The sequence below is a fragment of the Paracoccus sp. (in: a-proteobacteria) genome (assembly GCF_047605025.1).
GTDB lineage: Bacteria > Pseudomonadota > Alphaproteobacteria > Rhodobacterales > Rhodobacteraceae > Paracoccus.
Map to the genome: position 1 here is coordinate 1 of NZ_JASGGO010000001.1, position 57,183 is coordinate 57,183.

The following is a 57,183-nucleotide window of genomic DNA, read 5'->3' on the forward strand; positions in this document are numbered from 1 at the left end:
CGCGCTTTGAAGCCAGCGTCATGGTTCCTGCGCTTCCGCATTCCTGATCTCCTTGCCCTTGGAGACCAGAAAACCTCAGATCGTAGCTTCCGTCACTGTCCGATTTCCGGGGAGTAGCTCAGCCCTTCGGGAGGCCCGCACCGTTGACGCGGAGATGGATCTTGGTCGCGAACCCACCTCTCGAACGACCAAGAGCCTCTTTCGGAGTCCCCGTTTTCGGGTCGAAACGTTCACTAGACGTTTCTTTGCCTCAAACTGCGCCCGCCGTATGATGATGGGCGCGGATCACGGTGCTGTCGACCATCTGAAGCTTATCGGGCGCAAACCCGGTGTGGTTCAGAGCATCCAGGATGTCTTTCCACAGTCCCGCAAGGGTTCAGCGGCGAAACTATCGGTAGACCGACGACCACTTTCCGAACTCTTCGGGCAGATCACGCCATCCGGCGTCTGCGTCCCATTGAGATTTTCGGTTTCGGCCCGGTGCCTGAGCGGCGACTTTTCTTCTGAAGTTTCAGAAGGCTGTCGGAGTGGCGGGGATGGATTTGTGGGGCGCTGCGAGGTTGTGGCACCTCGTCGGAGGAACCGACGCTGGCCTGACGATGCGAAGGCGCGGATCGTGGCCGAGAGTTTGCAACCTGGCGTTCGGGTCGCGGATGTCGCGCGGCGTCATGACATGCAGCCCCGCCATCTTTCGGAATGGCGCGGCCGTGCGCGGCGCGGATTTCTGGCCGTGCCGGCAGACTTCATGGCGCAGCCCGCGTTGCCCCGCTCCATTTCCCCGGAGCCGTTTTTTGTGCCGCTGGCAGTTGACGATCCTTCTGATCGACAGGCCGGGAAGGCCGTGCCTGTAGCGTTTGATCGGCGCAGACCCGGGATCCCGACCGTGGAAATCGGCGCCGGCATCGTGCTGCGTGTTCCCGACGATGTCGCAGTGGAGCGTGCCGCCTTGGTGCGCGCATTGCGGGGTGACGGTGATCTTCCGCTCGAAACGCGCAGACAGATTGAAGATCCTGGTGTGGGACGGCACCGGAATGGTGCTGACCTACAAGGTTCTGGAACACGGCAGCTTCGCCTTGCCCAAGGTCCAGAACGGGGTGATGCGGCTGTCGCGGGCGCAGGCGGAAACTCTGTTCGAGGGTCTGGACTGGCGCCGGACGGTTGCGCGGCGCGTGGCGGCGCCGACTGCGGCGGGGTGATCTGGCGGGCATATTTTTCTTTGTTTTTCTGTGTTTGCCGGTCTGTATCTGGTAGGAAAGCGCATGTCGCAGCCCTTCGATCTCAGCCTGTTTCCGAACCTGCCGCCCGAGGTGGTGAAGGCCTTTGCCGCCCAACAGGCGGCCCTGGAAGCGGCGCGCTTCGAGGCGACGGTCGAACGGGAGGCCCGCCAGCACGAGCAGGCGGCGGTGACCGAGAAAGAAACCTTCATCATCGAGCTGAAGGCGCTGATCGAGAAGCTGGAAGGCCAGGTCCGGGATTGCCGGCGCACGAAGTTCGGACCGAAATCGGAAAAGATGGACCCGGCGCAGCTGGCACTGGCGCTGGAAGATCTGGAAACGGCCATTGCCGAGACCCGGGCGCAGATCGCGGACGTCGAGGACAGGATCGCGGCCAGCGAACCCGATCCTGAAAAGCGCAAGCCGCGTGCGCCCCGCAAGGCGCGGGCATTGCCCGAGAGCCTGCCACCGCGCCCTACGCGTGATCGCGCCCACGCTATGCCTGCCCCAAGGGGCGTGCCGGTGTGGTACAAGCCAAGACACCCGCTTACCTGCTGGAGGGCAGTTGGCCGACCGAGGCGCTGCTGGCCCAGATCGCGGTGTCCAAGCATTCCGCGCATATGCCGCTGAACCAGCAGGCGGTGGTGATGGCCCGGCACGGGGTGCCGATCGCTCGGTTCTGGCCGACTGGATGGGCCGGACCGGCGCGCTGATCGCGCCCGTGGTCGATCACATGGCCAGGCGGCTGATGGAGGACAGCGCCCGGCTTTACGTCGATGGGACGACCGCCCCAGTGCTGGACCTGGTGCTGGACCCGGGACGCGGCACGACGAAAACCGGCTATCTCTGGGCCGTTTTGCGCGACGACCGGGGGTGGGGCGGCACCGCTCCGCCCGGCGTGGTCTTCCACTACCGGCCCGGGCGCAAAGGAGAATATGCCGCCGAAATCCTTGCTGGCTTCAACGGCGCGATCTAGGTCGATGCCTATGGAGCCTATACCCATCTCGCTACACTGAGGCGCCCGGGCGGCAATCCCTTGCGGCTGGCCTTCTGTTGGGCGCATGGCCGGCGCAAGCTGATCAAGGCCAGGCCGAAGAAGGGGTCGCCCATCGTCGATGAGGCGCTCCTGCGCATCATCGGCACATGCAAGATGAACGGTGTCGAGCCCTATGCCTACCTGCGCGATCTCTTCACCAGCCTGGCCAACGGGCACCTGGCCAAAAACATCGATGCCCTGATGCCCTGGGCAGATGCCCAAGCGGCGAGACCAACCGGGATGAGTTCATAAAAGAGTCCTTCCTGAGCTACGAACCCGCCTCAGCCCGTCGCACCCGCGCCACAGCGCAAGTGAAAATCCAATGGGACGCAGGCGCCGCATACAAAAAAGGCCCACTCGTCGTCGGATATCAGGTTGCGTGCCAAGCTCGCCTCCCACGTAGAGATGAGCTTGAAACACAGGGCGAAGGTTAAGGGAACCCCTTTTGTCAACACGTCCTAGCGCGAGAATAATCCGATGATGAGGGCGTTCACGAGGTCGATGAAGAATCCGCAAACCAGCGGCACAATCAGGAATGCCCGATGAGCCGCACCGTTTTGTTGGGTCACAGCGGTCATATTGGCTATTGCGGTTGCGGTCGAGCCCAGTGCGATACCTCCAAAACCTGCCGATATGACCGCTGCCTCATAGTCTCGTCCCATTGAGGGAAAGACCGCAATCAATATGAACAGGATTGTCAGGGCGACCTGTATGGCAAGCGTCAGCGTGATGAAGCCAAGAGAGCCGTGCAACTGCCAAATCTGAAGCGCCATCAAGGTCATTGTCAGGAACAGGCCAAGCGACAGATCTGAAATCAGCGCAAGGCCATCGCGAACACCGGGCCATGTCCTGCGCAATGCGCGCCCGAAGGTCAGGATCGTTACATGACGCATGGCGATACCTGCAAAGAGGCAGCTTACGAAGGCGGGCAGTGTTATTCCGGTAGCGGCAATGGAGTAATGCAGGAACATTCCGATCATCACCGTGACGTTGAGAATCAGGATGGCCCAGAGGATGCAGAAATAGTCCAGCCGCGCGGCGGGCTCGTCATGTGTGATGCCGATATCAAGATCACTGTCCGACGTGGGGGAAACTCCCCTCCGCCGGATCAGAAAGGCTGCCATCGGCCCGCCGATCAGGCAGGCAGCGATCAGCCCCACCGTATTCGCCGCGATCCCGAGTTCAAGCGCATTGCCGATGCCCGCCCTTTCCCCGATGATCGGGGCCCAGGCCAGCGCCGTGCCGATCCCGCCGGTCAGCGAGACGGATCCGAGCATCAGCCCCGCCTGCACGGGCTGGCCAAACAGCCCCGCCATGCCCATGCCGACAAGGTTCTGGATCACGATGAACCCCGAGGCCAGCCCCAGCAGGATCACCAGTGGCCTGCCGCCCTGCGCCAGGCTGCGGATATCCGCATTGAGACCGATCCCGGCGAAGAACACCAGCAACAGGAAATCGCGCATCTGCACTTCGAAGCGGATATCGACGCCCGCGAATGCATAGATCAGCGCCGTGACGGCGGCGCAAAGAAAGCCGCCGACCACCGGCTCGGGGATGGCCCAGCGTTGCAGGATCCCCAGCCGCATCGTCAGCAGCTTGCCGCAGATCAGCAGCGTCGCGGCAAGGGTGAAGGACAGGAATGCATCGATCGTCATGGCGGTCATGGATCAGGCCCCCACGGGCGTTTCGAGGATATGTTGAAGAGCAAGGGCGATTGCCCGCTCGGTATCCTCGGGCACTTTCTGTCCATTGGTGGCAGCAGGGCTGACGGTCGAGTTGAGCAGGCTTAGACCGATCAGCAGCCCCATCACCATCGTGGCGCGTAGCGGCGAGGCATCGCCCAGTTTCTGCTGGATCGGCGCGATGAACATGCGGATCAGCCTGTCGCCCACGACCTCGGCCGTGGCGGGCGTCGTCAGCGAGCGGATCAGGATCATAAGCGGATCGGGTTCGCCAGGGGACTGCATCTTGCCGAACAACTGCCGCGAAAGCTGTGGCGCGATCTGGTCCAAAGGAACATCGGCAAGGCCACGGTGTTCCGAGGCGAACTTCAGAACCTCAAGAAACAACTGCGCCTTTGAGCCGAAGGACCTGTGAACATAGGCGACATCCACGCCGACATCTGCGGCAATATCACGCAGCATCGTTTCGTCATAAGATCGTTCCGTGAAGCGTTTGATTGCGGCAGTCAATATGCGCTGCCTTGTCGATCCAGGCTGCGTGTTTTTTTGGTCTGAGGCCATATGATTGACTGTCCCTCGGGTATTGTCGGCAAATTGACAGATGCACCATAGCCTGCCGGGACTCCAGGTCAACCAGGGTTGACTTGTCCCTGGCAATCTGTGCAGCCTCAAGCCAACGGATGGAACGGACGCAATCACCTGTGATTGCCCGAGATGACGAGCCTGCGGAGATACCATGAAGAAGAACACCAAGTGGCTCGTCGTTGCCGCGGCTGTCGCGGCGATTGGTGCGGCGGGATGGAATATCCTTGGCGGGATAAGCGGCTCGGAACTGCCTGCCGGGGTCGCCAGCGGTAACGGCAGGCTTGAAGCCGTCGATATAGATGTTGCCGCGCGCAGCGGCGGCCGTCTGATGGATGTCTTCGTAAAGGAAGGCGAGTTTGTAGAGGACGGGCAGACCCTCGCGCAGATGGACACGCTTCAGCTTGATGCGCAGAAGCTGGAGGCCCAGGCGCAGATTCGGCGCGCCGGCATCGCGATCGAGACCGCGAAAAGCCTTGTCACGCAGCGCGAGGCGGAAAGCGAAGCCGCGCGTGCCGAGGTCGAGTTGCAGGAGGCGACGCTGGATGCCGCAAAGCGCCGGTTGGCTCGCTCCGAGGCGCTGGCCCGCACGAACGCGATTTCGCAGCAATCGCTGGACGATGATCGCGCGACGGAACGCAGAGCGCGCGCCGCCCTTGCTTCCGCGAAGGCGTCACTCGCGGCGTCCGAGGCGGCTATCGGTTCGGCCAGGGCCCAGATCGTCGATGCCGAGGCGGCACTTGAGGCCGCGAAGGCGGTGAAGGCCAGGATCGAGGCCGAAATACAGGATGCAACGCTTGTCGCCCCGCGCGACGGGCGGGTCCAGTATCGGCTGGCGCAGCCCGGCGAGGTGCTGGCCTCTGGCGGGCGGGTGATCAACATGATCGACGTGTCCGACGTTTACATGAACTTCTTCCTGCCGACGGAACAGGCGGGGCGCGTCGAGCTTGGCTCTGAGGTGCGGCTGGTGATGGACGCGGCGCCGGGCGTGGTGATCCCCGCCACCGTGTCCTTCGTCGCCGATGTGGCGCAGTTCACCCCCAAGACGGTGGAGACCGAGGAAGAGCGGCTGAAGCTGACCTTCCGCGTGCGCGCCCGCATCGCGCCGGAACTGCTGGCGCAATATATCCGCCAGGTAAAGACCGGCCTGCCCGGCATGGCTTATGTCCGCATTGATCCGAATGTGGCCTGGCCCGCATTCCTCGATCAGAACCTCGTCAAATGACGGCGCCGGTGGCGGCGGCGCAGGGTCTTTCGCTGACATATGGCAAGGTCCGGGCGCTTCATGAAGTCAGCGTCGAGATTCCGCCGGGACGGATGGTCGGGCTGATCGGGCCGGACGGGGTGGGCAAGTCCAGCCTGATGGCGCTGATCTCTGGCGCGCGGGCGTTGCAGGACGGGGCGCTGACGGTGCTGGGCGGCGACATGCGCGACGCCCGCCACCGGCAGGCGGCCTGCCCGCGCATCGCCTATATGCCGCAGGGGCTGGGCAAGAACCTTTATCACACGCTGTCGGTCTTCGAGAATGTGGATTTCTTCGGCCGGCTCTTCGGCCAGGACCGGGCCGAGCGCGAGGCGCGCATCACCGATCTGCTGACCGCGACGGGGTTGAGGAAGTTCCGTGATCGCCCGGCGGGCAAGCTCTCGGGGGGCATGAAGCAGAAACTGGGCCTGTGCTGCGCGCTGATCCATGACCCCGACCTGCTGATCCTGGACGAGCCCACCACCGGCGTCGATCCGCTGTCGCGCCGGCAGTTCTGGGAGCTGATCGACCGCATCCACGCCAGCCGCCCCGGCATGAGCGTGATCGTCGCCACCGCCTATATGGAAGAGGCCGCGCGTTTCGACTGGCTGGTGGCGATGAATGCCGGCCGCGTGCTGGCGACCGGCACCCCGGCCGAACTGATGGCACGCACCGGCACCGAAGACCTCGACGCGGCCTTCATCGCATTGCTGCCCGAGGAAAGCCGCGCCGGTCATACCAGCGTCACCATCCCGCCGATGGATCATGAAACCGCCGACTACGCCATCGAGGCCGAGGGGCTGACGATGCGGTTCGGCGATTTCACCGCCGTCGATCATGTCAGCTTTCGCATCCCAAGGGGCGAGATCTTCGGCTTCCTCGGCTCGAACGGCTGCGGCAAGTCGACCACGATGAAGATGCTGACCGGCCTCTTGGAGGCCAGCGAGGGCACGGCGAAGCTTTTCGGCCGCGAGGTCGATCCGCGCGACCTGACGGTGCGCCGCCGCGTGGGCTATATGAGCCAGGCCTTTTCGCTTTATGGCGAATTGACCGTGGCGCAGAACCTTGACCTGCATGCGCGCATCTTCAAACTGAACGAGGCCATGATCCCGGAGCGCATCGCCGAGATGGCGCGGCGCTTCGATTTGACGGGCGTGATGGAGGCACGGCCGGATTCGTTGCCGCTTGGCATCCGGCAGCGGCTGTCGCTGGCGGTCGCGATGATCCATGCGCCCGACATCCTGATCCTGGACGAGCCGACATCGGGCGTGGACCCGGTGGCGCGGGATGCGTTCTGGCAGATCCTCGCGGAACTGTCGCGCAAGGACGGGGTGACGATCTTCGTCTCGACCCATTTCATGAACGAGGCGCTGCTTTGCGACCGCATCAGCCTGATGCATGCGGGCAGGGTGCTGGTCTCGGACACGCCGCGGGCGATCATCGCCGACAGGGGTGCTTTGACGCTGGAAGAGGCGTTCATTTCCTGGCTCGAGGAAGCCATCGGCGATGGCGACCCCGTGCCGGACACCGCGCCCGTTGCCGAGGCACGGCCCCATGTCCCGGCGAAAAGCCCGCTTTTCGATCCGCGCCGGGTGCTGAGCTATGCCATGCGCGAGGCGATGGAACTGCGCCGCGACCCGATCCGCGCCACGCTGGCGGTTCTGGGCACGCTGATCCTGATGTTCGTGATCGGGCTGGGGATCAACATGGATGTCGAGGATCTGAGCTTCGCCGTCCTCGACCAGGATGACAGCACGATCAGCCGCGACTACATCAACCAGTTGTCGGGCTCGCGCTATTTCGTGGAGCAGGCGCCGATCGCCAACCATGCCGAGATGGACCGGCGCATGCGCGAGGGCAATCTGAACCTCGCGCTGGAGATTCCGCCCGGCTTTGGCCGCGACCTGCTGCGCGGGCGCGACGTGCAGATCGGCGGCTGGATCGACGGATCGAACCCGCAGCGGGCCGAAACGGTGATGGGCTATGTGCAGGGCGTTCACGGGCACTGGCTGACCGCGCGGCTTGCCGCCGAATACGGCCCCGCCGCCGTAGCGGGGAATTTCGACCTGCAACTGCGCTACCGCTACAATCCCGACATCAAGAGCATGGTGGCGATGGTTCCGGCCGTCATCCCGCTGCTGCTGCTGCTGATCCCGGCGATGCTGTCGGCGCTGTCCGTGGTGCGCGAAAAGGAACTCGGCTCGATCACCAACCTTTATGTCACGCCGGTCACGCGGCTGGAATTCCTGCTGGGCAAGCAATTGCCCTATACGGCCATCGCGGTGCTGAACTTCGTGCTGATGACCGCCGTGGCGATCTTCGCCTTCAAGGTGCCGTTCACCGGCAGCTTCATCGCCTATTTCGTGGCGGGGGTGCTTTACGTCTCATCCGCGACGGCGATGGGGCTGGTGATCTCGGCCTTCATGAAAAGCCAGCTTGCGGCGGTCTTTGCCACCGCGCTCGGCACCATCCTGCCGGCGGTGCAGTTTTCCGGGATGACCAACCCGGTTTCGTCGCTCGACGGGGTGGCGGCGTTCATTTCCTCAATTTATCCGACGACGCATTTCATGACCATCTCGCGCGGGGCGTTTTCCAAGGGGCTGGGCCTGGCCGAACTGTCGGGCGCGATCTGGCCGCTGGTGATCGCGGTGCCGGTGCTGATCGGGATCGGCGCCTTCCTGATGCCCCGGCAGGAGAAATAGGCCATGGACCTGACCAATGTATTCCAATTGGGCGTCAAGGAGATCCGGGGGCTGATCCGCGATCCGGTGATGATGTTCCTGATCCTGTTCTCGTTCACCTTCCAGATCTACAGCTCCGCGACCTCGGCCACCGAGACGCTGAGCCGCGCGCCCATCGCCATCGTGGACGAGGACCGGTCGCCGCTGTCGAACCGGATCGTCGAGGCGTTCCAGCCGCCGTTCTTCACCGAGCCCTCCATGATCACCGCGGCCGAGATGGACCGGCGCATGGACGAGGGGCTGGATACCTTCGCGCTGGACATCCCGCCCGATTTCCAGCGTGACCTGCTGGCGGGCAAACACCCCGAGATGCAGTTGAACGTCGACGCGACCCGGATGACGCAGGCGTTTTCCGGCTCGGGCTATGTCCAGCAGATCGTCACCGGCGAGGTGTCGGAATTTCTGGACCGCTACCGCGACGATGCGTCCCCCGTGGCCGATCTTGCGCTGCGCGCGCGCTTCAACCCGGAACTGAACGGCGGCTGGTTCCAGGCGGTGATGGGGATTTCGAACAGCGTCACGCTGCTGGCGCTGATCCTCGCCGGCGCCGCGCTGATCCGCGAACGCGAACACGGCACCATCGAGCATCTGCTGGTCATGCCGGTCACGCCGCTGGAAATCATGGTGTCGAAGATCTGGTCGATGAGCCTGATCGTGCTGCTGGGGACGTGGTTTTCGCTGGTGGTGATGTGCGGCCTTGTGCTGGGCATACCCTTGCAAGGCTCGCTGACGCTGTTTTTGATCGGGACGGCGCTGCATCTGTTCGCCACCGCCTCGCTGGGGATCTTTCTGGCCACGGTGGCGGGCTCGATGCCCCAGTTCGGTATCCTGATGATCCTGGTTCTTTTGCCGCTTCAGGTGCTTTCAGGCGCGCAGACGCCGCGCGAATCCATGCCCGAGCTTGTGCAGAACATCATGCTGCTGGCGCCGAACACGCATTATGTGATCCTGTCCCAGTCGATCCTGTTTCGCGGCGCGGGTCTTGATGTGGTCTGGCAGCCGATGCTTTGGCTGGCGGCCATCGGCATGGGGCTTTTCGCGATATCGCTGCGCCATTTCCGGGGCTTTCTGAAATGATGCCTGAAACCGGGGCCTGGTCCCCGGTCAGAGCGATACCAGTCTTTAGGAATTGCTTATGAATCACATGCCCATGGGGAAAGGTATCATCCCTGCTTTTTCCGGGGCGGGGTCAGGGCGGCGGTGAGGCGCGCGGCTTCCTCCTCCGATTTGCCAAAAACATCCTGAATATACCCACTGGTCAAGGCAATGGCGTCAAGCGGATTGTCGACGCCTGCAAGGTTTCTGAACCACTCCGCGTTGATCTGCGACAGGGCGGCAAGCGTTGCCATGGACTCGCGCCAGATAGCGGTCTGGATGTGCAGGGGCTGGGTAGCGAATTCGGGGAACCGGCCCATCGACCACTTCTCGGGGGAAGTGAGAGCGGCCGGGGATGCTTTCTCGGTAACCATAGGGAATCTCCTGATTGGTTGAGGGTTCAGGATGGGTTTCAATTTCCGCAAATACTTTGATCTAAGTCAACCAAGGTTGACCTTCATGTCTGCTATCTGTCTTAATTGGAAAAACAGAAGTGAGCGAACCTCAATGGTGAACGGACGTGAACCAGAGCTTCCGTCGAATCCGATGCAACCACCCAAGCCGACGCGGCCGTCGGATGTTCGGGGTGGTCTTGCCGAGGACGACAAGCTTGGCCTGGAGGCGTTTCAGGTGCTCGACAAAATGCGTGAGGCGCTTGCCGGGCAGGTGACCGGCGGTGTCTCGCCCGGATCCGCGGCGCTTGCCTTCTTCGACTGGGGGTTTCATCTGGCCTCGGCGCCCGGCAAGCGTGCGGAACTGTTGTGGAAGGGGATGCGCAAGCAAGGGCGGTTTCTTTCACACCTGCTCGCGTCCACGACCTTACCCGATCTTCCCCCGGTCATTCAGCCTTTGGCGGGGGATGACAGGTTCGAACATGAAGGCTGGCGCAAGCCTCCGTTCTCATGGATGGCGCAGAGCTTTCTGCTGGCTCAGCAATGGACCCACAACCTGACCCATGATGTGCCGGGGGTGATGAAGCACCATGAGCAGGTGGTGTCCTTCGCCATGCGGCAATGGCTCGACATGCTTTCGCCCGCGAACAATCCGCTTACCAATCCCGAGATCATCGCCCGAACATGGAAAACCGGCGGTGCCAACCTCTGGCAGGGGTGGCGGAACTGGGTCGAGGACGCGACGCGCCAAGTCACGGGCTGCGCTCCGGCAGGGGTCGAAAATTTCGTTCCCGGAGAAAGCGTGGCCACGACTCCGGGTAAAGTCGTCTGTCGAAACCACCTGATCGAACTGATCCAGTATGCGCCCGCAGGCGATGCCGTCTATCCCGAGCCGGTGCTGATCGTGCCGGCCTGGATCATGAAATACTATATCCTTGATCTTGGCGCCGAAAATTCGCTGATCCGCTGGCTGGTGTCCCAGGGACATACGGTTTTTGTGATTTCCTGGCGCAATCCCGAAGCGGGCGACCGCGATCTGGACATGGAGGACTATCGCCGTCTGGGGGTGATGGCGGCGCTTGATGCGATCAACGCGATCCTGCCCGAGGCCAGGATCCATGCCGCTGGCTACTGCCTTGGCGGCACGCTGCTGTCGATCGCGGCGGCGGCGATGGCACGCAAGGCGGATGACCGGCTGGCCTCGGTCACGCTGCTGGCCGCGCAGGTCGATTTCACCGAACCGGGCGAACTGGCCCTGTTCATAGACCCCAGCCAGATGCATTTCCTCGACAGCATGATGTGGAATCGGGGCTATCTGTCGGCGGACCAGATGGCGGGGGCGTTCCAGTTGCTGCGCTCGAACGATCTGGTCTGGTCGCGGGCGGTGCGCGACTACATGATGGGCGAACGCGCGCCGATGAACGATCTGATGGCCTGGAACGCCGATAGCACGCGGATGCCCTGGCGGATGCATTCGGAGTATCTTCAACGGCTTTACCTCGACAACGAATTCGCGACCGGACGTTTTCGCGTGGAGGATCGGCCTGCGGTGCTGCAAAATATCAGAGCTCCGTTCTTCGTCGTGGGAACGGAACGAGATCACGTCGCGCCCTGGACCTCGGTTTACAAGATCCACCAGTTCACTGAGACCGAGGTGACCTTTGCCCTGACCTCGGGCGGCCATAATGCCGGGATCGTCAGCCCGCCGGGCCACCCGCATCGCCGCTATCGCATCGCTTCCCATATTCCGGGACAGCCGCTGCTGACCCCGGCAGAGTGGTGCTCGACGCATCAGCCGAGGGCGGGATCGTGGTGGGCGGCTTGGGGGCAGTGGCTGGCCAGGCATTCGGGTGCCAGGGCCGCGCCGCCGCAGATCGGTGCCCCGATGGGGGGCTATCCCGTCCTGGGCGATGCGCCCGGCAGTTATGTTCATCAAAAGTGAGGGTGAGATGAAAGACGGAACTCTGGTGAACCGCACTTTCGATCAGATCCAGATCGGCGACGGCGCAAAGCTGACCCGTAATGTCGGCGACCAGGATATCGCCCTGTTCGCCGCGGTGTCCGGCGATGTGAATCCCTCTCATATCGACCCGTCCTTCGCCGCCACGGGACCGTTTGGTCATGTGGTCGCGCATGGCATCTGGACTGCGGCACTGATTTCCGCCGTTCTGGGGACAAGGCTGCCCGGACCTGGCACGGTCTATTTGGGACAGGATCTGCGCTTTCTGCGGCCTGTCGTGCCGGGCGATACGATTACCGCGACCGTTCGCGTGATCGAAAAGACCGAGGCGCATCGGATCGTCCGGCTGGAGACGGTCTGCACCAATCAGGCCGGCGTGCGGGTATTGGACGGAACCGCCACGGTGAGGGCGCCGGCCACCAGCATCACCTGGACGGCCGGGCGCGGCCCCGAGGCGGTGCTGCGCGCGGCAAATCGCTATGACCGTTTCATCGCCGAGGCGCGCGGTTTGCCGGCGGTGGCGGCGGGGATCGTGCATCCCTGTTCGACGGCCGCGATTCTCGGCGCGGCCGAAGTGCGCGACGAGGGGCTGCTGTCCCCGCTTCTGATCGGACCCGAGGCGAAGATCCGCGCCGTGGCCGATGAGGCCGGCGTCACGCTTGAGGGGATGGAGATCGAGGATACCGCCCACAGCCATGCCGCCGCCGCACGCGCCGTCGAACTGGCTGCTTCGGGGCGCATCTCCATGCTGGTCAAGGGAAGCCTGCATACGGACGAATTGCTGGGCGCGGTGGTCGCGAAAACCGGGGGGCTGCGCACCGAACGCCGTATCAGCCATGTCTACGCGATGGATGTGCCCGCCTATGGCAAGCCGGTGATCGTGACGGATGCGGCGATCAACATCCTTCCAACCCTCGAACAAAAGCGCGACATCTGCCAGAACGCGGTCGATCTGCTGCGTCTTCTGGGGATGGAGCAGCCGAAGGTCGCCGTTCTGGCGGCCGTCGAAACCGTGAACCCGGCGATGCCCGCCACACTTGATGCCGCCGCACTGACCGTCATGGCCGCGCGGGGGCAGATCGCCGGGGCGTTGGTCGATGGGCCGCTGGCCTTCGACAATGCGATCAGCCCCCAGGCTGCGCTGACCAAGGGTATCACCTCGCCCGTGGCGGGTCAGGCGGATGTGCTGCTGGTGCCGGATCTTGAAGCCGGCAACATGCTGGCCAAGCAGTTGATCTATTTCGCCGGCGCAACCGCTGCGGGGTTGGTGCTGGGCGCGCGGGTTCCGATCGTGTTGACCAGCCGCTCGGACCCGCTTTCGGCGCGGATCGCCTCGGCGGCGCTGGCCAAGCTGGCCGTGGTCCGCAAGGCCCGGAAAGGGGGTCTTTGATGGGGAGGCTGATCCTGACGTTCAACGCCGGATCCTCGACGATCAAGCTTGGATGTTTCGATGCGGACGGGCTGCGGCTTCTGGCGCGCGGGGTGATCGATTTCCGCGACGATCCTTTCGAATTCCGCCTGACCCGGCAGGGCGAGACGCTGGCCTGTCAGTTGCGGGCGGCCCCGGAGGATCTGACGGCGGTGCTTTATCAATCCTTCGACTGGCTGGCCGGGCATTTCGATCTGGAGGCGCTGTCGATCATTGGCCACAGGGTCGTGCATGGCGGCGATGAGTTCACCGGCCCGGTGGCGATCACCGGCGGGGTTCTGGCGCGGATCGAGGCGCTTTCGCGGCTGGCGCCCCTGCATCAGCCGCAAAGCGTGAACCTGATCCGCGCGATGCGAGAGCTTTATCCCGATGTATTGCAGACCGCATCGTTCGACACCGCTTTCCATGCGACCAACGCGCCGGTGGTCCGCCGCTTCGCCATTCCGCGCGCCCTGCACGACCTGGGGATCAAACGCTATGGTTTCCACGGCTTGTCCTATCGCCATATCGCAGGCGAACTGGCGGGGAAGCTGCCCCCCGGTGCGCGGGCGGTGGTCGCGCATCTGGGCAGCGGGGCCAGCCTTTGCGCCATGGAGGGCGGCGTCAGTCGCGACAGTTCGATGGGATTCTCGACCATAGACGGCATCCCGATGGCGACGCGCTCGGGCGCGCTGGATCCGGGGGTGATCCTGCATCTTCTAAGCGGGCCGATGGGCTGGAGCGCCGAGCGGGTCGAGCGCATGCTGTATCGCGAAAGCGGGTTGCTGGGCGTCTCGGGCTTCGAGGCGGACACGCGCGAATTGCTGGAAAGCGACCGTCCCGAGGCCGCCGAGGCCATCGACCTTTTCTGCCATCGCATCGCGGGCGAGGTGGCGCGGCTGGCGACGACGCTGGGTGGTCTGGACGCGCTGGTCTTCACCGCCGGGATCGGCGAGCATCAGCCAAGGATCCGCGCCATGGTCGCCGAGCGGCTGGGCTGGCTTGGGCTGGCGCTGGATCCGGTCGCGAATGCCGCGAACGCGCGCCGGATCGGCGCGGCCGACAGCCGCGTCGCGGCCCTTGTCATCCCGACCGACGAGGAACGGGTGATCGCCGCCGAGGCCCTAAGCTTAGGGAACCCCGAATGACACGGACCCCGGATCTTGCCGGTAAGCGCGGGCTTGTCGTCGGCGTGGCCAACGGCACCAGCATCGCCGCCGGTTGCGCGCGTGCCTTTCATATCGCGGGCGCGGAACTGGCGCTGACATATCTTGACGAAAAGGCGGCACCCTGGGTGCGCCCGGTCGCCGATGAGGTGGGGACGGATATCTTCCTGCCGTGCGATGTGCGCGTTCCGGGCCAGCTTGAGCAGGTGTTCGAACGGATCGCCCAGGACTGGGGCAGGCTTGATTTCCTGCTGCACTCCATTGCTTTCGCGCCGCGCGAAGACCTGCATACCAGCGTGGTCAATTCCTCGGCCGAGGGGTTTGCGCAGGCGATGGACGTATCGTGCCATTCCTTTCTGCGTATGGCGCGGCTGGCCGCACCTCTCATGACGGATGGCGGTGCCCTGATCACGGTCAGCTTCTATGGATCGGACCGGGTGGTGGACCATTACAATCTGATGGGGCCGGTCAAGGCCGCGCTGGAGGCCAGCGTTCGCTATGCCGCCGCCGACCTGGCGCCCCGCAACATACGCGCCTTCGCGCTGTCGACCGGCCCCGTGCAGACCCGCGCGGCCTCGGGTATCGACCGATTTGACGAATTGCTGGACGAGGTGCGCGAACGCACGCCCGCGCACCGGCTGGTCTCGGTCGAAGAAATCGGGCGCATCGCCGCGTTCCTGGCGGATGAAGCGGCCGCACCGATGAGCGGCTCGGTCATCTGGGCCGATAACGGATTTCACACGACTGCCTGAAAGGGCGACGAGAACCAGAAAGAACCGGCCATGTCCAGACTTGCGCCGGTGACAGGTAGAGCACGCGGGATCGGGCCGGGATCATGGTCCTTTCGGGGCCATGTCGCAAAGCGGCCACATAAGCTTGTTGGCCATGCCCCGTTAAAACAAGGGGGATGGCCGCTTCGCCACTGTTGCCCGCCTCACAGGCCAATCTGCTGCGAAAGCACCGAAAGACCCGCGCCCATCAGCAGCAAGGGCAGGATCCCGGTCCTTGGGCGCAGTTCCAGTATCGCCAGCACAAGAAAGGCGATGGCCGGCGCGATCCACCCGCCGCCCGCGACCCGGAACAGAGAGGTCACGCCGGCCGCAACCAGCCCGATGCCGACCGGCGCAAGCCCGCGTTGCAGGATGCGATACCAGCGGCTGTCGCGATGGCCATTCGACCAGCGGAACACCGCATGGCACAACAGCGTCGAAGGCGCGTAGATCGCCATCGAGGCCACGACCGCGCCTCGGATTCCCGCCACCTTCCAGCCGATCAGCGTCGCCAGCGTGGTGCCCGGTCCCGGCGCCACTCGGGTGATGGCGAAGAAGTGCAGGAACTCCTGCGCGGTGATCCAGCCATGCTGGCGCACCGCGATGGTTTCCAACTGGGCGATGATCGCGGTGCCACCGCCAAAGGATACCAGCGAAAGCGGCACCATTTCGCGCAGCAGATCGGCGATCACGCTCATGGCCGCGCCCTTGCGGAGCAAAGGATCGCGGCGGGGGCCAGCATCACCACCACCGCCAGCACCGACAGCCCGGTCCCGGCAACCAGCGCCACGACGGCACCCATGACGACCAGTTGCCATGCCGAGCGGCGCAACCGCATCAGCCCGCGCCAGCAGATCTGCAACAGCAGGCCCAGGGCCGCGAAGGCCAGACCGGACAGCGCGGCATCCACCCATGGCGCGGTGGTGACATGATCCAGCAGGACCGCCATGCCGACCACCGCCAGAACCGGCGGCAGGATGAAGCCCAGGGTGCAAAGCAGCGCGGCACGCGGCCCCCCCAGAACCTCGCCCAGACAGACGACAAGGTTAAGCACATTGGCCCCCGGCATGATCTGCGCAAGGGTCAGCGTGGCCGCGAAATCCTCATCCCCCACCCATGCCGTGCGGGTGACGAATTCGCGATACAGCCAGCCCGACAGGCCGCCGCCGAAGCTGAGGCAGCCGATCCTGAGGCAGGTCAGAAACAGCCGCGCCAGCGACGGCGCGGGTCGGGGCGCCTTATGCGGCCTGTCCAAGGCCCGCTCCGCTGGCCGCCAGAAGGGCGCGCGTATATTCGTGACGGGGATGGTCGAAGACGGTCTGAACCGGCCCCTGCTCGACGATCTGCCCGCGATACATCACCAGAACCGAGGTGGCGAAATCGCGGACCAGCGCCAGATCATGCGCCACGAAGACATAGGACAGGCCATAATCGCGGCGCAGATCCTTCAGCAGTTCGATCACCTGCGCCTGAATCGAGACATCCAGCGCCGAGACCGCCTCGTCGCAGACGATCAACTCGGGCTTCAGCGCCAGCGCCCGAGCAATGGCGACGCGCTGGCGTTGCCCGCCCGAGAACTGGTGCGGATGGCGATCGGCGTGGTCGGCCCGCAGCCCGACCTGCTCCAGCAACTCGCCCACCCTCGCCCGCCACTGGCTGCGCGGCAGCACGCCGTGATGGATCGCCCAGGGTTCGGCGATGATCTGCGCCACGGTCATGCGCGGGTTCAGCGAGGCGGTCGGATCCTGGAACACGAACTGCACCCGGCGGCGCAGCGCCAGCTCATCCGCATCGGACAGGCCCTGCGTCGGTTTGCCGTCATAGCGGATGCTGCCGCTGGTCGGGCTGTCGAGGCCAAGGATCATCCGCGCCAGAGTCGACTTGCCCGAGCCGGATTCGCCGACCACGCCCAGGGTCTCGCCCCGAGCCATGGTGAAACTGGCATTGTCCACGGCACGCACCGGATTGCCGCCCCGCAGCGACAGCAGGCCGCCTTTCGGCACGCCATAGACCCGGCTGACCTCGCGCACCTCCAGCAGCGGGGCGCCGCTTACCTTCGGGCCGGTGGCAAAGCCGTGGCGGCCGGGAATGCAATCGACCAGCCTTCGGGTATAGTCGTGCCGCGGATGGGCCAGCACCTCGCGCGCCGGGCCGCGCTCGACGATGCGGCCTTGCTGCATGACCACCACGCGATCCGCCACCCGCTCGACCACGGCCAGATCATGGGTGATCATCACGATGGCCATGCCGTTCTCGGCCTGGATTTCCTTCAGCAGATCCAGCACCCGCGCCTGCACCGTCACGTCCAGGGCCGAGGTCGGTTCGTCCGCGATCAGCAGCTTCGGCCGCAAGGCCACCGCCGAGGCGATCATGATCCGCTGGCGCTGCCCGCCCGAGAACTGGTGCGGATAGTCATGCTTGCGCCGGGCCGGATCGCCGATGCCGACGCGGGCCAGCAACTCTTCGACCCGAGCATCCGCCGTGGCCGCGTCGACGCCATGCACACGCATGGTTTCGGAAATCTGCCGGCCGATGGAATAGACCGGGTTCAAGGCGGCCAGCGGATCCTGAAAGATCATCGAGATGCTTTTGCCGTTGATCCGCCGCCGCGTCTCGGCATCGGCCCGCAAAAGATCCCGGTCCTCGAACAGGATCCTGCCCTGCGAGATGACGGCGGGCGGGGTCTCGATCAGGTTCATCACCGCCGAGGCGCTGACGCTTTTGCCCGAGCCGCTTTCGCCAAGGATGGCAAGGATCTCGCCGGGGTTCACGTCCCAACTGACATCCTCGACGGCACGGACCACGCCGGCACGCGAGGGGAACTGGACCGAGAGGTTCTGCACGGAAAGTAGGGGAGCCATCGGGTTACCTCGCTTCGGTTTCAAGGCGCCAGCGTTCGACCGGATCGGTCACGACGCGCAGCCAGTTGGTCAGCAGGTTCAGGGACATGGCCACCGACATGATCGCCAGCCCCGGCCAGAAGGCCAGCCACCAGGCCGAGCCGAGGTAGTTGCGGCCATCGGCCACCATCAACCCCCAGGTCACCTCGGGCGGCTGGATGCCGATGCCCAGAAAGGACAGGCCGGATTCGACCAGCATGACGAAGGCGATTTCCAGCGCGGCAAGGTTGATCACCGTGGGCAGCACCATCGGCGCGACATGGCGCAAAAGCACGCGATTGGTTCGTGCCCCCATGGCGCGGGCGGCGACGACGAACATGCGCTGCTTGATCTCCAGCACCTCGGCCCGCACCGTGCGCATGAAGATCGGGATGCGCGATATGGCCAGCACAAGGATCACGTTGCCGACGCCCGGCTCGAACACGAACAGCACGATCACCGCCAGCAGCATCGACGGAAAGCTCATGATCGCATCGGCAAGGCGCAGCAGCGCGGCGCCGATCCAGCCGCCGCGATAGCCCGCGACAAGGCCCAGGAAGCCGCCGACCAGAACCGAGATCGCCACGGCCGAGGCCGCGATCAGCAGCGTGTTCTGGCTGGCGACGATGATCCGGGCCAGCAGGCTGCGCCCCAGCGCGTCACCGCCCAGCACCAGAAGCCAGCCGTTTTCCAGCGAAAAGGGCGCCATGTTGCGGCCCTTGAGGTTCAGCGCCCTAGCCTGTTCCGCCAGCAGCGTCGGCCCGATCAGGGCGCAGATCAGCACCAGCGTCAGGAAGATGGCCGAGACCAGCGCGAAACGGTCACGCAGCAGCGAGGTCAGGATGATGCGCATCGACGAACGGGGGCGGGCCTCAGCCATGGCGGATACGCGGGTCGATGAGGGCATAGGACAGATCCACGATGATGTTGAGGATGAACACGGCAAGGGCCGAGACAAGGATGGCGGCCTGAATTACGGCGAAGTCGCGCATCAGGACCGAATCGATCATCAGCTTGCCGATGCCGGGAAAGCCGAAGACGGTCTCGACGATCACCGCGCCGTTCAGGATGCCCGCCGCCTGATCGCTGGCGACCGTGACCACCGGCAGCAGCGAATTGCGCAGGGCATGGACGAAGATGATCGAGCGCGACTTGACCCCCTTGGCCCTTGCGGCCTTGACATAGACCGAGGACAGCGCCGTCATCATCGAGGTTCGCATGACCTGAACCAGCACGCCGGCGGGTCGCATGATCAGCACCGCCACCGGCAGGATCCAATGCTGCCAACTGCCGGTTCCCGATGTCGGCAGCAGTCTTAGCGTCACGGAAAACACCAGCACCCCGACGATGGCGACCCAGAAGTTCGGCGTGCTGGCGCCGATCAGCGAAATCAGGCTGGCCAGCCGGTCGAAGATCCCGCCGGGCCGCCAGGCCGCCAGTGCTCCGGTGACGATCGAGATCAGCAGGACCAGCGGCATGGTCACGGCGGCCAGCGCCAGCGTGGTCGGAAAAGCCTCCAATACCACATCCAGCGCCGGGCGCGAGAAGCGCAGGGATTCACCCATATCGCCGTGCAGGATGCCGGTCAGAAAGCCGGTGAACTGCACCAGCAGCGGATCGTTGAAGCCGTGCAGTTGGTTATAGGCGTCGATCTGCGCCTCGGTCGCCTCGGGCGGCAGATACAGGGCGGCGGGCGAGCCGGTCATGCGGGCGATGAAGAACACCAGCATGACCAGGAAGATCAGCGAAATCACGCTCTGAAGCGAGCGGCCGAAGATGAAACGTCCCATTCTGTCCTCTTGCGGGGGCGGGCGGGGAATGGCGGCATTCCCGGCCCTTCTGGCGTCATTTGCCGGTCAGCTTCACCTGCGCCAGTTGCAGTTCGACGGCATTGGCGATGGTGGGGGTGAAATCGATCCGCGGACCGACCCGCATGTAGTTCACCATGTAGAACAACGGAATGTCCGAAACGATGTCCTGATAAATGTGGCGAAAGATCTCGTGATAGGCGGCCTCGCGCTTCTTGCCCGACAGGGTAGAGGCGTTTTCGATCTGGGCGTCCAGCGCGGGATCGTGCAACTCGCTCTGGCGCCCGTCCGAGTGATATTTGAAATAGACGGTAAAGGCCGCGTCGCCGGAATTGTTGTCATGCATGGTCAGGAAGATATTGGGCTTGCGCGCCGGATCGAAGGGCTTGTTCGCCACCTCCAGCCATTGCGTCATCTCCAGCGTCTCGATCTTGACGTTGAAGCCCGCCGCCCGCAGCATCTCGCCCACGGCCTCGACGAATTCGTTGCTGTTGGCGAACATCGCCGGGCGGCCGATCAGCCGTATCTCGGTATCTACGGGCACGCCATCGGCCTTGGCCTCGGCCAGCAGGCGCATGGCCTCCTGGGGATCGTATTCCCACGGCGTCAGGTCGGGGTTCCAACCAAGGACGTTCGGCCCGACCTGCTGCGTGGCCAGCTTGGCCTGATCAGAAATGATGGTGCCCAGGAAGGCGTTGCGGTCGATGGCAAGGTTCAGCGCCTTGCGCACCCGGATGTCGTTCAGCGGCGGGACATCGACGCTAAGCCGGAACATGGCGCTGTCAGAGTTGGGATAAACCTTGTCCATCGCCGGATCGGTCGCGTCCTGCGGCGCAATCGAGAAGGCCAGATCCGCCTCGCCCGTTGCCACCATGGCCGCCACCACCGAGGATTCGCTGCGCCAGACATAGGTTGCCTTGGTGATCGCCGGTTTTTCGCCCCAATAGTCGTCGATGCGGTCGATCACCACCTCCTGGCCTTGGGTCCAGTGGTCGAAGCGATAGGGGCCGGTGCCGACAGGCGTTTCGGTATAGGCACCCTTCGGCGTATTGGGTGAGGAAATCGCCATCTGCGCCAGCAGCGTCGGCAGGATCGGGCTGGGCTTGCCGGTCGTGAAGCGCACGGTCAGCGGATCGACGGCCTCGGCCTTGATATCGACCCCATCGAAATATTTGGTGCGGGTGATGCAGGTCAGCGCCGGGTCGGTGGTGCGTTCCAGCGTGTGGATCACCGCCGCCGCGTCGAAAGGCGCTCCGTCATGGAAGGTCACGCCGGGGCGCAGCTTGAAGGTCCAGACCGTCGGGCTGTCCTGCACCCAGCTTTCCGCCAGGCGCGGGATGATGGATCCATCCTGATAATTCAGCTCGACCAGCGTTTCGACCACGTTCTGCTTGATGATCCGTCCAATGACCGAGCGCGGCGTCTCGCAGGGGTCCAGCCGGTCCGGGCCGGCCGGCAGCACGATGCGGATCTCGGTCGCGGCATCGGCCAGGGTCGGCCCGGCAAAGGACAGCATCGCCGCCGTGGTCGTGGCAAGCAAAGACATATGTCGCATGAGTTCCTCCCTCTGAACGACAGATATGATATCGTGCGATCAGCCCGCCCTGCGGGCATTGGCCGCGATGGCGCGGCGGATTTCGGCGATCTTGACGCGCTCGTGCTCCTCCTTGGCGCGTATGGCGGGCAGGATCGCGGCGGCCCGCTCGGTGGACAGCGCGACGATCCCGTCGGCATCCCCGACGATCAGGTCGCCCGGCATCACCACCATGCCGCCCAGACAGACCGGCTGGTTCAATATGCCCGGACCGTTCTTGTAGGGGCCGCGATGGGTGACGGCGCGGGCATAGACCGGCAGGCCCAGCGTGCGGATCGCATCGACATCGCGGATGGCGCCGTCGATGGCGAAACCCGCCAGCCCGCGCGCCATGGCCTTCTGCACGATGATCTCGCCGATCAGCGCCTGACCGCAATCGCCGCCGCCATCCACCACCATGACATCGCCCGGACGCACCAGATCCAGCGCCCGATGAATCGCGGCATTGTCCCCGGCGCGGGTGCGGACGGTGAAGGCCGTGCCGATCACGGTTTGCCCGGCATGATAGGGCAGCAGCCCCACCGCCCCCGGCAGGCGATCAAGGCAATCGCTGATGATCGAACTGGCGGTGCCGTCATAGGCTTGCAGCAGGTCGGCCGCCACCAAAGGTGGGGCCGGGTGTTCCCTGATTGTCATGATTCCTCCGAAGTGCTGGTCCTCCGACCACGCCGGCACATTGCATCACTTGCGCTTGGAAAATAAGCGATAATACTTCACAATATAGCATTCCTTTTTTTCATGGGTTGGCGATGTTTACCATCAAGCAGCTTGAAGCCCTGTATTGGGCGGATTCCCTGGGCGGATTTCAGGCTGCGGCGGATTATCTGCATGTCACGCAATCCACCATCTCGAAGCGCATCGCCGAGTTGGAGCAGCAGTTCCCCGAACCCTTGTTCATGCGGGACGGGCGGCAGGCGGTGCTGACGGTCCGTGGCGAATCCGTGCGCGACATCGCCCAGCAGATGCTGCGGCTGAACGATCAGTTGATCCACGCCGCGCGCGGACGCGCACCGCTGCCGCCGCGCACAAGGCTGGGCACCACCGATCTGGTGGCAACCTCATGGCTGCCGCGCCTGCTGGACGCGATGGCCGAGCGTTTTCCCCATGTCGAGGTCGAGCCCGAGATCAGCCTGACCAGCACGCTGATGGATGGCCTGACGGAAAGGAAGATCGATTTCGTGATCTGTCCGCGCAGCACCATGCAGCCGCAATTCATCAATGCTCCGCTGGGCGATATCCAGATGGCATGGATGTGCAGCCCGGCATTGATGGCCGGGCGCATGAAGCTGTCGCTTGAGGAACTGCTTTCGATGACCCTGCTGGCGCAATCTCCGGGATCGGTGCTGCGGCCGGTGCTTTACAAGATCCTGGAGAACGAAAAGCTACGGTTCCGCAAGCGGATCAACTGCAACAACATGGGCGCCCTGGCGGAAATGGCCGCGAATGGTCTGGGCATCACCATACTGCCGCCGACCTTCTTCAGCCATATGGTGCAGGCCGGGCGCCTTGTGGTGGTGGATTGCCCGCTGCACCTGCCGGCGTTGACCTATTACATCACCTATCGCAACGACTATCACCGCGAATTCTACGCCCAGCTCGCCGCGCTTTGCGACGAAATCCGCGTGCTTTAGCCCTATCAGTAACCGATGGGGTGGGCGCCCCCTGCGGCATCGACGTGCCAGGGTGGCGGGTGTCGAAGCACCGCGACGACGTATGCCGCTGGGGCTGTCAGAGCCTTCGTGCCGCGCCAAGGTTTACGGAGCCGGCGTCGCGCTCCAGGCTGTGCCGATCCTGCCGACTTCTTCCAGATAGCGTGCAACGATGGCCAGTTCGCTGTCGGAAAACCCCGACATCACCGCGCGGTAGTCCATGCTGACCCCGGCATAAAGACGAAGCGGTTCCGCCGCAGCGATTTCGTCCAGCACGATCAGCACGCTGCGGCGATCCTCGGGGTTGCGCTCACGCCGGATATAGCCGGCCTTTTCCAGCCGGTCGAACAGCGCCGTTCCCGCCCCGGAGGAAAGGCCCAGATAGGATAGGATCCGGCCCGGACTGGCCGGTTTTCCGATCACCTTGAGATAGCCGATACAGCGAAAGTCGGTCGAATGGATCCGGCCCGAGTTCGCCGCACGCTCGAAAGCGAGATCCCCCTGATGGATTACGGACATCAGGGCACCCCCCAGGCGATGGAGAAGTGCTTCACGTTCGCTGTCGGCTTCCACGGCTTCGCGGCACATTATCTTGACCATAAAGACTATTTGCGACATTTATAATGACGCAATCACGGGCAATGGGCAACCATGGCCGGACTGGATCTGATCGGGAGGATCGACATGAGAGAACGCTTCAAGGGCAAACTTGTTCTGGTGACGGGCGCGGCCGCAGGTCTGGGCCGCGGGCTCGCGCTTGGCTTCGCGGCCGAGGGGGCCGAACTTGTGCTGCTCGACATCGAGGCTGCGGGTCTTGAGGAAACCGCGCGACAAGTCGCCGCCGTCGGCTCATCCGCCGAGGTGCATCCCATCAATCTGGGCGACGAAGCCGCGATCCATACTTTCGCCGAAGGCTTCCTGTCGCGCCATGAACGCCTTGATGTGCTGATCAATAACGCGGGTCTGGCCTATGGTGAGATCAGCAGCTCTTTCGAGGCGCTGAGCCAGGCGAAATGGCTGCGCTATCTGAGCATCAACACCGTCGCGCCGCTGCTGCTGGCGCAGGCGCTGCGTCCGGCGCTGGCGGCGGCCAGTGGTGTGGTGCTGAACCAGTCCTCGATGGCGGCGAATGTGCCGGCGACGGCCTACGGCGTCACCAAGGCCGCGCTGAATGCGATGACCTATGGCATGGCGACGCGTTTTGGTGCCGATGGCATCCGGGTGAATGCCGTGGCGCCGGGGCTGATGGAAACCCCCGCCAGCGTGGGACAGCTATCGCCCGAGCAGTTCGCGGGCATCCGCAAGATGCAGCTTTTGGAACGTCAAGGCACGACCGATGACATCGTGCGGCTGCACCTGTTCCTGGCCTCTGAAGATGCCAGCTTCATCACCAATGAGGTGGTGTGCTGCGATGGCGGAAATACCCGGCGCGGTTGGCGCTACTGATCTTTCCGCGGTTCCGCCCCGGTCGAAACGGAGGCCAGTTCACTTGGCAGCCGCCGCCCGGTGGAACTGTCTAGCGGCTTCCTTGTCCAGGGCCTAATGGTCTTGGGCAGAGGGTTGGGTGGCGCGTAATTCAGCAAGCGACTACGAAAATTATTGGCATCAAGAGAGGTCAGAATGCTTGAAGGGTTTCACTTCCAGAACGCCTATGTGACACGCGATCTTGCCGGAGGCATTCGCAAGATCGAGGCCATGGCGTCGGTGCGCAAAAAGATCCTTTTCGAGACCGTATTGTCGGTGAAAACCCCCGAGGGCAACGCGTCGCTTGGGGTGAATGCCGCGCTTCTGTGGGTAGGCAACCTGCAATATGAACTGATCGAGCCGCGAGGTGGTGATCTGGATGTTTACACGCAGGCATTGCCCGAAGATGACGGCATCAGGTTCCATCACATCTGCATGCGTGTTCCCGACTGGGATGCATTTCGCGCACGGGTCGATCTGCAATCCATGCCGCTGGTGATGGAGGGCGAGACGCAGCAAGTGAAGTATCTGTATCTGGATGCGCGGGCCTCTTTAGGTCACTATCTGGAGTATTACTGGACCAGCGATGCGCACTGGTCGAACATGGGCGGCCTGTAAGGCTCGGGTTCTTCGCACCTTGTCATTCCCGAAGGCAAGCCGGGCCGCGGATATCCGCAGCCCGGTTTTTCGTCAGGAAAGCAGGCGGCCTCTTTGGCTGGCAGGGCCGTTGCGGGTGACATGACCGGATATTTTCCCAGGTGGCGGGACGTTGGAATGCCCGCGCTGAGCTTGCCCATGACGGAAGTGGGTGGTTGACACAACTTCTCTGTCGAGAATAAGTAATCCTCTTAGAGAATGGTCCTGTGGTCTGCTTCATCCGAAGCGGGCAGCGGGTGGTTCAGGTGGCGAGGAGGCCACCGGACAGCAAACGTATGGGATCCCTGCGCCTCTGTCACAATCGTTTCCTACGGGGGTTGTGGCGGTATCGCGGCTTGGTTGGTGGTCTGTAAGCCATGCCCGCAGCCACGACCCGGAGTTGGGATTGAAAAGGGGAGGAGATGCGAATGGCGAGCCAGGTATTCGATACCGCAAAGACCTATGATCTGATCATCGCCGGCGCCGGCGCGGCCGGCTGCGCCTTGGCAGGCCGGTTGTCCGAGCAGGCGGGCAGATCGGTGCTGCTGATCGAGGCGGGGCAGGATGCGGCGCGGCCTGGGGCCGAGGACGCGGAAATCCGCGACCCTTTCCCGATGTCCATGACCAACCCGGCCTTTCGCTGGTCGAACGTGAAGGCGCGGCTGTTTGCGGATACCGATCACCAGTCCGCCCGCCCGCATGCGACCGGCCGCAGCGTCGGCGGCGGCTCGAACGTGAACGGCATGGCGGCGGATCGTGGCCTGCCCGAAGATTATGACATCTGGGAAAAGATGGGCGCGCAGGGCTGGGGCTGGAACGATGTGCTGCCCTGGTTCAAGAAGATGGAAACCGCGCTGGATTTTACCGGACCGAACGCGGCCCCGATGCGCGGCAACAGTGGCCCGATGCCGGTGCGGCGCCTGCCGCGTGGCAAATGGGGCGCCTATGCCGAAACCTTTGCCGACGCCGCCGAACGGCGCGGCTATGGAGAGATCGACGATTATATGAGCGACTTCCGCGAGGGCTTCGCGGGCATTCCGACCAACAGCCTGCGCGAAGGCAGGGTTTCGGCCGCAATGGCCTATCTGACCGCCGAGGTGCGCGCCCGGCCGAATCTGACCATCCAGTCCGATGCGCTGGTCGAGCGGGTGATCATCGAGGACGGGCAGGCCAGGGGCGTCTCTCTGCGCATTGGCGGCAAGCCCTGCATCGCCCGCGCGCGTGAGGTCGTTGTGTCCTGCGGTGCGATCCACAGCCCGTCGCTGCTGATGCGCTCGGGCGTGGGGCCTGCGGTCGGGCTGCGGGACCATGGCATTCAGGTGGTGCGCGACTTGCCGGGGGTCGGCGCCAACCTTCAGAACCATCCCTATCTGCTATTTGCGGTCTGGCTGGCCCGCAATGCGCGTCAACAGCCGGACAACCCCTGGATGATGCAGAACTGGCTGCGCTATTCGTCGAATCATCCTGGTTGCGGTGATCGGGACATGCATCTTATGCCGTTCAACCGGACCGCCTGGCATGCTCTGGGCGAACGTGTCGGCTCGATGGCGGTGACGCTGAACCAGCCTTTTTCCACGGGATCGGTGACGCTTGCGGGGGCGGATGCGGCGCTGCCTCCGAAGATTTCGTTCAACATGCTGTCGGACGAGCGGGATTTCGAGCGTCTCGTCTCGGGCATGCGCCTGTCGCTGGAACTGCTCAACGATCCCGGCATGCGGGGCGCGCGGAGACAGCTTTTCCTGCCGAATCTGGCGCTTGTCGCGCGGCTGTCGCGACCGACGCGGCAGAACGCGCTGCGGGCGCGGGCGATTTCGGCTGCTTTGGACATTGCTCCGCTGCGCGCGCTGCTGCTGCGAAAGGCGGCGTTCAGCGCCGACCGGCTGTTGTCGGATGACGCCGCGCTTCGCGAATTCGTGCGCCAAAACGCCATTATCCAGCTGCATGATTGTGGCACATGCCGCATGGGACAGGCCGACGATCCCGAAGCTGTCGTGGATCCCCAGGGCCGGGTGCATGGGATCGCCGGTCTTCGTGTCGTCGACGCTTCGATATTCCCGATCCTGCCGCGTGGGCTGGTGCATTTCATAACCATCATGGCGGCCGAGAAGATCGCGGCCGGCATGCAGACCGAGCCTGCGCGCTCGGCAGCCTGAAAGCCCGGCGCGACGGCGATCCATGGTCCAGCCATGGGTCAGCGTGCTGATCGCGCCGCCTTGCCGCCATCCGGGATCCGACCCCGCCATGGCGCGCCACGTCCAAATGAAACGGCTTGGAGGAAAGATTCGTGACGACCAAGGAAACGGCAGCCAATCCCAGTCGGGACCCGAGCGGGCAGGCGTCACCGGCGGGCCTCTGGACCAAAGGAACCCCGGCCCCCATCGAGCGGTCCGAGGTCGCGGTCGCGGCCATAGACGGCAAGGGCTATGTCGTCGGTGATATCCGCGGCGCGGAGGACATGCTTGTCTATGACATCGCTGGCGACAGTTGGACCCGTGTGCCCGCGCCGCAGGCGATCCACCACCCCACCGCCGCCAGTTGGGGCGGAAAGCTGTATGTTTTCGGTGGTTTCGTCGGGATGAGCCCGGCCAGGGCCCAGACCGTCGCCTGGGTTTACGACCCGGCCACCGGCCGTTGGGACGACCTGCCGCCGCTACCCACGGCGCGGGCCGCGGGCGTGGCGGTCGCCCTGGACGGGCGCATTCATGTCATCTCGGGTGCGACCGATATCCTGATCGACGTGCCCTCCGGGACCCGCAACCCGGCCGAGGATGCCGTGCTGACCGGCACCAATACCGGCGCGCACGAGGTCTTTGACATCGCCTTGGGCCGGTGGGAAAGCCGCGCGCCCTTGCCGACGCCGCGCGACCATACCTCTGCCGGCGCCATCGACGGCAAGATCGTCGTCGCTGGCGGGCGCTTCGCGCTGGACCCCCGTGTCAATGTCGATCTGGTCGACATCTATGATCCGGCGACGGACAGTTGGACCTATGGGGCGCGCATGCCGACCCCGCGCAGCGCCTCGGCTTTCGCGGTGTTGAATGGCGCTTTGTATACGTTCGGAGGCGAGACCCGCTTCAGCCTGCATGATGAGGCGGAATCCTATGATCTGGCCACGAACAGATGGCGCAGGCACTCATCCTTGCCCGAAGGTCGGCACGGCTTTGGCGCAGTCGAGCATGGCGGGCGCCTTTATACCCTGGTTGGCAGCACCGTGCCGTTCCGGTCGGGCGGCGAGGCGGCAGCCTTGATATTCTCGCCAGACCCGGCCTAGGGCCTGCCATGCCCTGATGGGGGCCAAAGCACGGGGCGGAACCCGATAGGACCGCGCAAGTGAAGGCGCCCTGAATTCGCCATTCGGGGCGCCCATGCATGTGAGTTCGACTGAACCCGAACGTCACGACCCGTTGCTGGCACCGATCGCCCCTTACCGCGAAAGAACGCTTGACCTGTTGCCCCCCTGTGCTTAATTAAGAATGGAGATACTCTATAGAGAATGACTGCTTGATTCAGGTGAGGAGGGATCAAGCGGGATGCCGATACGGAACGTGTGGTGAACACCGACCCCGTGGCGCGCATTGGAAAGAGAGCGGTCCTGGACGCAAGGACATAGGGAGGGAACAATGAAACTTCGCCTGAACGCGCTGTCCTGCGTAATTGTCGCTGCCGCGCTGATATCCGGCATGTCCTGCCGATCAGAGGCACAAACGATTGATGAGGGCGCGATATTAAAGCTTGGTGTGCTGACCCGCACATCAACGCTTGATCCGCATGCAAGCACGCTTTCGACGCAGCCGGTGCATAATTCGGCTTGGGAAAGGCTTCTGCGCATCAACACCAAAGGCGAGGTGGCCCCGTTTCTTGCCCGAGAATGGGCATGGTCCGAGGACGGCAGTTCGCTGACGCTCAAACTGGTCGAGGGCGCCAGCTTCAATGATGGGTCCCCGGTGACCGCCGCGGCGGTGGTGGCCAGTATCGAGCGTGCCAGAACGCATAAAGATTCAAGGGTTGGTTCCAAGTTCGCCGAGGTCGAAAGCGTGGTCGCCGAAGGCGATCATATCGTCCGCTTCAACCTGTCGGCGGGTGGGGCGGATCTGCTGTGGACGCTTGCGGATGTTGCGGGCTCGGTGATCAACCCGGCCTGTATCGAAAAGGACACCGACCTGACGATGGCGCCGGCCGAATGCACGTCAAGCGTGATGGTGCTGACCGAAGGGACGCCCAACGGCATCTGGAAACTGCGCAAATCGGACCGGCCTTATTGGGACGAAAACGCGTTTCGGTTCGCGGGGATCGACTTCATTCCGGTGGGCGAAAACGAGGTCGTGCTGAACGCCATGCTTACGGGCGACATCGATACTGCGCAATTGATGGGTGAGGGGCTGGCGCGGGCGGAAACGCTGATCAATGACGGCAAACTGAACGGCAAGCCCTTCACGTCCGAGGCGACCCGCAGCCTCAGTCTTTTCCTGAACCCGCGAGTGCCGCCCTTTGACGATTCCAAGCTGCGGCATGCCGTTCGGGCGGCAATAGATCCCGCCCTGTTGAGCCAGGCCCTGTTCGAGGGGTTCTGCGCGCCCGCGAACCAGCCGCTGCCGGCTGCAAGCTGGGCGGCCAACCCGCAGCTTGAGGAAGTCAAAAGCTATGATCCCGAGGCGGTCAAGCGCCTGCTGGCGGAGGCCGGAAAGCCGAACGGGTTCGAATTCACGGTATTCTTCCAGAACACCGCCGCCTTCAACATGGCGGGCCAGGTCATCCAGGCGATGCTAAGCGATTACGGCATCTCGATGGTGCTGAAGCCGGTGCAGGCGGGAACCGTGCCCGAGATGATCGAAGGGACGGCTTCGGCGGTCATCTCCACCTCGTCCGGCACGCTCTCGCCCTTTACGCTGATGGACATCTACACCAATCTGGGATCGCGCCGCGCGGCGGTCGTGAAGGGAAGCCCGATCGAGGGAAAAGTCGCGGCGCTGGTGGACCAGGCAAACAACCCCGCGCTGTCTCGAAAAGAGCAGGGCGCAATCTGGGCGGAAGTCTGGCAGGCGATCTATGATGAGGCGCTGACCCTGACGATCTGCCAGTTCCGCGAGTTCTGGCCGACCACGCTTCGTCTTTCCAGCACCGAGGCCGGCAATCAGGAAGGGCCGATCTGGGCGCCCGGTTTCGAGGTTCGTTATCTGACCATCGCGGGTGATTGATCCGCGCTGCTCCCCTGCAAGGCAAGAAAGCTGGCCTGTTTGGCCGCCCAAATCCCAAAGCCAGGACGCTATGCAATGCTGAAATTGGCACTCAGACGTTTGATGGTAGCGCCCTTGCTTGTCGCGGTCGTCACCTTTGTCATATTCTGCCTCGTTGCGATCATGCCGGGTGATCCCGCTGTCCTTCTGGCCGGCGACGATCTGTCGCTTGTTCCGAAGATACGAGAGGCCATGGGCCTGGATAAGCCCTTGCTTATGCGCTATGCGGAATGGGCCGCGGGCGCGATATCGGGCGATCTGGGGCGATCATTTCAGACAGGCCAGGTTGCGGTATCCGCGCTTCTTGTTTCGGCTTTGCCGGTCACGCTTTCCCTTGTGGCCATTGCGATGGTTATCTCGATCATATTTGCGCTTGTCTTCGGTATTCTGGCTGGCGTCAACGAAGGCAAATGGATTGATCGCGTCATAAGCGCGTTCTGTGCGATCGCCATTGCCACGCCGACCTTCTGGCTTGGCTATCTTCTGGTGCTGGCTTTCGCGGTCAAACTCGGCTGGCTGCCATCACTGGGATATACCGCCATTTCCGAGGGTGTGCTTCCCTGGTTGCGCAACCTTATCCTTCCGGCCCTGACGCTTGCTCCTGCGTCCATCGCCATCCTGACGCTGCAATTGCGTGGCGGGTTGCTGACGGTATTTGACCGCCCCTATATGTTGAGTGCCCAGGCGAAAGGCATTTCCGGGGGGCGTCTTCTTTTCAATCACGCCCTGCGCAATGCGGCAATTCCGGCTGTCACTCTTCTAGGCTTTCAGCTGTCCAGTCTGATCGGCGGCTCTGTATTGGTAGAGCACGTTTTTTCCATTCCGGGCATCGGAACGCTGGCAATCAATGCCACGCTGAACGGCGATCTGCCCGTGGTTCTGGGCATCATCACCACGACGACCGTGCTGGTCGTGCTGATCAACGCGATATCGGACCTGATTTACGGTTACCTCAACCCAAGGATCCGCGCATGACCAAGGTAGTCATAGACGATAAGCGCCGCCTTTTTGGCCGCGTGAAGCTGGCCATTCCAGTCATTGTCGGTGCCCGGATCAGGAAACCAACGGTGATCATTGCAACGATCTGGGTGGCCGCGATGGTGTTCGCCGCCGTATTCGCCGATTTTCTGGCCCCTCTGGATCCCAACAAGCAAAATCTGCTTGCACTTTACAAGCCACCGCTGACCAGCGGGCATCTGCTTGGAACCGACAATCTTGGCCGCGATGTCTTAAGCAGGATGCTGCATGGCGCTACCGTGTCGCTGAGTGCTGCCCTGATCGGCACCGGAACGGCGGCATTGATCGGAATTCCGCTTGGTCTTCTTGCGGCTTTCTTCCGCAGCTATGCCGACCTCACGCTTAACTTTCTGACGGATGCGATTATGACCGTGCCCAGCCTGATCCTGGCGCTTGGCATCGTCGCCGTGCTGGGGCCGGGGCTGGCGAATGCGATGATCGCCATCGGCATCGTCGTCTCGCCGTCGTTCTATCGACTGGCGCGGGCCTCGACGCTGGATGTCCGCAACCAGACCTATATCGAGGCGACGATTTCGCTGGGGGCATCGACGCCGCGGACCATCCTGCGCCATGTCCTGCCGAACATCCTGACGCCGCTGGTGGTGCAGACGGCCATTGTCGCGGGGATCTGCATCATGGCAGAGGCATCGCTTAGCTATCTGGGCCTTGGGGTGCAGTCGCCCCAGGCAAGCTGGGGCTCGATGCTGTCGAATGCGGCGCGCGACCTGCAACGCGGATCCTATCTGATCTATATCCCCGGCTTTGCCATCATCGCGACGGTGCTTGCGCTTGGCGCCATCGGCAACTGGCTGCGTGATGTCGTCGCCAACAGGGGGGACGGCAAATGACCCTGCTGAGCGTCCAGAACCTGGCCGTCGAATTCGCCACCCCCGCAGGGCCGAAGACGGTCATCCACGATGTGTCGATCCGGCTGGACCGGCACGAGACGCTGGGCTTCGTGGGCGAATCCGGCTCGGGCAAATCGGTGACCTCGCTGGCGGTGCTGGGGCTGATCGGCCAGCGGCACGGGCGGATCACCGGCGGCCGGATCATGCTGGACGGGCAGGATATCACGCATGCGCCGGAATCCGTCTGGCGCGGCATCCGGGGCAAGCGGATCGGCATGATCTTTCAGCAGCCGATCCTGTCGCTGAACCCCAGCCTGACCGTCGGCAGCCAGATCGCCGAGACGGTGCGCCGCCATCTGGGGCTGGACCGGCGCGCCGCCTGGACCCGCGCGGTCGAGATGATGGACCGCGTGGGCATCCATGAGCCCCAGCGGCGCGCGCTGGAATATCCGCATATGTTCAGCGGCGGCATGGCGCAGCGTGTCATGATCGCCCAGGCACTGTCCTGCGGCCCGGACCTCTTGATCGCGGACGAGCCGACGACGGCGCTGGACGTGACCGTTCAGGCCAAGGTCCTGGACCTGCTGGTTGAATTGCAGCAGGCGACCGGGATGGGATTGATCCTGATCTCGCATGATCTGGCTGTCGTTTCACAGATGTCTGACCGGATCGTCGTCATGCAGAAGGGGCGCATCGTCGATCAGGGGCCATGCCCGGATCTGCTGCACGAAAGCAGCCATCCCTATACCCGCGCGCTGATCGAGGCGATTCCCGAAATGCCTCCCGTTCATGAGGACGCCATCTGATGCTGCTGGATGTTCGGAATATCGCAAAGGACTTCGGTTCGACTTCAATCTTCGGAAAGCGCGCGGTCGGTTTTCAGGCGGTGGCGGATGTCAGCTTTGGCCTGGAGCAAGGCCGCACTCTTGGGGTGATCGGCGAATCCGGGGCAGGCAAGTCGACAGTCGGGCGGATGATAGCACGCCTGATCGAACCGAGCGCCGGTCAGATTATCTTCCGGGACCGCAATCTGCTGGCTTTGTCGCGCGCCGATATGCGGGCGATGCGCGCCCATCTGCAAATGATCTTCCAGGATCCCTATAGCTCTTTCGATCCGCTGATGACCGTCGGGGCCTCGATCGCCGAGCCCCTGCTGATCCACAAGGGCCAGCGTCGATCCGAAGCATGGCCGCGCGTCATCGAACTGCTGGAGCGTGTCGGCATGGGCGAAGAGCACGCAAACCGCTATCCGCGCGAACTGTCCGGCGGCCAGTTGCAGCGCGCGGCCATCGCGCGGGCGCTTACCACGACGCCGGCCCTGATCATCTGCGATGAGCCGGTGGCCGCGCTGGATGTTCTGGTTCGTGCCCAGGTGCTGGAATTGATGCGCGATATCCAGAAAGACTTCGGCGTCTCATATCTGTTCATCACGCATGACCTCTCCTTGCTGAAGGTGGTTGCACATGATGTCTGCGTCATGCAGCGCGGGCGCGTGGTCGAACTGGCGGATGTCGACAGCATATTGAACAGGCCGCGCGAAGACTACACCCGCAGCTTGCTGCGGGCGATTCCACGATTGCCCGCGCGGGGATCCCGCGACGCAGGCAGGGCAGGCACGATCCTGCATCTGCCGGTTGGCGGCCCCGCCGCCGAAGGCAAATCAGCACAGAGAGGGAAAGGGCAGGAAAGTGGCAAAGGATATTCCGGTAATGGCACTGCATGACGACCAGGATGACAGCCAGGTCATCAGGATCGGCGACGGCGCGTTGAACGTGATCGCCAATCCGATCAAGCTTGACGGCCGTTCGTCCAGCCATCCGCTGGATGTGCGGGGGTGGACAACGATGAACACCTTCCTGCTGATCGAGGGCGATCATGCGCTGGTCTATTCGACCGGCTTCACCGCGCATCGCGCATCGCTGATGCGGCGGCTGCGCGAACTGGTGGGGGATCGCAAGGTTTCCATGGCCATTCCGCGCGTGGAATGGGCCTCGATGTGCAATGCCCGCGCCATCGCCGACACGTTCGAGATCGACGCGATCTATCAGCGGGTCGAGGCGCCGCCCGAGCTGTTTCTGGACTTCCACGCCGATTCCGTGGGGCCAAGCCGGGGCCTTACCACCGGACGGCTGGTGCCGATGGTGAACACGCTGAAGATGGCGGTGCATCCCGACCGGCCGCGCGCGCTGGAATTCCTGGTGCCCGAACTGCGGCTGCTGCCGTCGAACTGGGGCTACGATCCGGCGACGAAGACGCTGTTTACCGGCGATACCTTCTCATGGGTGTGGCAGGACAGCGTGGCGGGGCCGTGGTTCCTGGACAGCGCGAAGGATGATCCGACCACGCTGGAACGCGTCATCCACCAGTTGACCCACGGGCGCTACTGGTGGCTGCCCGGTGCCGAGACCGGCCCGATCCGCGAGGCGCTGGACGAGACCTTCGCGAAGTTCGACATCGCCTTCATCGCCCCCGACCATGGCCCGGTCCTGGCGGGCGAGGCCGTGGCGCGCCACATCGCGCTGCTCGACCAATGCCTGGCCGAGGTCGAGAAACGCCCCTCTATCGGCGTCGCGGCCGGCCAGTGGACCATCTCCAGCATGAGGAACGCGTGATGCAATTTCCCGAAATGCCCCACAACCCGCTGCCCCGTGAAATCGCTCCGGGCGTGTTCTGGCTTAGCGAATGTTTCCCGGTGCTTTACAACGGCACCTGGCTGCACACCTATAACGCCGCCTTCCTGGTCGTGGGCGAGAAATCCGCCGCCCTGATCGAGACGGGCATCACCGCCGCGCATCTGATCGTGCTGGAACAGGTGGACCAGATTCTGGCCGGGCGCGACATCGAGGTGGAATATGTCTTCGTGACCCATTCCGAAATGTCGCATTGCGGCGGCGTGGGCAAGGTGCTGGGCAAATTCCCCAAGGCGCGGATGATCGGCGAGGTCTGCGACCTGCATCTGGTCTTCCCGCAGTTCGAGGACCGGATCGAATTCGCCGAACCGGGCGACAGTTTCGATCTGGGCGGGCGCGCGCTGACCGTGCATGAAAGCGTGTTCCGCGACCTGATCCACAGCCGCTGGTTCTTCGACACCGGGGCAAACGTGCTCTTTACCGGCGACGGCTTCGCCTATTCGCATGTGCATGACGCCTGCGACTGCGGCCATCTGGCCGAAGAGGCCACGACGCTGAAGATCGACGAGCAGATGCAGCGCTTCGCCTTCTCGGCCTTCCACTGGACGCAGTTCGTGGACATCGAGCCCTATGTCGAGCGGATGGACGACCTGCTGCACGAGCTGGATGTCCGCATCGTCGCGCCGACCCACGGCCTGCCGATCACCGACCTTTCGCAGACCATGCCCATCGTGCGCGAGGGTTTCCGCGGCATGAAAGAGGCCGCGATCGCCGAGGCCGCCCGTCGGCGCGCGCTTCTGGCCGAACAGGCCGCAAGGGTCTGAACGAGGTATCGGCATGGCGGGCGCCGGGGCCGGAGCCCGCCTTTTCACGGGATGTTCCATGCATGGACCAGTCGTCATCGCCACCGGGGCCAGGACCCTGATCGGGGGGCGCCGTCATGGAAGGCGCGACGCGCTGTCGGCGGGCGGGCCATCCCGAACAGGGATTTTGAGAGCATCTTCCCCTTGGTTTGAGGAGAACCGGGGGAGGGCCTGACGCGGGAAGGAGCCCGCAAAGTTTCATAGGGAGGAGAAAAATGAAAAGAATGACCAGATTGTGGGCCGGGCCGATCATGGCCGCGGCCATGGCCTTGGGGCTGGCGCCGGGCCAGGGCACCGCAGAGGAAAGCCCCGTGCGCGTCGTCTTTATCGGCGGCTTTACCGGCCCGCTGGCCCAGAACCTCGCGGCGATCAAGATCGGCGTCGATGCTGCTGCGGCGGATCTGAACAGCCGGGGCGGCATCCTGGGGCGGCCGGTCGAGGTGGTGAACCTGGATTCCGGGGGCGATCCGACCAAGACTGTTTCGCTTTTCCAGCAATATGTCAGCCGCAACGACAAGCCGCAGCTTGTCCTGGCGGGTAATACCAGCAACGAGGCGCTGGCGCTGACGCCGCTTTTCACGCGGCAGAAGGTCATCTCCTTCGCGCCCGGTGCGCATCAGTCGCTGAACGATCCGAAATCCTACCCCTATCATTTCGGCATCGCGGTGACGACGGACCGGCTGCAAGAGGCGCTGCCGCACGAGCTTGAACGCATGGGGGTCAAGCGCCTGGCCATCGTCACGCCGCTTGATGCCTATGGCAGCAGTATCGTGAAATCCATCTCCGATGTCGTCGGCGCGGCGGGCATCGAGGTGAAAGCCTATCAGTTCGATCCGAAGGATCTGGACGTGACCGGGATCTTCGACCGCGCGATTGCCGATGCGCCCGATGCCTTCTACATCGAGGGCAATGGCGATGTTGTGCAGCGGATGGCCCGTGCCCGGGTCGAGGTGAACGGGACGCATATTCCGCTGATCTTCGGCAACAGCGCCGGCGCCACAAACGGCGGCCACATGTCCTGGGCCAGCGGGGATGCGCTGAAGAACGTCCGCGTCCAGACCACCTATGTCACCCGCTATGCCGACCCGGACGATTATTCGGAGCCGCAGAAGCGCTTCTTCGGCAATGCCGCCGAAGGGGTGATGGACAAGGGCATCTCCATCGTGGGGCCGGCCTATTTCTTCGACAGCATCCAGATCTATGCCAGCGCGGCCGAACAGGCGGGCTCGGTGGATCCCGACAAGGTGAAGGCCGTGCTGGAATCCGACGGCTTCGCGGTGCCCGAACTGATCACCTGGTCCGATCTGGGCGGTTACAGCGCCGACCGCCATTTCCCGAACCCGCCGCTTGAGGACTTCGTGTTCATCGGGCCGTCGCCGGTGGTCATGGGCATGTTCAAGCCGGCCGACCACTAGGAACGCCCACCCGTGCGGGAGATATCACTATGATCACGGTAATCTGGTCCGGCCTTGCGGTGGGGGCGATCTATGCGCTCATCGCGCTGTGCTACAATCTCAGCTACGTCACCTCGGGGGTGCTCAACTTCGCGGTGGCCCATCTCGTGGTGCTGGGCGGTTTCGTCGGCTGGTGGCTGATCGAGGGTCTGGGCCTGCCCCTGGCCGTCGCCATCGTCATCTGCGGCCTCGTCGGGGCGGCTGTCGGCCTTATCGAGGAACGGATCGCCATCGCGCCCCTGCGTGTGATCAACGAACGGACCGGGGGCGGGCATGGCTATGGCGAACTGATCTCGACCATCGGTTTCGCCACCGTGATCACGGGGATCTCGTTCATTATCTGGGGCGGGGATGCGCGCGAACTCACGCTCTTTGCCAACGATACCCGGATGAACATCCTGGGCGGGGGCGTCCTGCGCAAGGATCTGCTGCTGATCGCCACGGCCATCGCGGTGGCCGTGGGCATCTGGCTGTGGACGAAATACAGCCGCTCGGGCATTGCCTGCGCGGCCCAGACCGAAGACCGCGATGCCGCCATGCTGCACGGCATCAACGTCCGCCGCCTGTCCTATGTGGGCTTCGCGGCGGTGGGCGGGCTTTGCGCGGTTCTTGGTCCCGTCGTGGGCGCCAAGACGCTGCTGGTGGTGGCCGCCGCGCTGGTGCTGGCCATCAAGGGCTTCGTCGCGCTGACGCTGGGCGGGGTCGGCAGTTGCTTCGGCGTGCTGCTGGCCGGCTTCGCGCTTGGTATCGCCGAGGCCGCGACGGCGCGCTGGCTGGGGCCGGAATACCGCAATCTGGTCGTCTTCGCCCTGTTCCTGATCTTCCTGCTGGCCCGTCCCGGCGGCATGGCGGCCAAAGGGGGGCGGCGGACGATATGACACAGGGCAAACACATCACGGCCGGCCCGCTGCTGCGGGCCCTGGCCTTCGTGGGGATCGTGGCGCTGATCGCGCTGGCACCCACGCTGGGGCTTGATTCCGGGATGACGCGGCAGGTGATCCTGATCGCGGTCATCAGCCTGATCGTGACGGGGCTGAACCTCTCCTTCGGCTATGCGGGGGAATTCGCGGTGGGCCAGGCGGCACTGTTCGCCGTCGGCGCCTATGTGACCGGGTATCTGGCGGTCAACCATGTCAACGACATCCTGCTGCTGGCGCTGGTCTCTGGCGCGGCGGCGATGGTGGTCGGCCTGATCATCGGTATCCCGAGCGTCCGGCTGGGGGGCTGGGTGCTGGGCATCGCCTCGTTCTTCATGGTGCTGCTGGTTCCCGACGTGCTGAACCTGATCGGGGAACCCGTGGGCGGCCTGCACGGGCTGGCGGGCATCCCGGAGGCCGCGATCTTCGGGATCGGTCTGTCGGCGGGCGGCTTCTACATCGCCGTGGTGCTGATCGCGGCGCTGTGGCTGCTGCTGTTTCGCAATCTGGTCGTGTCGCCGCGCGGCGCGCAGTTCAAGGTGCTGTCGCAAAGCGCGGCGCTGACATCCTCGCTGGGCATCGCCGGCACCTCGGTCAAGCTGAAAGCCTATACGATAGGCGCGCTGCCGGCGGGGATCGCGGGATGCCTCTTCGCCTATCTCGACGGTTTCATCGCGCCCGAGGCGTTCGGGCTGCACATGGCCATCGTCATCCTGGCCTCGGCCGTGCTGGGCGGGGTGCGCACCGTCTATGGCGCGGTGCTGGGTTCGGCGCTGATGCAGCTTGGGCCGCTTGGCACCACCGCATTCGAACGCTATGCGCTGGTTTCCTACGGGGCCTTCCTGCTGATCGGGGGCGTGCTGCTGCCGCAGGGGCTGGTGCCGCTGCTGCGCACGCTGTTCCTGCGCATGCGCCTCAGGATCAAGGGCCAGCCCGCCCCGGCGCAGGGCGAAAGCGCCCCCGTTCCCGTCGCGCGCTCGGCCTTCCCGCCGATTCCCGGCCAGATCCTGCGGGTCGAGGCGGCGGGCAAGCGTTTCGGCGGCATCATCGCGCTTCAGGGTATTTCGCTGACCGCCCGGCCGGGGCAGATCACGGCGCTGATCGGGCCGAACGGGTCGGGCAAGACCACGGTGCTGAACGTCGTCTCGGGCTTCTACATACCCGATAGCGGCCGGATCATGCTAGGAGATCAAGAAGTTACGGCCCTGCCGCCAAACATACGGGCGCACCTTGGCGTGGGGCGGACGTTCCAGACCCCGGCCATCCCGCGCGACATGACGGTGCGCGAGGCCGTGCGCTCCGGTGCGCTGATGCGCGAACCGGGGATCGTGGCCACCATGCTACGCCTGCCTTCGTATTTCCGCGCCAATCGGGCAGAGGAAGCGGCGGTGGACGCGGCGCTGGCGGCCACCGGGCTTGCTGGCGTGGCCGAGGAGCAGGCTTCCAGCCAGCCGCTGGGCATTCGCCGCCTGATCGAACTGGCGCGCAGCCTGATGATGCGCCCAGGCGTGCTGCTGCTGGACGAGATCGCCTCGGGGCTGGACGCCGAGGAGATCGAGGAGCTCAGCGCCGTGATCCTGGCCTTGCGGGAAGCGGGCGCGACGATCCTGCTGGTCGAGCATAATTTCGATCTTGTCGCCGCCGTCGCCGATCATGTGATCGTCATGGCCGAAGGCGCGCTGCTGGCCGAAGGCAGCGCCGCCGAGATCGAGGCCAACGAACAGGTCCGCCTGAAATATCTGGGCGAAGGGCCGCCCCCCGTCGCCGCATTGCAGGAGATTGCCTCGTGAGCCTGTCCCTTCGTCTTGATGCCGTGTCGTCGGGCTATGGCGACATCCGGGTGCTGCGCGATCTGTCGCTTTCGCTGAACGCGGGCGAGATCGTGGCCATGCTGGGCCGGAACGGCGCCGGCAAGACCACGGCGCTGCGCACCATCGCCGGGCTGGTCGATTGCGGCGGCGGCTCCATCAGGATCGCCGAGCATGATGTCACCGGCGCGCCCGCCTATCGCCGCACGGCGCTGGGCCTGGCCTTTGTGCAAGAGGGCAAGCGGATCTTTCCGCGCCGCACCGTCGAGGAAAACCTGACGGTCGGCGGCTGGCTGATCCGGGACCGCAGGCTTTTGCGGCAGCGGATCGACGAAGCCTATGCCCGCTTTCCCATCCTGGGGCGCAAGCGGCACGATCCGGCCGGCACCATGAGCGGCGGGCAGCAGCAGATGCTGGCGATTTCCCAGGCGCTGATGCCGGCGCCGCATGTCCTGCTGCTGGACGAACCCTCGGTGGGGCTGGCGCCGTCCATCGTGGGCGAGGTCTTCGAGGTCATCGGCGCGCTTCGGCAAGAGGGCATGTCCATCCTGCTGGTCGAGCAATCGACCGGATGGGCATTGTCCGTCGCGGATCGCATCGCCGTGCTGGAAACGGGCGGCCTGATCTATGACGGGCCGCTTGGAACGGCGCGGGCGAACCAGGCCCTGGAACGGCTGCACCTGACCAAGGCCAAGGCGGGCTAGTTTTTCCCGCCATCACAAGCCCCCCATCAAAACCCGCCGTCAAAAAAGGAATGGCGCGCCAGAGATTATCTGGCGCGCCATCCCGCATTATATATGGATCAGAAGTTGAACTGGGCCACCGCAAGAAGGCGGTCGTTGTGCAGTTTCGCGCCGCCGAACTCCTTGCGCTCGAACCGCTGGTATTCCAGCCCAAGCAGGACCCTTTCCGAAGGCGTGTAGCGCGCGGTCAGAATGGCGCCCGTCAGATCGTCGGCGGAAATCTCCGTCGATCCGGCGAAATCGTCGTAATCGTTGAGCCCGACCGAGAAACCCATCGTGAATTTCGGCGAGAATGTGTGGCTGATCCCCACGGCATAGGCCGTCAGTCCGATGGGATCGCCGTTTGCATCTAGGTCATAGGACGATTTTGCGACCGCCTGACCCGCCTGTTGCCCGATGCCCGCACCGCCTTTCACGATGCTGGAATAGCCCTTGCCCGTCGAGATGACGCCGTTCAGCTTGCCGCCTTCCCACAGCCCAACGCTGGCGGATGCGACGACATTCCAGGTATTGACGTTATTGCCGTTCAGATCGTCGATGCCCCGTGACATCGCGGCGAATTTGTAGGTGTCTTCGCCTAATGTATAGGTAAGCGCGCCCGTGATGACGGGCCGGGCCTTCCAGGAAAGCGGATCGTCCTCGATCGAGAAGGATGCCGCAAGATTGTCGCTCAGCTTGGCCGTATAGCGGCCCTGAATGGTGCGATAGCCCGGCCCGCCCATCACGCCGTCGAAATCCAGCATCGTCGCGGGGTTGAGAGCGGCGGCGTTGCTCCAGGTCTGCCCCAGGACGAAGCCCGCGAGTTCGCCATAAGCCTGCCGGATGCGGAACGATCCGCCGCCGCCGCCGTAGAAATCGCCTTCGAAGTTGAACTTGGCCTCTCCATGGACGGTATCGAACGAACCCCGGACGCCGAAGCGGGTCTGATAGGCATGCGCGCCGAACTTGGCGTTTTCCTCGGTCAGAGAGTTGACGTTGCTGAACCCCAGGCTGTTGTTGCCCATGTCATATTTGCTGTCCGTATACATATCCGCGCGCACGAAGCCGTAGAATGTCAGATCGACACCATGGGTCGTGTGAAGGGTTCCGCTTTGCGCGTTCTTTTCCAACTGGGTGACGCGCGCATTCAGCTCTTCGATCGTCTGGGCGGTGGCCGCATTGGCGGCTACCCATCCGAAGGCCAGCGCGACGGCCAGCCGCGATGCGCTTGAACCCAACCGCGATTTCTTTCGTCCTGTTTCCATCATATCCCTCCCTGTCTACGTTTCTCGCCCCGCAGAGGTGCGTGACACGCGCAATCGCCCGCGATCCGTGCAATGACGGGCCGCATCACGACTGGTTTCGGGGATCGGATCCGCTGTCTGGCTCCGATGGCAGCATGGCCCAAGACAAGCCGTATCGGCCCGTGCTTTTCCCGCGCGCACGGTCTTGGCGCGCCAAGGCAGCGCCGGGTCGGCCCGCATGTTTTCCAGCTACCAAGCGGGCCTTTCCTCCTCGTGCCCGCTATCCCCTCCGCGCACCCCTCCTCCCGTAGGTAGCGACAGGAATTCTTTACAACGAATGATCATTTTCTAAAATGAAAAATACGCCAAAATCGCACGCATTCGTGATTTTGATGGCTTCGACGGGTATCGTCGCAGGTTAATACGCATGAAAATATGAATATAAAGCCATTATGGCCGGTCACGGGACGGGCGCGGGGGCTGTGATTTCAATCGCGGGCGGTCCAAATTTTCTCTATATAGAATGATAACGATTGATTCGGTCGCGTGAAGGAGGTCGCGCCGTCCGAACTTATCGCGCAGCAACAAGGGAGGTTTCACGATGTTGCACCTGGGCAGAACGGGCGCGCGCGCGGCGCGGCTTGCGGCCGTTGTCCTGGCCCTGTGCGGGCTGGCCGCGACAGCAGGCCCCGCGCAGGCCGAGGATTATCCGGCCAAGCCGATCACGCTGATCTATCCCTTCCCGCCCGGCGGCGGCGGCGATGCGTCGATACGGCTGATCGCCGATGCGCTTCAGGCCAGGACCGGCGTTCCCGTCGTGGTCATGAACAAGGCCGGCGGCTCGGGCATGCTTGGGTTCCAGACGCTGCGGCAGGCGGCGCCGGACGGCTATACGTTCAGCGCGCTTCACAACGGCCTGACGGTGATCCGGTCGATCGCGGATCCGGGCTTCGATGCGGCGCCGGGCGAAAGCTATGCGCCGGTGGCCATCCTTTGGGAGGGCGTCTCGAAGATCGCGGCGAACCCGAAGGCGCCCTTCGCCACGCTGGCGGAATTCATCGCCTATGCCCGCGCGCATCCGGGCGAGGTCACGGTGTCGATGGGCGGCGTGGGCTCGACCGACCATATCTCGGCCGCCGGGCTGATGCGCTATGCGGGGATCGACTTCAACCTCGTCTCCTACAACGGTTCCGTCGCGGCCATCCAGGCGGCGGTTTCCGGCGAGGTCATGGCCACGATCAGCGCCGTTCCGGTTGAAAACCAGATCGCCGCCGGGCAGCTTGTCAAGCTTGGCCTGGCTGTCTCGGATGCCTCGCCGCTGGCACCCGGATGGGAGGGGCTGGGTACCGTGGGGATCGAGGGCTTCAAGGGGCTGAACAACTGGATGGGTCTTTATGCCCCGCCCGGCACCCCGCCCGGCATCGTCGAAAAGATCAATGCCGAGATCGCGGCGATCTTTGCCGAAAACCCCGATCTGGCGGCCAGGGTGCGGCTGCTTGCCGGCGGCTTCGCGGCCGCCTCTCCCACGGAGATATCCGGCCGGATCGCCGAGGAAACCGAGCGCGAGCGCCCGGTCGTCACCGCGCTAGACATCCAGTTCTGAGGCGGCTGGCCATGTCTGGACAAATGCATCGGCGCAGGGGGAATGCGCCCGACCTTTGGACGGGGCTTCTGCTTTGCGCAATCGCGCTGGTGTTTCTGTGGGCGGGGCGGACGCTGGCGTTCGGCACCGCCGCGCGCATCGGTCCGGGCCTTTTCCCGGCGGTGGTCGCGGGCCTGTTGCTGGTGCTGGGCCTGTGCCAGATCATGCTTGCGCTGCGCGCCGGCCGTCAGGCGCTGCCGCCCTGGGGCGCGCGGGGACTGGCCGCGGTCATGGCCGGGCTTGGCGCCTTCGCGCTGCTCATGTCGCTGGGGCAGGGGCTGGTTCTGGCGGGCGCCGCGGTTCTGGTTCTGGCGGGCCTTGGCCAGGGGCGGTTCCGGCCGGTCGAGGTGGCGCTTCTGGTGCTTGTCGTGATCACGGCAAGCGTGCTGGTCTTTCATGTCGCGCTGGGCCTGCCGATGCGCATCTGGCCGGAGTGGTTCTGATGGACAGTCTGTTCGCCAATGCCTGGATCGGCCTTTCGGTCGCGCTGCTGCCGGGAAACCTGCTGATGGCGCTGACGGGCGTGCTGCTGGGCACGCTGATCGGCGTCCTGCCCGGCATCGGCCCGCTGGCGACGATGGCCATGCTGCTGCCCGTCACCTTCCATGCCACGCCGGAAGGGGCGATCATCCTGCTGGCCGGCATCTATTACGGGGCGCAATACGGGGGTTCGACGACGGCGATCCTGGTGAACATGCCGGGCGAGACTTCATCGGCCGTGACCTGCATCGACGGGCACCAGATGGCGAAGCAGGGCCGGGCTGGGCCCGCGCTGGCCCTGGCGGCCATCGGATCGCTGGTGGGCGGGGTGGTATCGCTTCTGGTCATCATGACGCTGGCCGAACCGCTGTCGCGATTCGCCGTGTCGCTTCGTCCCGCCGATTATTTCGCGATCATCTGCTTCGGCCTGATCGGCTCGACCCTGCTTGGGCGCAGCACCATGCTGAAATCGGTGGGGATGATCCTTCTGGGCGTGCTGCTGGGGCTGATCGGAACCGATGTCGCCTCTGGCCGGCTGCGCTTCACCTTCGGCTTCGACCAGCTTTACGAGGGGCTGGAATTCACCGCCGTCGCCGTGGGCCTGTTCGGCCTGCCCGAGATCCTGCGCAACCTTGCCGCCGGGTCCGGTGCGGGCCAAGACGCGGGACCGGCAGCCGTGGCGCCTATCGGCCCGATGATGCCCAGCCGGCGGGAACTGCGCCAGGCCGCGCCGGCCATGCTGCGCGGATCGCTGATCGGGTCGGTCCTGGGCATTCTGCCGGGGGGCGGCGCGATGCTTAGCTCCTTTACCTCCTATGCGGTGGAGCGGCGGCTTGCCCGCGATCCGTCCCGCTTCGGGCGCGGCGCGGTCGAGGGGGTGGCGGGCCCCGAGACGGCCAACAATGCCGGCGCGCAGACCTCCTTCATCCCGATGCTGGCCCTTGGGCTGCCGTCGAATGCCATCATGGCCATCCTGATCGGGGCGCTGATGATCCAGGGCATCGCGCCCGGCCCCAACATCATGTCCGAACAGCCGGCGCTGATCTGGGGCCTGATCATGAGCATGTTCGTGGGCAACGTGATGCTGGTGGTCATCAATCTGCCGCTGATCGGCCTCTGGGTCCGGCTGCTGCGGACGCCCTATCGGCTGCTGTTCCCGGCAATCGTGCTGATGTGCTGCATCGGGGTCTATTCGATCAACAGCAGCGCCTTCGATGTCGTGCTGACCATGGTTCTGGGACTTTTCGGCTATGCCCTGCTGCAATTCGGCTGCGAGCCGGCGCCCCTGGTCCTGGGCATGCTGCTGGGCCCGATGATGGAGGAGAATTTCCGCCGCGCCATGCAGCTTGCGAACGGCGATCCGACCACCTTTGTCAGGCACCCGGTAAGCCTGGTGTTCCTGATCGCTTCCGTTGCCATGCTGGCGATGATCGCCGCGCCCGCGCTGCGCAGGCGTCGCGAAGAGGTGTTTCAGGATGACTGAAAAAGCGTCGCCTATGCCTGTTTGATCAGGCGCCGCATGGTGTCGCGAACGGCATCGTCCAAAGGCTGCGGCCGGCGCGAGAGGTGATCGACGCGGACATGAACCAGGAAACCCTCGGCGGCCGCCACCTCTGCGGCCGCATCGAACAGGCCAATCTCATAACGCACCGACGAGGATCCAAGCCTGCCGATCCGCAGGCCGGCGACGATCTCGGACGGGAACCGCAATTCCGAATGGTAGCGGCAGCCGCTTTCCACCACCAGATTAACCGAGAAATCCGCCGCGCTCCGCAATCCCGCCCGGTGCAGCCAGGCGTTCACCGTCGTGTCGAACAGTTGATAGTGGACGGCATTGTTCATGTGCCCGTAGCTGTCGTTGTCGTTCCAGCGTGTCGTGTGGCTGGTCAGCCAGAGATAGTCCTCTCTCTGTCCTGGCTCTCGCTCCCCGCGCATCATGAATTCTTCCCGTGAAATATATATACCATCTGGCGAATGATTCTTGGCCCGGACCGCTTTATCCGACAATCCATGAGTGTCGCAATGTCGATGCGCAAGCCGAGGCAAGAGGAGGTGCCCTGATGCAGGCGATGAAGGAAGTCGGGGGCCGGGTCTTCGGCAATGCCTTGACCCCTGGACCCCGATCCCTGGGCCCCGATCACGCTGCGCTGGGCATTCTAGACGAGGCCGGTCCAGAGGCGGCAAAATACGGCCCTCTGGCATGGCACCTTGCCATTCGGAGCTTGAACCCGCTGGCATCCCCGCGAATGAGTGATCATGAAGACTCGGCATGTCAACGCGATGCGGGTTGACAGGGACGCCATTCTAGATAGAGATTGTTCAATCGCTGTAAAGAATAACAGGGCTGCGTCTTCGGAGGAGAAGACGGAACCGCCCTGACCAACCTCGGGCAACAGGAGGGGCCAAGGGTATATGTCTGAAAAGCTGAACGAACAGGACCGGGTGGTAGTGATCGGAAGCGGTCACGCCGGCGTGGAGCTTTGCGCCGCGCTTCGACAGCGTGGTTATGCGGGACAGATCGACATTCTGGGCGAGGATCCCGCGCAACCCTATCAACGCCCGCCTCTATCCAAGGACTACATGAAGCGCCCCGATGCGCCGCAGGCCCTGCGCTCCGAGCAGTTCTATCGCGACAACAATGTCGGGCTGCGCACCGGGGTCCGCGTCTCGGCGATCCGCCGCGAGGATCGCAAGGTGGAGCTGGATGGTGGAGAGCAGCTTTCCTATGATCATCTGGTGATCGCCACCGGCGCACGCAACATCCGTCCGCCGATCCCAGGGCTGGACACGCCGCATCTGCTGGAACTGCGCACCTTGCAGGATGCCGCGCGCATGGCGGCGATGCTGCCCCGGTTGAACCGGCTGGCCGTCATCGGCGCGGGCTTTGTGGGGCTGGAGGCGGCGGGCTTTTTCGCCGATCTGGGCCGCATGGTCGAAGTGGTCGACTTGGCGCCGCGGGTGATGCAGCGCGCGGTTTCGCCCGAGACCTCGGCCTGGTTCGAGGGTTTCCACCGTGCCAACGGCGTGCGGCTGCACCTGTCCGACAGCGTGGCCCGGATCGAGACGGAGGGCGAGGCCGTGCGCCTGCATCTGGCCTCGGGCGGGCAGATCGAGGCTGATGCGGTGCTGCTGGCGGCGGGTGTCGCCGCCAATGACGATCTGGCGCGCGCGGCGGGGCTGAATGTGGCCGATGGCGTGCTGGTGGACAGCTTCCTGCGCACGTCGGACCCGGCCATTTCCGCCATCGGCGATTGCGCGCGGTTCCCCCCTGCGGGCGGCGGCGCGGCGACGGTCCGGCTGGAATCGGTGCAGAACGCCGCCGATCAGGCGCGCTGCCTGGCCGGGCGGCTGACCGGCGACGAAAGCCCCTATGCGGCGCTGCCGTGGTTCTGGTCGGTGCAGGGCAGCGCGCGGCTTCAGATCGCCGGGCTGGCGCTGCCGCCCGCCGCCGGGCAGGCGCCGCTGACGGCGGTGCTGCGCGGCGATGGGGCGGGGGGCAAACTTTCGGCCTTTGTCTATGACGGGGACCGGCTGGTAGCGGTCGAAACCGTGAACCAGGCGGGCGACCACATGCTGGCGCGCAAGCTTCTGGGCCTTGGCCGCCCGGTGGCGAAGGAGCAGGCCGCCGATAGCGGCTTTGACCTGAAAACCCTGGCGACGGCCTGAACAGGCCTCTGGGCGGATCGCCGCCCAGGCAGCGACCCCAAGATGAGAAAGCGACAGGCATGACACAAGAGACCCCAGACCAGAGCGCGATCGAACGCATGCAGGCCCGCTACCGCGAGGAGCGCGACCGCCGGCAGGTGTTTTCGGGGCGCGGCGCGCTGGAATTGACGGGCGATCTGGCGGGCTATCTGGACGACCCCTATACGCAGGCCAAGCCGCGCGCGCCGCTGAACGACGAAGTGGATGTCCTGTGCATCGGCGCGGGCTTTGCCGGGCTTCTGGCCGGGGCGCGGCTGCGCGAGGCGGGGCTGGGTCGAATCCGGCTGGTGGACAGCGCGGGTGACGTGGGCGGGGTCTGGTATTGGAACCGCTACCCGGAAGCGAAATGCGACGTGGAATCGCTGATCTACATGCCGCTTCTGGAGGAACTCGACTACGTTCCCACCCTGCGCTACGCCACCGCGCCGGAAATCGGCGCCCATGCCAGGCGCATCGCCGAACATTACCGGCTTTATGACGACGCGCTGTTTCATACCACGGTGACGGAATTGCGCTGGGACGATGCGCTGGAGAAATGGCACGTCCTGACCGACCGGGGCGATGACATCGTGACGAAATACCTGCTGATCTGCAACGGTCCGCTCAGCAAGGTGAAGCTGCCCGACATTCCGGGCATCGACGATTTCAAGGGCAAGGCGTTCCACACCAGCCGCTGGGATTACGATTACACCGGCGGCGGCCCGACCGACCCGAGGATGCCGGGGCTGGCGGACAAGCGGGTGGGCTTTGTCGGCACTGGCGCCACGGGGCTGCAATGCGTGGCGCCGCTGGCCGCTTCCTCCGGGGAACTGCTGGTGTTCCAGCGCACGCCCTCGACCGTGGCCGTGCGCGACAACCGCCCGCTGGACGCCGCCGAAATCCGCGCCTGGCCCAAGGGCTGGCAGAAGCGGCGGCAAGAGAACTTCACCCGCATCAACTTCGGCCAGCCGGTCGAGGAAGACCTGATCCAGGACGGCTGGACCGACCTTTACGGCACGCTTTACGCCAGCCCGACCTATCGGGGCCTGACGGGCGAGGAACTGGCCGCCGAAAAAGAGCGGGTGGATTTCATGATGATGGAGCGGATCCGCGCGCGGATCGACGCCACCGTCACCGATCCGGGCACCGCCGAGCGCCTGAAGCCCTATTACAATTACCTGTGCAAACGTCCGGGTTTCCATGACGAATATCTGGCGGCCTTCAATTCGCCCAATGTGACGCTGGTCGATACCGGCGGCGGCGGGGTCGAGCGGATGACCGAAACCGGCGTCGTGGCCGGCGGGCAGCTTCACGAACTGGACTGCCTGATCTTTGGCACCGGGTTCGAGACCGAGACGGCGGGCCGGCTGCGGCTGGGCTTCGAGGTGTTCGGCCGGGGCGGGCTGGACCTGCGCGAGAAGTGGAAGGCGGGGCTGACCACCCAGTTCGGCATGGCCATCGCGCGCTTCCCCAACCTGTTCCTGATCCCCGGCGTGAACGGGCAGGCGGTGGTGACGGCCAATGTCGTGCATATGACGCAGGAATATGTCGCTCATATCGCCCATGTGATCGGCCTGGCCGAGGCACGCGGCGCGCGCACGGTCGAGGTGACGGATGCGGGCGAAAAGGCATGGGTGGACACGATTCTGGCCCGGCGGATCGACCGCACGGCATTTCTGGAAGCCTGCACGCCCGGCCGCTACAACTATGAGGGCAATCTGGCGGCGCGGCCGCTTCAGAACACCACATTCGGCGGTGGGCCGGTCGAGTATTTCGAGATCCTGCGGAAATGGCGCGAGGGCGCCGATCATGCGGGCGTGGCCTTCGACCTGCATCCCGCCGTGGCGGGCGAAACCGTCGGCTAGGCCGACCTGCGATCCTGGGACAGGAACAGAGATGATGTCGTTTTCCTTTCGGGCCGTGCCCGCGATGCTGGTCGAATGGGGCGCCGCGCGCCGCCTGGGCGAGCTTCTGGGGGCAAGCCTTGCCGCCCGCGACCTGCTGGTCGTCACCGACCGGGGGCTGGTGGCCGCCGGGGTGATCGAGCCGGCGCTGGCCTCGCTGCGGGGGGCCGGGTTCCGGCTGACGGTGTTCGACGCGGTCGAGGCCGATCCGTCGGACGCTATCCTGCTGGATTGCGCGGCGCAGGCCCGCGCGGCGGGCTGCGGCGCCGTTCTGGGGCTTGGCGGCGGTTCGTCGCTGGACGTGGCGAAGCTGGCGGCGGTGCTGGCGGTTTCGGATCAGGATCTGTCCGAGCTTTACGGCATCGGCAAGGTGCAGGGCACGCGCCTGCCGCTGGTCCAGCTCCCGACCACGGCGGGGACCGGATCGGAAAGCACCAATATCTCGATCCTGACGGTGGGGGGCACGACCAAGCTGGGCGTGGTCTCCGACCAGCTTTATGCCGATCAGGTGATCCTGGATGCCGAACTGACGGTGGGTCTGCCCGCGCTGCACACGGCGGCGACGGGTATCGACGCCATGGTCCATGCGATCGAATCCTACACCTCGCGCCACAAGAAGAACCCGGTCTCGGATTCGCTGGCGCGCGCCGGGCTGAAGCTGCTGGCCGACAATCTGGTCGCCGCCTGCGAAAACGGCGCGGACCGCGCTGCGCGCGAGGCGATGCTCTTGGGCGCGAACCTTGCCGGGCAGGCATTCGCCAATGCGCCGGTCGCGGCGGTGCATGCGCTGGCCTATCCGCTGGGCGGGCGGTTCCACATCCCGCACGGGCTGTCGAACGCGCTGATGCTGGGGCCGGTGCTGGAATTCAACGCTCCCGCCGCCGCGACCCTTTACGCCGAACTGGCCGAGGTGCTGCTGCCGGGTGGGCAGGGCGATGCGCGTGCGCGCACCGCCGCCTTCGTGGCGCATGTGACGGATCTGATGGACCGCTCCGGCGCGCCGCGCCGCCTGCGCGACGTGGGCGTGGACGAAGCCAGCCTGCCGCAACTGGCCAGCGACGCCATGCTTCAGCAGCGCCTGCTGGTCAACAACCCGGTCGACGTGACCGAGGCCGATGCGCTGGCGCTTTACCGCCAAGCCTGGTGAGGCCGCCCAATATATGCGCGGGGAGGCGCGATATGACTGACATCATCCACACCAACACGCTGATCCTGGGCGCCGGTTTCGGGGGCCTTGGGATGGGCGCCCAGCTTGCCCGCGACAATGACCGGGATTTCCTGATCCTCGAACAGACGGGCGAGGTCGGCGGGGTCTGGCGCGACAACAGCTATCCGGGCGCCGCCTGCGATACCGAGGCTCTGCTTTACTGCTATTCCTTCTATCCGCATCTGGGCGTCAGCCGGATGTATGCCGCCCGAGACGAGTTGCTGGCCTATCAGAAGCGCCTGGCCGAGGCGTTCGGGCTTTACGGCCATATCCGCTTCGGCACCCGGATCCTGCGCGCCGAATGGCGGCCGCAAGAGCGGCTGTGGCATTTCACGACCGGCACCGGCCAGCGTTACAGCGCGCGCTTCTTCGTGCCGGCCTGGGGCCAGTTGAACCAGCCGCTGATGCCCGATTTCCCCGGCCGCGAGAGGTTCCGGGGGCAAAGCTTCCATTCCGCCGAATGGCGCCACGATCTGGACCTGACGGGCAAGCGCGTTGCCTCTATCGGCAATGCGGCCTCGGCGGTGCAATATGTGCCCGAAATCGCGCCGCAGGTGGGGCATCTGACGGTGTTCCAGCGTTCGGCCAACTGGATCATGCCGCGCAACCAGATCGTGTTCGACCCTGAACTGGTGGCCCGCCGCCTGGGCGATCCCGCGCTGTTCGAGGGGACGCGGCAGGAACTGCACGCCTTCCGCGAATCGGGCTATGCCCGCACCCGGCAGGGCACTGCGGAGAAGGAAGAGGGCATGCGCATCGCGCTGGAGCATCTGGCCGCGCAGGTGCCGGACCCGGAGCTGCGCGCGAAGCTGACGCCGGATTACGAATTCGGCTGCAAGCGCATCCTGCGCTCGGATGATTACTTCCCCGCGCTGATGCGGGGGAACGTGACGCTGGAAACCGCCGGTATCCGCGAGATCACCGAGACCGGCATCACCACCGCCGACGGGCGCGACCTGCCTTTCGACGTGATCATCTGGGGCACGGGGTTCGCCTCGCAGGCGTTCCACGGCGATCTTCAGGTGATCGGCGAGGGCGGGCGCAGCCTGTCCGACGCCTGGGCCGAGGGCGCCGCAGCCTATATCGGCCTGACCGTGCCGGGCTTTCCGAACATGTTCATGATCTATGGGCCGAACACCAACCTGAACCACAATTCGATCATCACCATGCTGGAAATCCAGCAGGATTATGTGAAGGCCGCGCAGAAGGCGCTGCCCACCGATGGCGCCGCCGCCGTGCGCCCCGAGGTGTTCGCCGCCTTCAACCGCGCCTTGCAAGAGGAAATGGCGGGGTCCTCTTTCTCGACCAACTGCTCAAGCTGGTATAAGAATGCGGCCGGCAAGGTGATCAACAACTGGTCGGGCACGGTCGATGCCTATCGCAGCCTCGCGGTGTGGAACCCGGCCGATTACGAAATCGCCTGAACGGAGGCCGCGATGACCGACAGCAATAGCCGCGTGCCGCTGGAAGAGGTGGCCGGGGATCTGCGCCCGCTGATCGCAGCCTTCCGCGCAGCGGGCGAGATTTCTTTCCAGGACGTGCCGCTGGAACAATCCCGCGCGAATTACCGCGCGGGCTGCGCCGCGAACGGCCTGCCGCCCGAAGAGGTCGCGCTGGTGCGGGACCATCCCGTGCCGGTGGCGGGGAGCACGATCACCTTGCGCGAATACCGGCCCGCAACCGGGGATGAGCCGCTGGCGGCGGTGTTCTTCGTCCATGGCGGCGGCTGGGTCATCGGCGATCTGGAGACGCATGACCGGATCTGCCGCTTCATCGCCGCGAAAAGCGGCCTGGCGGTCTTTGCGGTGGATTACCGCCTGGCGCCGGAATTTCCCTTCCCCGTGCCCTTGCAGGATTGCGCCGAAGCGCTTGGCTGGCTGGTGGCGAATGCCGCCCGGTTGAAGATCCGGGCCGATGCGATCCGGGGCGTGGGCGATAGCGCCGGCGGCAATCTGGTGGCGGTTCTGGCCGCCGATCCCGCGCTGCGCCCGGCGGGGTTCGATTTCAGCGCGCTGGCCCTGCTTTATCCCGTGACGGATCTTCGCGCGCGAACGGCATCCTACCGACGTATCGCCGCCGGCTTTCCGCTGACCCGCGCGGGGATGGAGTGGTTCGCCGGGCATTACCTGCCCCCGGGGACGGACCAGAGCGATCCCCGCGTTTCGCCGCTGCTGGGCCCCATGCCGACGGCAAGCCCGCTTTTCATCGTGAGTTGCGGGCTCGATCCGCTTTCGGACGAGGGAATCGCCTATGCCCATGCCGCCGGGCTGGCGGGGCTGCGGGTGGAGCATCATCACCTTCCCGGCCATGCCCATGGGCTTTTCACCTCGGCGGGAAAGATCGCGACGGGCAAGGGGATGACGCAGCGGCTGGCGGATTTCCTGGCCGGCCGGGACCTCGGGGCCACGGGCTGACGCGGCGCCTAAAGGCCGAACCTTCGCCGGTCCCGCGTGGCGATGGATAGACCGGCCCAGGCGAATGCGTTGACGACCAGGACCATCAGCAGCAGCGGCGCCGCCCCCCGCTCTGCATCAAGAAAGAAGCCCGAGAGCGCGGCGGCCACGGCGCCGCAGGCCATCATCAGCGCCGCGCCCAGTCCGCTGGCCGTGCCGGCCAGTTCGGGGCGCACCGAAAGCAGCCCCGCCGTGGCGCTGGGCAGCAGCATGCCGATGCCCAGCCCCTGGATGACGAGCGCGCCGTAAAAGATCAGCGGATGCCGGTCGCCCGCCAGCGCGAAGGCCAGCGCGAAGGTCACCGATCCCATGGCGACGATCAGCCCGGTGATGATCATCCGGTCGATGCCAAAGCGCATGGTCATCCGTCCCGACAGAAAGTTTCCCGCCGCGTAGCCCAAGGCAGGGACACCCAGCCCGATTCCCGCCTGGAAGCTGGAAAGGCCGAAGATGCTATGGGCGATGAAAGAGGCGCCGGCGGTCAGGATCGGAAACCCCGCCGAGCCGAAGGCCGCCACCAGCGCATAGCCCCAGAACCTGCCCGATCCCAGAAGCAGCGGATAGCTGCGCATCTGCTGCCGCAGGCCGCCGCCCTTGAGCGGCGCGGTTTCCCCCTGATCAAGGATGCAGAGCACCAGAAGCGCCATCCCCGAAACGAACAGCAGCACGAACGAGGCCCGCCAGCCGAATACCGTGTCCAGCGCGCCCCCGATCATCGGCCCGGCCATCGGGATCGCCGCCATGCACATGGTGACATAGCCGATCATCGCGGCGGCCTCGCGTTCCGGCACCATGTCGCGCACGATGGCGCGGCTTAGCACCAGGGCCGCCGCGACGCCCGATTGCAGCATGCGGAAAAGCAGGAAGACCGTGGCATTGGGCGCGAGGATCGCGCCGAGCGTGCCGATCAGGAAAAGGACCAGCCCGAAGATGACCACGGGCCTTCGCCCGAACCGATCCGACAGCGGGCCGATGACCAGTTGCGCCACGGCCGTGGTCGCCAGATAGCCGGAAATCGCGATCTGCATCACCTTGTAGTCCACGCCGAACCAGGTCGCCATGCCGCTCATCGAGGGCACGAAGACGGATTGGGTCAGCGCGCCGATTCCCGCCATCAGGATCAGCGTCGCCATGTGCGGCGGTGTTCTCGGATCCAGAAAGCGCGGTGAAGGCAGGCGTTTCATGACGTTTCCCCGGACGGACGGCTGCCTGCGCGGTTGCTTCACGCGGTCCGATTATTTCTTATGCAGATTATCCATTCTCGTTTATTGACGCCCCGTCATCGGCGGTCTATCAATAGAGAATGCTTATTCTTGTTGTAGAATACTGAAGGCTGGCAATGTCAACCAGAACATCATCCGGCCCGAGTGTCGTGATCAGTGGCGTCGGACAGACGGCCGTTGGCCGGCTGGACGGCTCCAGCTCCATGGGGCTTCAGGCCGAGGCGGTGCGGCTTGCCCTGGCCGATTCCGGGCTTCGTCTTGGCGATATCGATGCGGTTCTGTGCGCCTATTCGATCGTCGAGCCGCATATCATGCTTTCCTCTGCCTTCTGCGAATTCGTCGGGCTGCGGCCCGGCTATTCCACGGCGATGCAGTCGGGCGGGGCGACGGCCTGCGCCATGGTCATGCATGCGGCCGCGCTGATCAAGGCGGGCGCGGCGCGCCATGTGCTGGCCGTCACCGGCGACAACCGGCTTAGCGGCATGTCGCGCGACGCGGCGGTGTCGAAGCTGGCCGAGGTCGGCCATCCGCAGTTCGAACAGCCCTATGGCATCAGCATTCCGGCGGCCTATGCGCTGGTCGCCCGCGCCTACATGACCGAATTCGGCGTGCGGGAAGAGGATCTGGCGGCCATCGCCGTCGCGATGCGCGCCAATGCCGCGCAGCATCCCGATGCGCAGATGAAGGCGCCGATCACCGTCGATGACGTGATGAACTCCAAGGTCATCGCCACGCCGCTGAAGCTGCTGGATTGCTGCCTGATCTCGGACGGGGCGGCGGCGCTGATCATCAGCGCGGCGGATACGGTGCCGGATCTGGCCGCGCCCGCCACCGATGTGCTGGGCTATGGCATGCGGGGCACGCATGAGCATATCTTCGCCGCGCCCTCGCTGACGCATTTCGGCTGCACCGATGCGGCGCATCAGGCATTCACCATGGCCGGGGTGACGCCGGCCGATATAGACGTGACCGAGATCTACGATTCGTTCACCATCACGCTGCTGGCCGAACTGGAATCCATCGGCTTCTTCGAGAAGGGCGAGGCCGGGCCGGCGGCGGCGGAAGGGGCGCTTTCGGTCACTGGCCGGGTGCCCTGCAATACCCATGGCGGGCTGCTGTCCTTCGCCCATTCCGGTGCGGCGGGTGGAATGTTCCATATCGTCGAGGCCGTGCGTCAGTTGCGAAGAACCGCCGCCGGGCGCCAGGTCGAGGGCGCGGAACTGGCCTATGTCCATGGCGACGGAGGAATCCTGTCGCTGCACAGTTCTCTTGTTCTGGGCCGGAGGTAAGCCATGTCCGGGGATTTTGTCCATGCTACGGCCGAAACGGCGCCCTACTGGGCCGCCGCGCGTGACGGAAAGCTTGTCTATCAGCACTGCGAGAACTGCGCTTTCGTGCAGTTTCCACCGCGCAACCTTTGCGCTGCTTGCGGTTCCGACCAGCCGGAATGGCGCGAGTCGCGCCGGTCGGGCCGGGTTGAAAGCTTCACGGTCGTCCATCGCGCGCCCAACGCCCTGTTTCGCGCCAAGGCTCCCTATGTGATCGCTCTGGTTCAACTTGATGAAGGGTTTCGCATCATGGTCAACATCTTCGGCGATACCGCCTGCGCCACGCGGGTCGGCAGTCTCGTGCGGATCGTCTTTGCGTCCAGCGAAGACGGCGCGATCCTTCCACAGGGAGAACTGGTCGCATGAGTCCGATGCTGTTCGACTGGTTCGAGGAAGGTCATGTGCTGGGTCGTCATCGCGTCTGCCTGGACGAACAGATGTTTGAACGCTGGGAAGCTCTGTTTCCCGACGAGGGGAACGCCGAAGTGATGCCTCCGGGAATGGCCTCGCCAGTGATGATGCAAGCCTATGCGGCGATTCTGAACCGCAAGCCACCGGGAAACATTCATGGGGGGCAGATATTCAGCTTCCGTGGCTTTCCCCGCCGGGGTGAGCAGGTCACCACCGAATTCCGTTGCCTGTCTAAGACGCTCAGGAACGGCCGCCGCTGGCTGGAACTGGGCCTGACCTCAAGCTCGGATTCGGGCGAGGTCTACTGGACCGGCAAGATGACTGTCCTCTGGGCGCAATGAGAGGGGCCATGCATCTTTCGGAAATCACCCGCCACATCGATGCCGGAACGGTCTGGGCCTATGCCGAGATCACCGACGATTTCAATCCGATCCATGTGGATCCCGATTTTGCGGCAGGAACTCCGATGGGACGTTGTATCGCCCACGGGATGTTGTCACTGAACCTGATCTGGCAAGTGGCCTGGCCAGCTTTGAACGATGTGGGGCGCCGCGCGGCGGAACTGGAAATACGCTTTGTCAAACCAGTATTTGTCGGCGACACCATCACCGCGACAGGTTTCCTGGACCCCGAGGCGTCCGATAGCCGGACCAGTGTTTTCTCGGTCCAGATCACCAATCAGAAGGGCGAGACGGTCATTCAGGGTCACCTCCGCGCCCCGACGGCAGGGCTAGAGGTTGAGGACACCTTGAAGGCCGCCGCGTTTGGTTGAACCGTTCGGTTCAGCAGCGAAGG

Annotated in this window: 50 protein-coding genes and 3 pseudogenes; 38 read left to right on the plus strand and 15 right to left on the minus strand. The window is 64.5% G+C overall.

All coding sequences use genetic code 11. From position 1 onward, the window contains the following. Positions 1–105 precede the first annotated feature (105 nt). Positions 106–457: pseudogene (locus QM682_RS00005) on the minus strand (transposase); the annotation flags it as partial. Between the two features lie 105 nt (positions 458–562). Here QM682_RS00005 and QM682_RS00010 point away from each other — a divergent pair. The 3 genes and pseudogenes from QM682_RS00010 to QM682_RS00020 all read left to right on the plus strand — a co-directional run. Beyond that, a pseudogene (locus QM682_RS00010) lies at positions 563–730 on the plus strand (transposase); the annotation flags it as partial. Positions 731–923: 193 nt separating this feature from the next. Then, positions 924–1,196, plus strand: coding sequence for an IS66 family insertion sequence element accessory protein TnpB (tnpB, locus tag QM682_RS00015; protein ID WP_415125803.1), 273 nt, complete (start codon positions 924–926; stop codon positions 1,194–1,196). Positions 1,197–1,259: 63 nt separating this feature from the next. Continuing rightward, positions 1,260–2,502 (plus strand): annotated as a pseudogene (locus QM682_RS00020) (IS66 family transposase). Positions 2,503–2,708: 206 nt separating this feature from the next. On the opposite strand, the gene gltS reads toward QM682_RS00020, so the two are convergent. Both gltS and QM682_RS00030 read right to left on the minus strand, forming a co-directional pair. After that, positions 2,709–3,914 (minus strand): sodium/glutamate symporter, encoded by a 1,206-nt coding sequence (gltS, locus tag QM682_RS00025; protein WP_415125805.1) that lies wholly within the window; start codon positions 3,912–3,914, stop codon positions 2,709–2,711. A 3-nt stretch (positions 3,915–3,917) separates the two neighbouring features. Then, a complete protein-coding gene (locus tag QM682_RS00030) occupies positions 3,918–4,670 on the minus strand; it encodes a TetR/AcrR family transcriptional regulator (RefSeq protein WP_415126521.1) in 753 nt (250 codons plus the stop codon). Here QM682_RS00030 and QM682_RS00035 point away from each other — a divergent pair. Genes QM682_RS00035 through QM682_RS00045 form a run of 3 tightly spaced genes read left to right on the plus strand, consistent with a single transcriptional unit; the run spans position 4,669 to position 9,575 of the window. Then, the gene (locus QM682_RS00035; RefSeq protein ID WP_415125807.1) at positions 4,669–5,739 is read left to right on the plus strand and encodes an HlyD family secretion protein; all 1,071 of its coding nucleotides are present in this window, start codon (positions 4,669–4,671) and stop codon (positions 5,737–5,739) included. The two genes, QM682_RS00030 and QM682_RS00035, sit on opposite strands and share 2 nt — an antisense overlap. Beyond that, the gene (gene rbbA, locus QM682_RS00040; protein ID WP_415125809.1) at positions 5,736–8,459 is read left to right on the plus strand and encodes a ribosome-associated ATPase/putative transporter RbbA; all 2,724 of its coding nucleotides are present in this window, start codon (positions 5,736–5,738) and stop codon (positions 8,457–8,459) included. The genes QM682_RS00035 and rbbA overlap by 4 nt, the downstream gene beginning before the upstream one ends. 3 nt (positions 8,460–8,462) lie before the next feature. Continuing rightward, on the plus strand, positions 8,463–9,575 hold the full coding sequence (locus QM682_RS00045; protein ID WP_415125811.1) for an ABC transporter permease: 1,113 nt from the start codon (positions 8,463–8,465) through the stop codon (positions 9,573–9,575). Between the two features lie 86 nt (positions 9,576–9,661). On the opposite strand, the gene QM682_RS00050 is transcribed toward QM682_RS00045, so the two are convergent. Further along, entirely contained in the window at positions 9,662–9,967 is a 306-nt protein-coding gene (locus QM682_RS00050; RefSeq protein WP_415125813.1) for a hypothetical protein, read from the minus strand. A 256-nt stretch (positions 9,968–10,223) separates the two neighbouring features. On the opposite strand from QM682_RS00050, the gene QM682_RS00055 reads away from it, so the two are divergent. Genes QM682_RS00055 through fabI form a run of 4 tightly spaced genes read left to right on the plus strand, consistent with a single transcriptional unit; the run spans position 10,224 to position 15,271 of the window. Continuing rightward, the gene (locus QM682_RS00055; protein ID WP_415125815.1) at positions 10,224–11,927 is read left to right on the plus strand and encodes a PHA/PHB synthase family protein; all 1,704 of its coding nucleotides are present in this window, start codon (positions 10,224–10,226) and stop codon (positions 11,925–11,927) included. 7 nt (positions 11,928–11,934) lie between these two features. Next, a complete protein-coding gene (locus QM682_RS00060; protein WP_415125817.1) occupies positions 11,935–13,335 on the plus strand; it encodes a bifunctional enoyl-CoA hydratase/phosphate acetyltransferase in 1,401 nt (466 codons plus the stop codon). Then, on the plus strand, positions 13,335–14,501 hold the full coding sequence (locus QM682_RS00065; RefSeq protein ID WP_415125819.1) for an acetate/propionate family kinase: 1,167 nt from the start codon (positions 13,335–13,337) through the stop codon (positions 14,499–14,501). Before QM682_RS00060 ends, QM682_RS00065 begins: the two co-directional genes overlap by 1 nt. After that, positions 14,498–15,271 (plus strand): enoyl-ACP reductase FabI, encoded by a 774-nt coding sequence (gene fabI / locus QM682_RS00070; protein ID WP_415125821.1) that lies wholly within the window; start codon positions 14,498–14,500, stop codon positions 15,269–15,271. The genes QM682_RS00065 and fabI overlap by 4 nt, the downstream gene beginning before the upstream one ends. Positions 15,272–15,453: 182 nt before the next feature. Here the strand turns inward: fabI and QM682_RS00075 are convergent, their stop codons facing one another. The 7 genes from QM682_RS00075 to QM682_RS00105 are packed head-to-tail and all read right to left on the minus strand — an operon-like array spanning position 15,454 to position 22,206. Then, positions 15,454–15,987, minus strand: coding sequence for a chromate transporter (locus tag QM682_RS00075; protein WP_415125823.1), 534 nt, complete (start codon positions 15,985–15,987; stop codon positions 15,454–15,456). Further along, on the minus strand, positions 15,984–16,544 hold the full coding sequence (locus tag QM682_RS00080; protein WP_415125825.1) for a chromate transporter: 561 nt from the start codon (positions 16,542–16,544) through the stop codon (positions 15,984–15,986). The genes QM682_RS00075 and QM682_RS00080 overlap by 4 nt, the downstream gene beginning before the upstream one ends. Next, complete coding sequence (locus QM682_RS00085) at positions 16,528–18,150, minus strand: ABC transporter ATP-binding protein (protein ID WP_415125827.1); 1,623 nt, start codon at positions 18,148–18,150, stop codon at positions 16,528–16,530. The genes QM682_RS00080 and QM682_RS00085 overlap by 17 nt, the downstream gene beginning before the upstream one ends. A 4-nt stretch (positions 18,151–18,154) precedes the next feature. Then, entirely contained in the window at positions 18,155–19,048 is an 894-nt protein-coding gene (locus QM682_RS00090; protein WP_415125829.1) for an ABC transporter permease, read from the minus strand. After that, a complete protein-coding gene (locus tag QM682_RS00095) occupies positions 19,041–19,958 on the minus strand; it encodes an ABC transporter permease (RefSeq protein WP_415125831.1) in 918 nt (305 codons plus the stop codon). The genes QM682_RS00090 and QM682_RS00095 overlap by 8 nt, the downstream gene beginning before the upstream one ends. Before the next feature lie 55 nt (positions 19,959–20,013). Further along, a complete protein-coding gene (locus QM682_RS00100; RefSeq protein ID WP_415125833.1) occupies positions 20,014–21,531 on the minus strand; it encodes an ABC transporter substrate-binding protein in 1,518 nt (505 codons plus the stop codon). A 39-nt stretch (positions 21,532–21,570) separates the two neighbouring features. After that, positions 21,571–22,206, minus strand: a complete 636-nt coding sequence (locus tag QM682_RS00105) for an RraA family protein (RefSeq protein ID WP_415125835.1) — start codon at positions 22,204–22,206, stop codon at positions 21,571–21,573. 113 nt (positions 22,207–22,319) lie between these two features. On the opposite strand from QM682_RS00105, the gene QM682_RS00110 reads away from it, so the two are divergent. Continuing rightward, the gene (locus QM682_RS00110; RefSeq protein WP_415125837.1) at positions 22,320–23,201 is read left to right on the plus strand and encodes a LysR family transcriptional regulator; all 882 of its coding nucleotides are present in this window, start codon (positions 22,320–22,322) and stop codon (positions 23,199–23,201) included. A gap of 123 nt (positions 23,202–23,324) precedes the next feature. On the opposite strand, the gene QM682_RS00115 is transcribed toward QM682_RS00110, so the two are convergent. Continuing rightward, positions 23,325–23,738 (minus strand): MarR family transcriptional regulator, encoded by a 414-nt coding sequence (locus QM682_RS00115; protein WP_415125839.1) that lies wholly within the window; start codon positions 23,736–23,738, stop codon positions 23,325–23,327. A 132-nt stretch (positions 23,739–23,870) separates the two neighbouring features. Between QM682_RS00115 and QM682_RS00120 the strand changes: the two genes are divergently transcribed. The 15 genes from QM682_RS00120 to QM682_RS00190 all read left to right on the plus strand — a co-directional run bounded on the left by QM682_RS00120 (position 23,871) and on the right by QM682_RS00190 (position 40,794). Continuing rightward, positions 23,871–24,665 (plus strand): SDR family NAD(P)-dependent oxidoreductase, encoded by a 795-nt coding sequence (locus tag QM682_RS00120; RefSeq protein ID WP_415125841.1) that lies wholly within the window; start codon positions 23,871–23,873, stop codon positions 24,663–24,665. Between the two features lie 174 nt (positions 24,666–24,839). Further along, positions 24,840–25,301 (plus strand): VOC family protein, encoded by a 462-nt coding sequence (locus QM682_RS00125; RefSeq protein ID WP_415125843.1) that lies wholly within the window; start codon positions 24,840–24,842, stop codon positions 25,299–25,301. A gap of 446 nt (positions 25,302–25,747) precedes the next feature. Next, positions 25,748–27,472 (plus strand): GMC family oxidoreductase, encoded by a 1,725-nt coding sequence (locus QM682_RS00130; protein ID WP_415125845.1) that lies wholly within the window; start codon positions 25,748–25,750, stop codon positions 27,470–27,472. Positions 27,473–27,603: 131 nt separating this feature from the next. Continuing rightward, positions 27,604–28,590, plus strand: coding sequence for a Kelch repeat-containing protein (locus QM682_RS00135; protein WP_415125847.1), 987 nt, complete (start codon positions 27,604–27,606; stop codon positions 28,588–28,590). 349 nt (positions 28,591–28,939) lie between these two features. Beyond that, positions 28,940–30,514, plus strand: a complete 1,575-nt coding sequence (locus tag QM682_RS00140) for an ABC transporter substrate-binding protein (RefSeq protein ID WP_415125849.1) — start codon at positions 28,940–28,942, stop codon at positions 30,512–30,514. Positions 30,515–30,589: 75 nt separating this feature from the next. Then, positions 30,590–31,528, plus strand: a complete 939-nt coding sequence (locus tag QM682_RS00145) for an ABC transporter permease (protein ID WP_415125851.1) — start codon at positions 30,590–30,592, stop codon at positions 31,526–31,528. Then, on the plus strand, positions 31,525–32,418 hold the full coding sequence (locus tag QM682_RS00150) for an ABC transporter permease (protein WP_415125853.1): 894 nt from the start codon (positions 31,525–31,527) through the stop codon (positions 32,416–32,418). The genes QM682_RS00145 and QM682_RS00150 overlap by 4 nt, the downstream gene beginning before the upstream one ends. Then, a complete protein-coding gene (locus QM682_RS00155) occupies positions 32,415–33,224 on the plus strand; it encodes an ABC transporter ATP-binding protein (RefSeq protein ID WP_415125855.1) in 810 nt (269 codons plus the stop codon). Before QM682_RS00150 ends, QM682_RS00155 begins: the two co-directional genes overlap by 4 nt. Continuing rightward, positions 33,224–34,141, plus strand: coding sequence for an ATP-binding cassette domain-containing protein (locus tag QM682_RS00160; RefSeq protein ID WP_415125857.1), 918 nt, complete (start codon positions 33,224–33,226; stop codon positions 34,139–34,141). The genes QM682_RS00155 and QM682_RS00160 overlap by 1 nt, the downstream gene beginning before the upstream one ends. Then, positions 34,128–35,030, plus strand: coding sequence for a hypothetical protein (locus QM682_RS00165; RefSeq protein WP_415125859.1), 903 nt, complete (start codon positions 34,128–34,130; stop codon positions 35,028–35,030). Before QM682_RS00160 ends, QM682_RS00165 begins: the two co-directional genes overlap by 14 nt. Beyond that, positions 35,030–35,872 carry an MBL fold metallo-hydrolase gene (locus QM682_RS00170; RefSeq protein WP_415125861.1) on the plus strand — a complete coding sequence of 281 codons (843 nt, stop codon included), beginning with the start codon at positions 35,030–35,032 and terminating at the stop codon, positions 35,870–35,872. The genes QM682_RS00165 and QM682_RS00170 overlap by 1 nt, the downstream gene beginning before the upstream one ends. A 263-nt stretch (positions 35,873–36,135) precedes the next feature. Then, entirely contained in the window at positions 36,136–37,326 is a 1,191-nt protein-coding gene (locus QM682_RS00175; RefSeq protein WP_415125863.1) for an ABC transporter substrate-binding protein, read from the plus strand. 29 nt (positions 37,327–37,355) lie between these two features. Then, complete coding sequence (locus tag QM682_RS00180; protein WP_415125865.1) at positions 37,356–38,243, plus strand: branched-chain amino acid ABC transporter permease; 888 nt, start codon at positions 37,356–37,358, stop codon at positions 38,241–38,243. Continuing rightward, positions 38,240–40,072, plus strand: coding sequence for an ATP-binding cassette domain-containing protein (locus tag QM682_RS00185; RefSeq protein WP_415125867.1), 1,833 nt, complete (start codon positions 38,240–38,242; stop codon positions 40,070–40,072). The genes QM682_RS00180 and QM682_RS00185 overlap by 4 nt, the downstream gene beginning before the upstream one ends. Then, entirely contained in the window at positions 40,069–40,794 is a 726-nt protein-coding gene (locus QM682_RS00190; protein WP_415125869.1) for an ABC transporter ATP-binding protein, read from the plus strand. Before QM682_RS00185 ends, QM682_RS00190 begins: the two co-directional genes overlap by 4 nt. 98 nt (positions 40,795–40,892) lie before the next feature. Here the strand turns inward: QM682_RS00190 and QM682_RS00195 are convergent, their stop codons facing one another. Further along, on the minus strand, positions 40,893–42,077 hold the full coding sequence (locus QM682_RS00195; RefSeq protein ID WP_415125870.1) for a DcaP family trimeric outer membrane transporter: 1,185 nt from the start codon (positions 42,075–42,077) through the stop codon (positions 40,893–40,895). Positions 42,078–42,657: 580 nt separating this feature from the next. On the opposite strand from QM682_RS00195, the gene QM682_RS00200 reads away from it, so the two are divergent. The 3 genes from QM682_RS00200 to QM682_RS00210 are packed head-to-tail and all read left to right on the plus strand — an operon-like array spanning position 42,658 to position 45,661. Further along, the gene (locus QM682_RS00200; protein ID WP_415125871.1) at positions 42,658–43,659 is read left to right on the plus strand and encodes a Bug family tripartite tricarboxylate transporter substrate binding protein; all 1,002 of its coding nucleotides are present in this window, start codon (positions 42,658–42,660) and stop codon (positions 43,657–43,659) included. Positions 43,660–43,670: 11 nt separating this feature from the next. Further along, on the plus strand, positions 43,671–44,141 hold the full coding sequence (locus QM682_RS00205) for a tripartite tricarboxylate transporter TctB family protein (protein ID WP_415125873.1): 471 nt from the start codon (positions 43,671–43,673) through the stop codon (positions 44,139–44,141). Beyond that, the gene (locus tag QM682_RS00210) at positions 44,141–45,661 is read left to right on the plus strand and encodes a tripartite tricarboxylate transporter permease (RefSeq protein ID WP_415125875.1); all 1,521 of its coding nucleotides are present in this window, start codon (positions 44,141–44,143) and stop codon (positions 45,659–45,661) included. Before QM682_RS00205 ends, QM682_RS00210 begins: the two co-directional genes overlap by 1 nt. Before the next feature lie 11 nt (positions 45,662–45,672). Here the strand turns inward: QM682_RS00210 and QM682_RS00215 are convergent, their stop codons facing one another. Then, complete coding sequence (locus QM682_RS00215; RefSeq protein WP_415125877.1) at positions 45,673–46,116, minus strand: acyl-CoA thioesterase; 444 nt, start codon at positions 46,114–46,116, stop codon at positions 45,673–45,675. Between the two features lie 474 nt (positions 46,117–46,590). On the opposite strand from QM682_RS00215, the gene QM682_RS00220 reads away from it, so the two are divergent. From QM682_RS00220 to QM682_RS00240, 5 genes are read left to right on the plus strand one after another with little or no spacing between them, the layout of a single operon-like run. Continuing rightward, complete coding sequence (locus QM682_RS00220) at positions 46,591–47,844, plus strand: NAD(P)/FAD-dependent oxidoreductase (RefSeq protein ID WP_415125879.1); 1,254 nt, start codon at positions 46,591–46,593, stop codon at positions 47,842–47,844. Positions 47,845–47,903: 59 nt separating this feature from the next. Further along, positions 47,904–49,727, plus strand: coding sequence for a flavin-containing monooxygenase (locus tag QM682_RS00225; RefSeq protein ID WP_415125881.1), 1,824 nt, complete (start codon positions 47,904–47,906; stop codon positions 49,725–49,727). A 34-nt stretch (positions 49,728–49,761) separates the two neighbouring features. Beyond that, complete coding sequence (locus QM682_RS00230; RefSeq protein ID WP_415125883.1) at positions 49,762–50,913, plus strand: iron-containing alcohol dehydrogenase; 1,152 nt, start codon at positions 49,762–49,764, stop codon at positions 50,911–50,913. 32 nt (positions 50,914–50,945) lie between these two features. Then, on the plus strand, positions 50,946–52,397 hold the full coding sequence (locus QM682_RS00235) for a flavin-containing monooxygenase (RefSeq protein ID WP_415125885.1): 1,452 nt from the start codon (positions 50,946–50,948) through the stop codon (positions 52,395–52,397). 12 nt (positions 52,398–52,409) lie between these two features. Beyond that, a complete protein-coding gene (locus QM682_RS00240) occupies positions 52,410–53,387 on the plus strand; it encodes an alpha/beta hydrolase (protein ID WP_415125887.1) in 978 nt (325 codons plus the stop codon). A gap of 8 nt (positions 53,388–53,395) precedes the next feature. Here QM682_RS00240 and QM682_RS00245 read toward each other — a convergent pair whose 3' ends face one another. After that, complete coding sequence (locus QM682_RS00245) at positions 53,396–54,559, minus strand: multidrug effflux MFS transporter (protein ID WP_415125889.1); 1,164 nt, start codon at positions 54,557–54,559, stop codon at positions 53,396–53,398. Positions 54,560–54,765: 206 nt separating this feature from the next. On the opposite strand from QM682_RS00245, the gene QM682_RS00250 reads away from it, so the two are divergent. The 4 genes from QM682_RS00250 to QM682_RS00265 are packed head-to-tail and all read left to right on the plus strand — an operon-like array spanning position 54,766 to position 57,160. Beyond that, positions 54,766–55,938 carry a thiolase family protein gene (locus tag QM682_RS00250; protein ID WP_415125891.1) on the plus strand — a complete coding sequence of 391 codons (1,173 nt, stop codon included), beginning with the start codon at positions 54,766–54,768 and terminating at the stop codon, positions 55,936–55,938. Positions 55,939–55,941: 3 nt separating this feature from the next. After that, complete coding sequence (locus QM682_RS00255; protein WP_415125893.1) at positions 55,942–56,343, plus strand: Zn-ribbon domain-containing OB-fold protein; 402 nt, start codon at positions 55,942–55,944, stop codon at positions 56,341–56,343. A gap of 5 nt (positions 56,344–56,348) precedes the next feature. After that, positions 56,349–56,729 (plus strand): hypothetical protein, encoded by a 381-nt coding sequence (locus QM682_RS00260; protein WP_415125895.1) that lies wholly within the window; start codon positions 56,349–56,351, stop codon positions 56,727–56,729. Between the two features lie 8 nt (positions 56,730–56,737). Further along, complete coding sequence (locus tag QM682_RS00265) at positions 56,738–57,160, plus strand: MaoC family dehydratase (RefSeq protein WP_415125897.1); 423 nt, start codon at positions 56,738–56,740, stop codon at positions 57,158–57,160. Positions 57,161–57,183: the final 23 nt, after the last annotated feature.

Coding starts and splice junctions, on each gene's coding strand:
- QM682_RS00185 (WP_415125867.1), top strand. CDS start 38,240: ATGACACAGGGCAAACACATCACGGCCGGCCCGCTGCTGCGGGCCCTG.
- QM682_RS00150 (WP_415125853.1), top strand. CDS start 31,525: ATGACCAAGGTAGTCATAGACGATAAGCGCCGCCTTTTTGGCCGCGTG.
- QM682_RS00125 (WP_415125843.1), top strand. CDS start 24,840: ATGCTTGAAGGGTTTCACTTCCAGAACGCCTATGTGACACGCGATCTT.
- tnpB (WP_415125803.1), top strand. CDS start 924: ATGTCGCAGTGGAGCGTGCCGCCTTGGTGCGCGCATTGCGGGGTGACG.
- QM682_RS00245 (WP_415125889.1), bottom strand. CDS start 54,559: ATGGCGACGCTGATCCTGATGGCGGGAATCGGCGCGCTGACCCAATCC.
- QM682_RS00090 (WP_415125829.1), bottom strand. CDS start 19,048: ATGGCTGAGGCCCGCCCCCGTTCGTCGATGCGCATCATCCTGACCTCG.
- QM682_RS00155 (WP_415125855.1), top strand. CDS start 32,415: ATGACCCTGCTGAGCGTCCAGAACCTGGCCGTCGAATTCGCCACCCCC.
- QM682_RS00130 (WP_415125845.1), top strand. CDS start 25,748: ATGGCGAGCCAGGTATTCGATACCGCAAAGACCTATGATCTGATCATC.
- QM682_RS00210 (WP_415125875.1), top strand. CDS start 44,141: ATGGACAGTCTGTTCGCCAATGCCTGGATCGGCCTTTCGGTCGCGCTG.
- QM682_RS00105 (WP_415125835.1), bottom strand. CDS start 22,206: ATGACAATCAGGGAACACCCGGCCCCACCTTTGGTGGCGGCCGACCTG.
- QM682_RS00225 (WP_415125881.1), top strand. CDS start 47,904: ATGACACAAGAGACCCCAGACCAGAGCGCGATCGAACGCATGCAGGCC.
- QM682_RS00145 (WP_415125851.1), top strand. CDS start 30,590: ATGCTGAAATTGGCACTCAGACGTTTGATGGTAGCGCCCTTGCTTGTC.
- QM682_RS00095 (WP_415125831.1), bottom strand. CDS start 19,958: ATGGGACGTTTCATCTTCGGCCGCTCGCTTCAGAGCGTGATTTCGCTG.
- QM682_RS00215 (WP_415125877.1), bottom strand. CDS start 46,116: ATGATGCGCGGGGAGCGAGAGCCAGGACAGAGAGAGGACTATCTCTGG.
- QM682_RS00120 (WP_415125841.1), top strand. CDS start 23,871: ATGGCCGGACTGGATCTGATCGGGAGGATCGACATGAGAGAACGCTTC.
- QM682_RS00165 (WP_415125859.1), top strand. CDS start 34,128: ATGGCACTGCATGACGACCAGGATGACAGCCAGGTCATCAGGATCGGC.
- QM682_RS00085 (WP_415125827.1), bottom strand. CDS start 18,150: ATGGCTCCCCTACTTTCCGTGCAGAACCTCTCGGTCCAGTTCCCCTCG.
- fabI (WP_415125821.1), top strand. CDS start 14,498: ATGACACGGACCCCGGATCTTGCCGGTAAGCGCGGGCTTGTCGTCGGC.
- QM682_RS00100 (WP_415125833.1), bottom strand. CDS start 21,531: ATGCGACATATGTCTTTGCTTGCCACGACCACGGCGGCGATGCTGTCC.
- QM682_RS00205 (WP_415125873.1), top strand. CDS start 43,671: ATGTCTGGACAAATGCATCGGCGCAGGGGGAATGCGCCCGACCTTTGG.
- QM682_RS00060 (WP_415125817.1), top strand. CDS start 11,935: ATGAAAGACGGAACTCTGGTGAACCGCACTTTCGATCAGATCCAGATC.
- QM682_RS00035 (WP_415125807.1), top strand. CDS start 4,669: ATGAAGAAGAACACCAAGTGGCTCGTCGTTGCCGCGGCTGTCGCGGCG.
- QM682_RS00235 (WP_415125885.1), top strand. CDS start 50,946: ATGACTGACATCATCCACACCAACACGCTGATCCTGGGCGCCGGTTTC.
- QM682_RS00115 (WP_415125839.1), bottom strand. CDS start 23,738: ATGTCCGTAATCCATCAGGGGGATCTCGCTTTCGAGCGTGCGGCGAAC.
- QM682_RS00200 (WP_415125871.1), top strand. CDS start 42,658: ATGTTGCACCTGGGCAGAACGGGCGCGCGCGCGGCGCGGCTTGCGGCC.
- QM682_RS00045 (WP_415125811.1), top strand. CDS start 8,463: ATGGACCTGACCAATGTATTCCAATTGGGCGTCAAGGAGATCCGGGGG.
- QM682_RS00140 (WP_415125849.1), top strand. CDS start 28,940: ATGAAACTTCGCCTGAACGCGCTGTCCTGCGTAATTGTCGCTGCCGCG.
- QM682_RS00250 (WP_415125891.1), top strand. CDS start 54,766: ATGTCAACCAGAACATCATCCGGCCCGAGTGTCGTGATCAGTGGCGTC.
- QM682_RS00170 (WP_415125861.1), top strand. CDS start 35,030: ATGCAATTTCCCGAAATGCCCCACAACCCGCTGCCCCGTGAAATCGCT.
- gltS (WP_415125805.1), bottom strand. CDS start 3,914: ATGACCGCCATGACGATCGATGCATTCCTGTCCTTCACCCTTGCCGCG.
- QM682_RS00050 (WP_415125813.1), bottom strand. CDS start 9,967: ATGGTTACCGAGAAAGCATCCCCGGCCGCTCTCACTTCCCCCGAGAAG.
- QM682_RS00195 (WP_415125870.1), bottom strand. CDS start 42,077: ATGGAAACAGGACGAAAGAAATCGCGGTTGGGTTCAAGCGCATCGCGG.
- QM682_RS00180 (WP_415125865.1), top strand. CDS start 37,356: ATGATCACGGTAATCTGGTCCGGCCTTGCGGTGGGGGCGATCTATGCG.
- QM682_RS00075 (WP_415125823.1), bottom strand. CDS start 15,987: ATGAGCGTGATCGCCGATCTGCTGCGCGAAATGGTGCCGCTTTCGCTG.
- QM682_RS00030 (WP_415126521.1), bottom strand. CDS start 4,670: ATGGTATCTCCGCAGGCTCGTCATCTCGGGCAATCACAGGTGATTGCG.
- rbbA (WP_415125809.1), top strand. CDS start 5,736: ATGACGGCGCCGGTGGCGGCGGCGCAGGGTCTTTCGCTGACATATGGC.
- QM682_RS00220 (WP_415125879.1), top strand. CDS start 46,591: ATGTCTGAAAAGCTGAACGAACAGGACCGGGTGGTAGTGATCGGAAGC.
- QM682_RS00160 (WP_415125857.1), top strand. CDS start 33,224: ATGCTGCTGGATGTTCGGAATATCGCAAAGGACTTCGGTTCGACTTCA.
- QM682_RS00240 (WP_415125887.1), top strand. CDS start 52,410: ATGACCGACAGCAATAGCCGCGTGCCGCTGGAAGAGGTGGCCGGGGAT.
- QM682_RS00265 (WP_415125897.1), top strand. CDS start 56,738: ATGCATCTTTCGGAAATCACCCGCCACATCGATGCCGGAACGGTCTGG.
- QM682_RS00260 (WP_415125895.1), top strand. CDS start 56,349: ATGCTGTTCGACTGGTTCGAGGAAGGTCATGTGCTGGGTCGTCATCGC.
- QM682_RS00230 (WP_415125883.1), top strand. CDS start 49,762: ATGTCGTTTTCCTTTCGGGCCGTGCCCGCGATGCTGGTCGAATGGGGC.
- QM682_RS00110 (WP_415125837.1), top strand. CDS start 22,320: ATGTTTACCATCAAGCAGCTTGAAGCCCTGTATTGGGCGGATTCCCTG.
- QM682_RS00065 (WP_415125819.1), top strand. CDS start 13,335: ATGGGGAGGCTGATCCTGACGTTCAACGCCGGATCCTCGACGATCAAG.
- QM682_RS00255 (WP_415125893.1), top strand. CDS start 55,942: ATGTCCGGGGATTTTGTCCATGCTACGGCCGAAACGGCGCCCTACTGG.
- QM682_RS00175 (WP_415125863.1), top strand. CDS start 36,136: ATGACCAGATTGTGGGCCGGGCCGATCATGGCCGCGGCCATGGCCTTG.